This is a genomic window from Bauldia litoralis (assembly GCF_900104485.1).
GTDB lineage: Bacteria > Pseudomonadota > Alphaproteobacteria > Rhizobiales > Kaistiaceae > Bauldia > Bauldia litoralis.
In genome coordinates this window covers 56,090-111,943 of the sequence record NZ_FMXQ01000012.1, presented here as the reverse complement: position 1 = coordinate 111,943, position 55,854 = coordinate 56,090, and the positions used below count along the sequence as shown (strand labels likewise).

Annotated in this window: 55 protein-coding genes (2 of these 55 only partly in view); 25 read left to right on the top strand and 30 right to left on the bottom strand. The window is 68.1% G+C overall.

What is annotated here, in order from left to right; genetic code table 11:
• The 4 genes in view from trpB to BLT60_RS22330 are tightly spaced (at most 14 nt apart) and all read left to right on the top strand, a layout consistent with a single transcriptional unit that may run on beyond the window.
• Nucleotides 1-185 carry the 3' end of a tryptophan synthase subunit beta gene (gene trpB / locus BLT60_RS22345; RefSeq protein ID WP_090880596.1) on the top strand. 1,033 nt of this gene lie to the left of the window's left edge, so 185 of the gene's 1,218 nt are visible here — the last part of the coding sequence; its start codon lies off the left edge, out of view; it ends in the stop codon at nt 183-185.
• Nucleotides 182-1,021, top strand: a complete 840-nt coding sequence (trpA, locus tag BLT60_RS22340) for a tryptophan synthase subunit alpha (RefSeq protein WP_090880593.1) — start codon at nt 182-184, stop codon at nt 1,019-1,021. The genes trpB and trpA overlap by 4 nt, the downstream gene beginning before the upstream one ends.
• 14 nt (nt 1,022-1,035) lie before the next feature.
• Nucleotides 1,036-1,971 (top strand): acetyl-CoA carboxylase, carboxyltransferase subunit beta, encoded by a 936-nt coding sequence (gene accD / locus BLT60_RS22335; RefSeq protein ID WP_090880589.1) that lies wholly within the window; start codon nt 1,036-1,038, stop codon nt 1,969-1,971.
• 11 nt (nt 1,972-1,982) lie between these two features.
• Nucleotides 1,983-3,302, top strand: coding sequence for a bifunctional folylpolyglutamate synthase/dihydrofolate synthase (locus BLT60_RS22330; protein ID WP_090880586.1), 1,320 nt, complete (start codon nt 1,983-1,985; stop codon nt 3,300-3,302).
• Between the two features lie 70 nt (nt 3,303-3,372).
• On the opposite strand, the gene trxA is transcribed toward BLT60_RS22330, so the two are convergent.
• The 6 genes from trxA to BLT60_RS22300 form a co-directional block, all read right to left on the bottom strand.
• A complete protein-coding gene (trxA, locus tag BLT60_RS22325) occupies nt 3,373-3,693 on the bottom strand; it encodes a thioredoxin (RefSeq protein WP_090880583.1) in 321 nt (106 codons plus the stop codon).
• A 112-nt stretch (nt 3,694-3,805) separates the two neighbouring features.
• Complete coding sequence (addA, locus tag BLT60_RS22320; protein WP_210185664.1) at nt 3,806-7,291, bottom strand: double-strand break repair helicase AddA; 3,486 nt, start codon at nt 7,289-7,291, stop codon at nt 3,806-3,808.
• Nucleotides 7,267-10,464 (bottom strand): double-strand break repair protein AddB, encoded by a 3,198-nt coding sequence (addB, locus tag BLT60_RS22315; protein WP_090880577.1) that lies wholly within the window; start codon nt 10,462-10,464, stop codon nt 7,267-7,269. The genes addA and addB overlap by 25 nt, the downstream gene beginning before the upstream one ends.
• Before the next feature lie 7 nt (nt 10,465-10,471).
• The gene (locus tag BLT60_RS22310; protein WP_090880574.1) at nt 10,472-11,173 is read right to left on the bottom strand and encodes a nucleotidyltransferase family protein; all 702 of its coding nucleotides are present in this window, start codon (nt 11,171-11,173) and stop codon (nt 10,472-10,474) included.
• A 49-nt stretch (nt 11,174-11,222) separates the two neighbouring features.
• Complete coding sequence (gene tsaE / locus BLT60_RS22305) at nt 11,223-12,716, bottom strand: tRNA (adenosine(37)-N6)-threonylcarbamoyltransferase complex ATPase subunit type 1 TsaE (protein ID WP_090880571.1); 1,494 nt, start codon at nt 12,714-12,716, stop codon at nt 11,223-11,225.
• A 13-nt stretch (nt 12,717-12,729) separates the two neighbouring features.
• Entirely contained in the window at nt 12,730-15,222 is a 2,493-nt protein-coding gene (locus tag BLT60_RS22300) for a sensor histidine kinase (protein ID WP_244521391.1), read from the bottom strand.
• Nucleotides 15,223-15,740: 518 nt separating this feature from the next.
• On the opposite strand from BLT60_RS22300, the gene BLT60_RS22295 reads away from it, so the two are divergent.
• The 3 genes from BLT60_RS22295 (at nt 15,741) to BLT60_RS22285 (ending at nt 18,438) form a co-directional block, all read left to right on the top strand.
• Nucleotides 15,741-16,277, top strand: coding sequence for a PadR family transcriptional regulator (locus BLT60_RS22295; RefSeq protein WP_090880568.1), 537 nt, complete (start codon nt 15,741-15,743; stop codon nt 16,275-16,277).
• 376 nt (nt 16,278-16,653) lie between these two features.
• Complete coding sequence (locus tag BLT60_RS22290) at nt 16,654-17,763, top strand: linear amide C-N hydrolase (protein WP_090880565.1); 1,110 nt, start codon at nt 16,654-16,656, stop codon at nt 17,761-17,763.
• 210 nt (nt 17,764-17,973) lie between these two features.
• A complete protein-coding gene (locus BLT60_RS22285) occupies nt 17,974-18,438 on the top strand; it encodes a YybH family protein (RefSeq protein ID WP_090880563.1) in 465 nt (154 codons plus the stop codon).
• An 84-nt stretch (nt 18,439-18,522) separates the two neighbouring features.
• Here BLT60_RS22285 and ahcY read toward each other — a convergent pair whose 3' ends face one another.
• Nucleotides 18,523-19,923: an adenosylhomocysteinase gene (ahcY, locus tag BLT60_RS22280; RefSeq protein WP_090880561.1), complete on the bottom strand. Its 1,401-nt coding sequence runs from the start codon at nt 19,921-19,923 to the stop codon at nt 18,523-18,525.
• 218 nt (nt 19,924-20,141) lie between these two features.
• On the opposite strand from ahcY, the gene BLT60_RS22275 reads away from it, so the two are divergent.
• Entirely contained in the window at nt 20,142-20,495 is a 354-nt protein-coding gene (locus BLT60_RS22275; protein WP_090880559.1) for a hypothetical protein, read from the top strand.
• A 12-nt stretch (nt 20,496-20,507) separates the two neighbouring features.
• Nucleotides 20,508-21,014 (top strand): endonuclease V, encoded by a 507-nt coding sequence (locus BLT60_RS22270; RefSeq protein ID WP_090880557.1) that lies wholly within the window; start codon nt 20,508-20,510, stop codon nt 21,012-21,014.
• Nucleotides 21,015-21,035: 21 nt separating this feature from the next.
• Here the strand turns inward: BLT60_RS22270 and BLT60_RS22265 are convergent, their stop codons facing one another.
• The 5 genes from BLT60_RS22265 to BLT60_RS22245 all read right to left on the bottom strand — a co-directional run bounded on the left by BLT60_RS22265 (nt 21,036) and on the right by BLT60_RS22245 (nt 24,820).
• The gene (locus BLT60_RS22265) at nt 21,036-21,326 is read right to left on the bottom strand and encodes an HPr family phosphocarrier protein (protein ID WP_090880554.1); all 291 of its coding nucleotides are present in this window, start codon (nt 21,324-21,326) and stop codon (nt 21,036-21,038) included.
• Nucleotides 21,326-21,727: a PTS sugar transporter subunit IIA gene (locus tag BLT60_RS22260; RefSeq protein ID WP_090880551.1), complete on the bottom strand. Its 402-nt coding sequence runs from the start codon at nt 21,725-21,727 to the stop codon at nt 21,326-21,328. Before BLT60_RS22260 ends, BLT60_RS22265 begins: the two co-directional genes overlap by 1 nt.
• A 129-nt stretch (nt 21,728-21,856) precedes the next feature.
• Nucleotides 21,857-22,315, bottom strand: coding sequence for an HPr kinase/phosphorylase (locus BLT60_RS22255; RefSeq protein ID WP_090880548.1), 459 nt, complete (start codon nt 22,313-22,315; stop codon nt 21,857-21,859).
• Nucleotides 22,312-24,087 (bottom strand): sensor histidine kinase, encoded by a 1,776-nt coding sequence (locus BLT60_RS22250; RefSeq protein ID WP_090880544.1) that lies wholly within the window; start codon nt 24,085-24,087, stop codon nt 22,312-22,314. Before BLT60_RS22250 ends, BLT60_RS22255 begins: the two co-directional genes overlap by 4 nt.
• Before the next feature lie 31 nt (nt 24,088-24,118).
• Nucleotides 24,119-24,820, bottom strand: a complete 702-nt coding sequence (locus tag BLT60_RS22245; RefSeq protein WP_090880540.1) for a response regulator transcription factor — start codon at nt 24,818-24,820, stop codon at nt 24,119-24,121.
• Nucleotides 24,821-25,182: 362 nt separating this feature from the next.
• On the opposite strand from BLT60_RS22245, the gene BLT60_RS22240 reads away from it, so the two are divergent.
• A complete protein-coding gene (locus BLT60_RS22240) occupies nt 25,183-25,647 on the top strand; it encodes a baeRF12 domain-containing protein (protein ID WP_090880733.1) in 465 nt (154 codons plus the stop codon).
• Here BLT60_RS22240 and BLT60_RS22235 read toward each other — a convergent pair.
• The 4 genes from BLT60_RS22235 to BLT60_RS22220 all read right to left on the bottom strand — a co-directional run bounded on the left by BLT60_RS22235 (nt 25,644) and on the right by BLT60_RS22220 (nt 29,850).
• On the bottom strand, nt 25,644-27,482 hold the full coding sequence (locus BLT60_RS22235) for a heavy metal translocating P-type ATPase (protein ID WP_244521390.1): 1,839 nt from the start codon (nt 27,480-27,482) through the stop codon (nt 25,644-25,646). The two genes, BLT60_RS22240 and BLT60_RS22235, sit on opposite strands and share 4 nt — an antisense overlap.
• Before the next feature lie 62 nt (nt 27,483-27,544).
• A complete protein-coding gene (gene lspA, locus BLT60_RS22230) occupies nt 27,545-28,063 on the bottom strand; it encodes a signal peptidase II (RefSeq protein WP_090880537.1) in 519 nt (172 codons plus the stop codon).
• Nucleotides 28,056-28,901, bottom strand: coding sequence for a TrmH family RNA methyltransferase (locus BLT60_RS22225; RefSeq protein ID WP_090880535.1), 846 nt, complete (start codon nt 28,899-28,901; stop codon nt 28,056-28,058). Before BLT60_RS22225 ends, lspA begins: the two co-directional genes overlap by 8 nt.
• Entirely contained in the window at nt 28,894-29,850 is a 957-nt protein-coding gene (locus tag BLT60_RS22220) for a class I SAM-dependent methyltransferase (RefSeq protein WP_425285043.1), read from the bottom strand. Before BLT60_RS22220 ends, BLT60_RS22225 begins: the two co-directional genes overlap by 8 nt.
• A 229-nt stretch (nt 29,851-30,079) precedes the next feature.
• On the opposite strand from BLT60_RS22220, the gene BLT60_RS22215 reads away from it, so the two are divergent.
• From BLT60_RS22215 to bfr, 5 genes are read left to right on the top strand one after another with little or no spacing between them, the layout of a single operon-like run.
• Nucleotides 30,080-30,745: an SRPBCC family protein gene (locus BLT60_RS22215; RefSeq protein WP_090880532.1), complete on the top strand. Its 666-nt coding sequence runs from the start codon at nt 30,080-30,082 to the stop codon at nt 30,743-30,745.
• A 7-nt stretch (nt 30,746-30,752) separates the two neighbouring features.
• Nucleotides 30,753-31,223, top strand: a complete 471-nt coding sequence (locus BLT60_RS22210) for a (2Fe-2S)-binding protein (RefSeq protein ID WP_090880530.1) — start codon at nt 30,753-30,755, stop codon at nt 31,221-31,223.
• 20 nt (nt 31,224-31,243) lie between these two features.
• On the top strand, nt 31,244-32,044 hold the full coding sequence (locus BLT60_RS22205) for an FAD binding domain-containing protein (RefSeq protein WP_090880528.1): 801 nt from the start codon (nt 31,244-31,246) through the stop codon (nt 32,042-32,044).
• Nucleotides 32,045-32,095: 51 nt separating this feature from the next.
• Entirely contained in the window at nt 32,096-32,383 is a 288-nt protein-coding gene (locus tag BLT60_RS22200) for a (2Fe-2S)-binding protein (protein WP_090880526.1), read from the top strand.
• Nucleotides 32,384-32,414: 31 nt separating this feature from the next.
• Nucleotides 32,415-32,900 (top strand): bacterioferritin, encoded by a 486-nt coding sequence (gene bfr, locus BLT60_RS22195; RefSeq protein WP_090880524.1) that lies wholly within the window; start codon nt 32,415-32,417, stop codon nt 32,898-32,900.
• Between the two features lie 664 nt (nt 32,901-33,564).
• Here the strand turns inward: bfr and glk are convergent.
• The 6 genes from glk to BLT60_RS22165 all read right to left on the bottom strand — a co-directional run bounded on the left by glk (nt 33,565) and on the right by BLT60_RS22165 (nt 40,085).
• Nucleotides 33,565-34,584, bottom strand: a complete 1,020-nt coding sequence (gene glk, locus BLT60_RS22190) for a glucokinase (protein WP_090880522.1) — start codon at nt 34,582-34,584, stop codon at nt 33,565-33,567.
• Entirely contained in the window at nt 34,584-34,997 is a 414-nt protein-coding gene (locus BLT60_RS22185) for a methylglyoxal synthase (protein WP_090880520.1), read from the bottom strand. The genes glk and BLT60_RS22185 overlap by 1 nt, the downstream gene beginning before the upstream one ends.
• Nucleotides 34,998-35,024: 27 nt before the next feature.
• On the bottom strand, nt 35,025-36,293 hold the full coding sequence (locus tag BLT60_RS22180; protein ID WP_090880517.1) for an ABC transporter permease: 1,269 nt from the start codon (nt 36,291-36,293) through the stop codon (nt 35,025-35,027).
• Nucleotides 36,294-36,316: 23 nt separating this feature from the next.
• Entirely contained in the window at nt 36,317-37,447 is a 1,131-nt protein-coding gene (locus BLT60_RS22175; protein ID WP_210185663.1) for an ABC transporter permease, read from the bottom strand.
• Complete coding sequence (locus BLT60_RS22170; RefSeq protein ID WP_090880514.1) at nt 37,444-38,949, bottom strand: ABC transporter ATP-binding protein; 1,506 nt, start codon at nt 38,947-38,949, stop codon at nt 37,444-37,446. Before BLT60_RS22170 ends, BLT60_RS22175 begins: the two co-directional genes overlap by 4 nt.
• A 101-nt stretch (nt 38,950-39,050) precedes the next feature.
• Nucleotides 39,051-40,085: a BMP family lipoprotein gene (locus BLT60_RS22165; RefSeq protein WP_210185662.1), complete on the bottom strand. Its 1,035-nt coding sequence runs from the start codon at nt 40,083-40,085 to the stop codon at nt 39,051-39,053.
• Between the two features lie 317 nt (nt 40,086-40,402).
• Between BLT60_RS22165 and BLT60_RS22160 the strand changes: the two genes are divergently transcribed.
• A complete protein-coding gene (locus tag BLT60_RS22160; RefSeq protein WP_090880508.1) occupies nt 40,403-41,218 on the top strand; it encodes a purine-nucleoside phosphorylase in 816 nt (271 codons plus the stop codon).
• Nucleotides 41,219-41,222: 4 nt separating this feature from the next.
• A complete protein-coding gene (deoA, locus tag BLT60_RS22155; RefSeq protein WP_090880506.1) occupies nt 41,223-42,539 on the top strand; it encodes a thymidine phosphorylase in 1,317 nt (438 codons plus the stop codon).
• On the opposite strand, the gene BLT60_RS22150 is transcribed toward deoA, so the two are convergent.
• On the bottom strand, nt 42,536-42,763 hold the full coding sequence (locus tag BLT60_RS22150) for a DUF1127 domain-containing protein (protein ID WP_175478587.1): 228 nt from the start codon (nt 42,761-42,763) through the stop codon (nt 42,536-42,538). The two genes, deoA and BLT60_RS22150, sit on opposite strands and share 4 nt — an antisense overlap.
• Before the next feature lie 125 nt (nt 42,764-42,888).
• Between BLT60_RS22150 and BLT60_RS22145 the strand changes: the two genes are divergently transcribed.
• Entirely contained in the window at nt 42,889-43,593 is a 705-nt protein-coding gene (locus tag BLT60_RS22145; protein ID WP_090880500.1) for an ArsR/SmtB family transcription factor, read from the top strand.
• A gap of 136 nt (nt 43,594-43,729) precedes the next feature.
• On the opposite strand, the gene BLT60_RS22140 is transcribed toward BLT60_RS22145, so the two are convergent.
• From BLT60_RS22140 to BLT60_RS22130, 3 genes are all read right to left on the bottom strand, one after another.
• Nucleotides 43,730-44,206: a L,D-transpeptidase gene (locus BLT60_RS22140; protein ID WP_090880497.1), complete on the bottom strand. Its 477-nt coding sequence runs from the start codon at nt 44,204-44,206 to the stop codon at nt 43,730-43,732.
• Between the two features lie 173 nt (nt 44,207-44,379).
• Nucleotides 44,380-45,369, bottom strand: coding sequence for an adenosine deaminase (locus tag BLT60_RS22135; RefSeq protein ID WP_090880493.1), 990 nt, complete (start codon nt 45,367-45,369; stop codon nt 44,380-44,382).
• A complete protein-coding gene (locus BLT60_RS22130; RefSeq protein ID WP_090880490.1) occupies nt 45,366-46,586 on the bottom strand; it encodes a phosphopentomutase in 1,221 nt (406 codons plus the stop codon). The genes BLT60_RS22135 and BLT60_RS22130 overlap by 4 nt, the downstream gene beginning before the upstream one ends.
• 335 nt (nt 46,587-46,921) lie before the next feature.
• Here BLT60_RS22130 and upp point away from each other — a divergent pair, with 335 nt between their 5' ends.
• Together upp and BLT60_RS22120 are read left to right on the top strand one after the other, a co-directional pair.
• Nucleotides 46,922-47,551 carry a uracil phosphoribosyltransferase gene (gene upp / locus BLT60_RS22125; protein ID WP_090880487.1) on the top strand — a complete coding sequence of 210 codons (630 nt, stop codon included), beginning with the start codon at nt 46,922-46,924 and terminating at the stop codon, nt 47,549-47,551.
• A 10-nt stretch (nt 47,552-47,561) separates the two neighbouring features.
• Complete coding sequence (locus BLT60_RS22120) at nt 47,562-47,987, top strand: VOC family protein (RefSeq protein ID WP_090880484.1); 426 nt, start codon at nt 47,562-47,564, stop codon at nt 47,985-47,987.
• Nucleotides 47,988-48,011: 24 nt separating this feature from the next.
• Here the strand turns inward: BLT60_RS22120 and BLT60_RS22115 are convergent, their stop codons facing one another.
• On the bottom strand, nt 48,012-48,794 hold the full coding sequence (locus BLT60_RS22115) for a MipA/OmpV family protein (RefSeq protein ID WP_090880482.1): 783 nt from the start codon (nt 48,792-48,794) through the stop codon (nt 48,012-48,014).
• A gap of 168 nt (nt 48,795-48,962) precedes the next feature.
• Here BLT60_RS22115 and BLT60_RS22110 point away from each other — a divergent pair, with 168 nt between their 5' ends.
• From BLT60_RS22110 to BLT60_RS22100, 3 genes are all read left to right on the top strand, one after another.
• The gene (locus BLT60_RS22110; protein WP_090880479.1) at nt 48,963-49,727 is read left to right on the top strand and encodes an SDR family NAD(P)-dependent oxidoreductase; all 765 of its coding nucleotides are present in this window, start codon (nt 48,963-48,965) and stop codon (nt 49,725-49,727) included.
• 167 nt (nt 49,728-49,894) lie between these two features.
• Entirely contained in the window at nt 49,895-50,482 is a 588-nt protein-coding gene (locus BLT60_RS22105; protein WP_175478586.1) for a retropepsin-like aspartic protease family protein, read from the top strand.
• Between the two features lie 65 nt (nt 50,483-50,547).
• A complete protein-coding gene (locus BLT60_RS22100; protein WP_090880472.1) occupies nt 50,548-52,068 on the top strand; it encodes a phosphomannomutase/phosphoglucomutase in 1,521 nt (506 codons plus the stop codon).
• A gap of 7 nt (nt 52,069-52,075) precedes the next feature.
• Here BLT60_RS22100 and BLT60_RS22095 read toward each other — a convergent pair whose 3' ends face one another.
• Together BLT60_RS22095 and BLT60_RS22090 are read right to left on the bottom strand one after the other, a co-directional pair.
• Entirely contained in the window at nt 52,076-53,140 is a 1,065-nt protein-coding gene (locus BLT60_RS22095; protein WP_090880469.1) for a hypothetical protein, read from the bottom strand.
• Between the two features lie 51 nt (nt 53,141-53,191).
• Nucleotides 53,192-53,407 carry a hypothetical protein gene (locus BLT60_RS22090; protein ID WP_090880467.1) on the bottom strand — a complete coding sequence of 72 codons (216 nt, stop codon included), beginning with the start codon at nt 53,405-53,407 and terminating at the stop codon, nt 53,192-53,194.
• A gap of 135 nt (nt 53,408-53,542) precedes the next feature.
• On the opposite strand from BLT60_RS22090, the gene BLT60_RS22085 reads away from it, so the two are divergent.
• Both BLT60_RS22085 and BLT60_RS22080 read left to right on the top strand, forming a co-directional pair.
• Complete coding sequence (locus BLT60_RS22085) at nt 53,543-54,562, top strand: aldose epimerase family protein (protein ID WP_244521389.1); 1,020 nt, start codon at nt 53,543-53,545, stop codon at nt 54,560-54,562.
• 90 nt (nt 54,563-54,652) lie between these two features.
• Nucleotides 54,653-55,585: a phosphate/phosphite/phosphonate ABC transporter substrate-binding protein gene (locus BLT60_RS22080; RefSeq protein ID WP_175478585.1), complete on the top strand. Its 933-nt coding sequence runs from the start codon at nt 54,653-54,655 to the stop codon at nt 55,583-55,585.
• A gap of 4 nt (nt 55,586-55,589) precedes the next feature.
• Here BLT60_RS22080 and BLT60_RS22075 read toward each other — a convergent pair whose 3' ends face one another.
• A protein-coding gene (locus tag BLT60_RS22075) for a TadE/TadG family type IV pilus assembly protein (protein ID WP_090880459.1) crosses the window boundary here: on the bottom strand, nt 55,590-55,854 show its 3' portion. It continues 320 nt past the right edge of the window; 265 of the gene's 585 nt are visible here — the last part of the coding sequence; its start codon lies beyond the right edge, outside the window — the gene reads right to left on this strand; it ends in the stop codon at nt 55,590-55,592.

Below are 55,854 nucleotides of genomic sequence, written 5' to 3'. Positions count from 1 at the left end.
ACGCCTTCGAGATGCTGACCCGGCTGGAAGGCATCATCCCGGCGCTGGAGCCGGCCCATGCGCTCGCCTATGTCACGAAGCTCGCCCCGACGATGGACAAGGATCAGATCATCCTGATGAATCTCTGTGGCCGCGGCGACAAGGACGTCTTCACCGTCGCCACCGCGCTGGGGATGGACATATGACCTCCCGCATCGATCGCCGTTTTGCCGCCACCGCGGCCGAGGGCCGGCCGGCGCTGGTCACCTTCCTGATGGCCGGCGATCCGGACCCCGAGACGTCGCTCGGCATCGTCAAGGCGTTGCCGGCCGCCGGTGCCGACCTGATCGAACTCGGCATGCCGTTTTCCGATCCGATGGCCGACGGCCCGGCGATCCAGGTCGCTGGCCAGCGGGCGCTGCGCGCCGGCCAGACGATGAAGAAGACGCTGGCGCTGGTCCGTGCCTTCCGCGAGGAGGATGGCGAAACGCCGATCATCCTGATGGGCTACTACAATCCGATCTATTCCTGGGGCAACGAGGCGTTCCTCGACGACGCCAGGGCCGCCGGCGTCGACGGCCTGATCATCGTCGACCTGCCGCCGGAGGCCGATGACGAACTCTGCATCCCGGCGATGGAGCGCGGCATCAACTTCATCCGCCTCGCCGCGCCGACCACCGACGACCGTCGCCTGCCGACGGTGCTCGCCAATACCTCGGGTTTTGTCTACTACGTCTCGATCCTCGGGGTGACCGGCTCCGCCGCCCCCGATACGGCAAAAGTCGCCGAGGCGGTGACAAGGATCAAGCGGCACACCATATTACCCGTTGCGGTCGGTTTCGGCGTCCGGACCGCCGAGCAGGCGGCGGCGATCGGCCGGACCGCGGATGGCGTGGTTGTCGGCTCGGCGCTGGTCAATGCCGTGCGGGACAGCCTCGACGCTTCCGGTGGCGCCACGGAAAGGACTATTCCTGCGGTAACCGCGCTGGTTGCCGATCTCGCGGCCGGGGTTCGCGCCGCGCGGGCCGAAGCGGCCGAGTAAGGAAGAGACAGAAATTGAGCTGGATCAGCAACGTCGTCCGCCCGAAGATCAGGAACCTCCTCGCCAAGCGCGAGGTGCCGGAGAATCTCTGGATCAAGTGTCCCGAGACCGGCGAGATGGTCTTCCACCGCGACCTGGAAGCCAATCATTTCGTCGTTCCCGGCTCCGGCTATCACATGCGGATGACCGGCCGTCAGCGGTTCGAGCATTTCTTCGATCAGGCCACCTGGGAATCGATCCCGACGCCGGATGTGCCGCTCGATCCCCTCAAGTTCCGCGACGAGCGTAGGTATACCGACCGTCTCAAGGATGCCCGGGCCAAGACCAGCATGACCGACGCCGTCCTGGTCGGCGCCGGCGCCGTCGATTCCGTTCCCGTCGTCTCGGCGGTTCAGGACTTCAACTTCATGGGCGGCTCCCTCGGCATGGCCGCAGGCGAGGCGGTGGTGACCGCGCTGCTGACTGCCAAGGAGCGCCGGCTGCCCTTCGTCCTTTTCGCCGCGTCCGGTGGCGCACGCATGCAGGAGGGCATGCTCTCGCTGATGCAGTTGCCGCGCACGACCGTCGCCGTCGAGGCGTTCCGCGAGGAGAAGCTGCCCTACATCGTCGTCCTCACCAACCCGACGACCGGCGGCGTCACCGCCTCCTACGCGATGCTGGGCGACATTCACATCGCGGAGCCCGGCGCGTTGATCGGCTTCGCCGGGCCGCGGGTCATCGAACAGACCATTCGCGAGAAGCTGCCGGAGGGCTTCCAGCGGGCAGAGTATCTGCGCGAGCACGGCATGGTCGACATGGTTGTCCATCGTCACGAGTTGCGCGAGACGATTGCCCGTCTCTGCCGCGTGCTCGGCGCCGCGCCGGATCCCGAGCCCGAGATCCTCGAAGAGGTGACCGAGGACGAGCCGGCCGAGCGGCCGGCATCCGAAACGGAAACCGAAGCCGTCTAGCGGCCCATCCCATGGAACGTTCGCAGGCAATATTGGAGCGGCTGCTCCGGCTGCATCCGCGCGAGATCGACCTGTCGCTCGACCGGATCGAGCGGCTGATGCTCGAACTCGGCAGTCCCGACAGGCAACTGCCGCCGGTCATCCACGTCGCCGGCACCAATGGCAAGGGCTCGACCACCGCCTTCATGCGCGCCATGCTGGAAGCGGAGGGGCGCGGCGTCCATGTCTACACCTCGCCGCATCTGGTCAGTTTCCACGAGCGCATCCGCATCGCCGCCAAGGGTGGCGGCCGCTTCGTTGACGAGGACGCGCTTGCCGATACGCTGATCGAGGTGGAGCGCGTCAACGACGGCCGGCCGATCACCCATTTCGAGATCACCACCGCGGCGGCCATCGTGCTCTTCGCGCGCAATCCGGCCGACGTCGTCATCCTTGAGGTCGGCCTCGGCGGACGGCTCGACGCCACGAACATCATCACCGAGCCGCTGGCGACGGTGATTACGCCGGTCTCCGTCGATCACGAAAAATTCCTCGGCGACACCATCGAGCTGATCGCCGCCGAAAAGGCCGGCATCGTCAAGCAGGGCCGCCCGGTCATTGTCGCCCCCCAGGCGCAGGAGGCATTGGCGATTATCGAAGCCGAGGCGGCGCGGAAGCGCGCGCCGCTCTTCGTCGCCAACCAGGACTGGGTTGCCACGCCCGAGCGCGGTCGTCTCGTCTACCAGGATGAGGACGGCCTTCTCGACCTGCCGCAGCCCCGCCTTATCGGCCGTCACCAGTTCACCAATGCCGGAACCGCGATCGCGACGCTGCGCCGGTCCGGCCTCGGCGTCTCGACCGAAGCGATCGAACAGGGGCTCGCCGATGTCGAATGGCCGGCGCGTCTCCAACGGCTGACCGCCGGCGCGCTGGTCGAACGGGCGCCGGAGGAAGCCGAGATCTGGCTCGATGGCGGCCACAATCCCGGCGCCGGCATTGCGATCGCCGAGGCGATGGCCGACCTCGAGGAGCGGGTCCCGCGGCCGCTCTACCTTATTGCCGGCATGCTCAACACCAAGGACCCGCTGGGTTTCTTCCAGCCTTTCGCTGGCCTCGCCCGTCGCGTCTACACGGTGCCGGTGCCGTCGTCGCTGGCCGGCCGCGATCCGGTCGAACTGGCGGTGATCGCCAGCGAGGTCGACCTCGCCACCGAGCCGTCCGACAGCGTCGGTGACGCGCTCGACCGGATTGCCCGCGAGGAGACGACGCTCGGCCCGCCCCGTATCCTGATCTGCGGTTCGCTCTACCTGGCGGGGACGACGCTGGCCGAAAACGGCACGCCGCCGCGGTAAGTGCCTCTCAACCAAAGAAAAAGGCCGCACCCGAGGGCGCGGCCTTTGTCGTTTCGAATGCGCGGAAACGCTAGATCGACTGCGTGATCCAGTCCGACAGCTTCTGCTTCGGCACGGCGCCGACCTGCATCGCCGTCGGCTCGCCGCCCTTGAACAGGATCAGCGTCGGGATTGAGCGGACGCCGTAGCGCATCATGATGTCGGGATTCTCGTCGACATTGAGCTTGGCGATCTTGACCTTGCCGTCCATCTCGGCGGCGATCTCTTCAAGCGCCGGCGCGATGAAACGGCAGGGACCGCACCATTCCGCCCAGAAATCGACGACCACCGGCTCGGCGGAGCCAAGCACGTCCGAATCGAAATTGGCATCGGTCACTGCGACGGGAGCCATGAGAAACCTCGGTTTTTGGAGGAATGGGAACGTGGTGTCGATTGGAAGGTAGGTAGCGCCCGCAGCAGCGTCAAGCAGCGCGGCGGCGTTGCCGGGGTCGCAGGGGGGTGGGTCACGATTCCGTGGGGGCCAGCGATTTTGCAGCGGCGTCCAGCATCGGGGCAGGAATTTCCATCAGGGACGGCGCTTCGGTCCACAGGATCGCTGCGGCGAGGGTTTTCGTGGGATAAAGCCGTGTCAGGACAACGGCATAGAGCGCCAGCTGCATCACGTAATCGTGTGGAGCCTCGGTCGGCGGGGCGCCGGTCTTGTAGTCGACGATCAGCACCTTGTCGTCGCTGACCGCCAGCCGGTCGATGCGACCGGAGAGCCTGGCGCCGCTGAAGGTTCCGGCGATCTCGACCTCGGCCCGGCTGCCCGGTGCGAAGACCGGGGCGAAGTCCGAACGCTCAAGGATTGCAAGTACTTCGCCGAGTAGACCGGCCCGTTCCTCGGGGCTCCATGAGTCGGCCACAGCGTCGAGAAAACGTGCGCCGATGACGTGGCGATCGGCGGGATTTGCCTCGGGGAGGGACTGCAGGAGACGGTGGATCAGGCGTCCGCGCTCGGCCGCCCGATCGGACCCGCCCTCGGACCCGGAACGCCCCCTGGAACGGCGCGGAAGGGCCTCGGACGCCTCTGCGACGGCGGTGGACGGGGTGATGCGACGGATCGGGCGCGGCGCGGGCGGTGCCGGACGGCTGAGCCACGGAGGTGCAGGCGGCGCCAGCGTCATCGCCTCCTGTCTTCCCTTGGCCGGGATGACGCGCTCGGCCGGCGGCCGCCACTCGATCTCGACTTCGCCGTCGGCGAGCTCACGCCGCACCGACTCGGCCTCCAGCGCATCGCTAACCAGCGCATGCCAGCCACCGACGGTGTCGGTCGCCCGGGGCTTCAGCGTGCCGCAGATGTAGAGCCGGTCGCGGGCCCGGGTCATCGCCACATAGAGCAGCCGGCGATATTCTTCCTCCGCCTCCTCACGCAACGCATCGACACGCGCCCTGACCGGCGGCGGCATCGCCTTCGAACTGCGCATCCAGACCAGCGGATGGCCCTCGCCGTCGCGATCGTCGTCGAGCGACACGACGCGGGCATCGTGGTTCGGGTGGACCGGTTTGGCGCCGGTATCGACGAGGAAGACGATGTCGGCCTCGAGGCCCTTGGCGCCGTGGACGGTCATCACGCGGACTTCGTTGCGGATCGAATCGGTGTCGCGACGGACCTGGGTCTCCGACGCGTCGAGCCAGGCGAGGAAGCCCTGCAGCGACGGCGTATGCGCCTGCTCGTAGGCGAGCGCCTGGGAGAGGAATTCGTCGAGCACGTCCTCGGCCTCGGAGCCGAGGCGGCGAAGGAACTGCCGGCGGCCATGCGCCTCGCTGGCGAGAATCTCGCCGTAGAAGGCATAGGGATCGCGGAGGTCGGCCCGGGCCCGCCAGACGTCGATCTGGGCACGGGCCTCGGCGATCGCGCCGCCCTCGGCATCGGCGGCCGCGCCAAGGGCCGACCACAGCGTCTTGCTGCCTCGCTCATGGGCGATCCGGAAGAGCTGGTCCTCGTCGAGGCCGATCAGCGGACTCTTGAGCACCGCTGCCAGCGACAGGTCGTCCTCCGGCAGCAGCACGACCCGCCCGATGGCCATCAGGTCCATCACCGCGATGTGCTCGGTCAGCGTCATCCGGTCGGCGCCGGCGATCGCCACGCCACGGGTCTTGAGCGCCCGGTTGATGGCGTCGGTCTGGGCGCCGCGGGTGCGGGTGAGGATCAGGATGCTGCCCGGCCGGATCGGATCGCCGGTCGATTCCAGCCGTTCCTCGCGATGGAGCCAGCCGGTGACGGTACTGGCGATGCGATTGGCGAGCTTCACCTCGGGGCTCTCGTCGCCGAGGTGGTCGACCGGGCTCGTCCAGTCCTCCGGGTCCGGCTTTTCCGGTGGCTCGATCATCGGCCACAGGATCACCTGACCGGGGGCGTCCAGCCGCGCCGCGGTGTGGACGGTCGGCGTCGGTTCGCCGGCAAGGCCGCGATAGGCGGCTTCGCGCGAGAAGACCGCGTCGACCGCGGATAGCACCGCGTCGGTCGAGCGGAAGGAGAGGTGAAGCTCCGGGTCGGTCCAGGCGAAGCCGGCCTGCCGGGCGCGACCGCCGAATTCGCCGCGCATCCGCGAGAACCACGCCGGCACCGCGCCCTGGAAGGAATAGATCGACTGCTTCTCGTCGCCGACGGCGAAGAGGGTCCGGGTCTTTTCGCTGGCGCCTTGGCCCGCGAAGAATTCCTCGACCAGCGCCCGCACCACCTGCCACTGGCGCGGGCTGGTGTCCTGCGCCTCGTCGACAAGGATGTGGTCGAGGCCGCGATCGAGCTTGTAGTGGACCCAGCGCGAGGCGTCGGCGCGGGACAGCAGGTTGGCGGTCTTGGCGACCAGATCGTCGAAGTCGAGGACGCCGCGGGCGATCTTGATGCGATCGTATTCCTGGATCACCGCATCGGCGATGCGCAGCATGGCGGCGCTCGATTCGTAGCATTCCGCCGCCGATATCCGTTCGAGCAGCACGGCCAGCCGCTCGGCCTCCTCCTCGATGAATTCGGCCAGCCCCGGCCAGTCATTCTTGACCGCCTTGGTCACCAGGCTCGAGATGGCGCGCAACTTGCCGTCGCCGGTCCGCCAGAAGTCGAGATAGGCGGCGCAGCGTTCGGCGTCGGTGCTGGCAGAGACGATCGGCGCCAGACGCGCCGCCGCCTTCTGGTCGTTCGTGCCGCTGACGGCAAGCCGCGTCACCAGTTCGCCGAGTTCGGAGGCCAGCCGGCACTCGTCGAGGATCGCGGTGTGAAGGCCGCTGGCGGTGTCGGCCGGCCCGACGCCGAGCCTGTCCCGCAATTCGGCCAGCGCATCATCGAGCGAGCCGGCGCGAACGATCCAGGCGCGGACCTTGTCGCGCTTGTCGACGAATTCCTTGATCGCCAGTTCCTGGGCGAAGTCGCTGCCGGCGGCCAGCACGGCAGTGAGGGCCTGGCCAAGCGGGCCGTCGCGGTCCTCCGCCGCGCGGGCAAGCACCGTGCGCCGGGCAGTATCGGAAAAGACCTGCGCATCGCGTTCGTCGAGCACCTCGAAATGTCCGGCGACATTGGCCTCGAAGGGGAACTGGTGGAGGAGGCGTTCGCAGAAGGCGTGGATGGTCTGGATCTTCAGGCCGCCCGGGGTTTCGAGCGCCCGGGCGAAGAGACGACGGGCCTCGGCCAGCGTCGCCGCGTCGGGCCGCCGGCCCTCGACGCGGGTGATCTCGGTGGCGAGCTTCGTGTCCGGCAGCGTCGTCCATGCGCTCAGCCGGTCGAAGACCCGCTTGGCCATTTCCGCCGCCGCGGCGCGGGTGAAGGTCAGGCAGAGGATGCGGGACGGGTCGGTGCCGGCGAGCAGTAGCCGGATCACCCGCTGCGACAGGACGAAGGTCTTGCCGGCGCCGGCATTGGCCGACACCCAGGCCGAGGCGCGCGGATTGGAGGCGTCCGCCTGGGCCTTCTTCGTCGTGTCGTCGACGGTTACGGCTTTCGCGGTGGCAGCCAATCGATATCCTCGTCGCTTTCGACCAGCGCCCATTCGCGGACGCGGGCAAGATGGTCATAGGGGCTCTCGTAGCGGAGCTGGAACATCGGCCGCGCCCGGCTGGCATAGCCGCGGTCCGGATCGTCATAGGCGGCGACCAGCGCCTCGAGCCGGGCATGGGCCTCGGCCGCGACTTCGTCGGCGGTGAAGCCGTCCTCGACGGCGGAGCGGATCGGCTGGCCGCGCTCGACCTGGCCGAGCGCGATCCAGCCGAGGTTGGCGATCGACCGGGTACGGAAGGACGGCTTGCCGTCCTGGTCGAAAGCGCCGGCCTGGACCATTGCCGCCTCCAGCGCCAGCTGCGGCGCAAAACCGACGAGCACCTGCCGGGCCGACGGCGGCGTGCCGGTCTTGAAGTCGAGGATTTCGACCCCGCCATCCTTGCGCAGGTCGATGCGATCGGCGCGCCCGCGCAGGGCGAAGACGCCGGCCGGGGCGTCAATCTCCAGCCGGCCGTCTATTTCGGCCGAGCGCAGCTCGATGTCCGGGTCGCGCTTCGCCTCCCAATTGATGAGCCAGGTCGCGATGCCCTCGAACCGCGTCTTCCAGATCGCGTGGAGATCGGCAAATGCCTCGATCTCGGTCAGCGCCTGTTCGCCAAATTCGATGAGGCGCTTCCGCGCGGCGTCGTCGAAGGGCAGGCCGATCCAGGCTTGCGAGAAGTCGCCGATCGCCTCATGGATCAGCGACCCGCGCAGCGCATAGTCCGGCGCCTGGCCGAGCGGATCGAGCGGGTCGAGCCGGAGGACATGCTTGGCGTAGATCGCATAGGGATCGCGGACCAGCGTCTCGATCTCGGTGACCGACAGGCTGCGCGGCCGGTCGGCGATTGCCGGTTTCGGCTCCGGCTTCCTGATCGGCTGGGGCGGCTTGTCCCAGCGATCGACCTGGCGGGCGAGATCGACATAGAGCGCCCCCCGGCTGGTCATCCGCTCGCTCGCCGCCTTGCCGACCAGCGCGTCGAAACGCTGCAGCCATCGCGAGGCGACGGTGGGTGTGCCGCCGCGCTTCCCGGCGCGGGTGACCAGCACCCTCGGCGCGGCGAAGGCCTGCATGAAGTCGTGGGCGGCCTGTCCGATCCGCCGCTCCGGCGGCGGCAGGCCGATCTCGGCCCGCATCGCCCGCGACAGCCACGGGTCGGTGCGGGTCTCGGCCGGCCAGACCCCCTCGTCGAGGCCGCCAAGGATCAGCAGGTCCGCCGTCTGCAGCCGCGCCTCCAGCGTGCCCCAGATATGGATGCGCGGATCGGTTCCCGGCGGCCGGGTCACCGACACATCGGTCATCAGCGTGGCGAGGAAGGGCGGGAACTCCGCCGGCTTCATCGCCAGCGAAGGTCCGTCGATGAGCCCTTCGAGCAAGCGCGCCAGCGCCACGCCGCCTGGCCGATCGCGGAAGCCGTCGTCGGAGCCGGTGTGATCGGTCGTTGCCGCGGCGATCGCCTCGCGCAGCAGCATGGCAGCTTCGGGCGAGTCGAAAGGCGCATCCCCGGCGAAGGCGGCGCTGACCGGCCCGAGGATCGCGCCGAGCCTTTCGACCAGCCGGGCGGCAAGGTCCCAGTCGCCGGGGGCGAGGCGCTTTCGCGCCCGTGGCACGTGGCGTGCCGCGCCGCCGCCGGCCTCCTCGCGCGCCGCGGCCAGCGCGTCGGCGAGCCCGGCCAGGCCGCAATCGCCGCGTCGGCCGCGAAACACCGCGAGTTCGAGGATGCGGGCCGCCTTGCGGCATTCCGCCCGGCCCATGCCGAAGACGGCCGAGGGGTGCTTGAGTACCGCCAGCAGGGCGGCCGGGTCCGTGTCGGCGACCAGCGCCTCGCCGACGAGGCGGGCGAAGATTCCCTCCGGCAGGAGGTCGAGGCGGGCACCGGCGGAATCGTCGATGGCGAGGCCCCAGCGGCCGAGTTCGGCCGCGACCCGCCGGGCCAGCGTCCGGTCGGGCGTCACCAGCGCCACCCGCGCCTCGGGCTGTTCCACCGCCTCGCGAATGGCGATGGCGATGGCGACGGCCTCTTCCTGCTCGTTATGGGCGACGATCAGGCCGGCATCGGCGAGCGCGGCGTCGACGGCGCGGATGTCCGGGCCGGCGGCGCGGAACATCGCCCAGGTGTCGGTGGTCTCGGCCGGGCGGAGCGCCTCGGTGGCGAGGCGGGCGCGCAGGGCGAGCGCTTCCGGCACGTCGCCGAGCGGCGCAACATCCTCGCGGGTGATGCCGAGCGCGGCGATCAACTGCTTGAGGCCGAATTGCGGATGGCCGTAGGCGCGCGCCGGGGTATCGACGCCGCCGATCGCCGCGAAGCCGTCCGCGTCGAGGTCGCGGTCGAGCGCCGGCAGGACGACGGCGCCATTCGGCAGGTGGGCTATGGTCTTGAGCAGTTCGGCGGTCGCCGGGATCGAGCCGGTCGAGCCGGCGGCGATCACCGGGCCGCGCGCCGCCATGCGCTCGAGGCGCGCGGCCTCGGCGCGGATCAGGTGGTCGCGGCGCACCGCCGGATCGACGACGCCGTTCTCGGCGAGGTATTCGGGCCAGCGCTCGAAGGCGATCTTGAGGAAATCGAGGGTGATCTGGAAGTAGCCGGCGTGATCTTCCGGCGCCAGCTTCTGGATCTCGGCCCAGGGGTCGCGGCCGGCCCCGGCATCCGTGGCGGTCTCGACATCGTCCATCAGCCGGGCGAGGTCGCCGGCAAGCCGCGCCGCATCGGCCGCCGAGGCCGGGATCAGCAACTGCTCGCCCTCGTGGATATCGAGAAGCGAGGAATCGCCGCGGATCGCCCGTCCCCAGGCCAGCGTCAGCTGGGTCAGCGCCAGCTGGCGCGGCAGGCGGCCGATCGCCGGCGGCAGGGCGAGCCGGTCGGCGACGGTCTCGGCGCTGGGGTCGAGGAGGTGATCCTCCTCGCTGGCATCGCCGATCGGCCGGATATCGGGGAGGATCGCGGCGTCGGCGCCGAGCGTCTCGACCAGCCGCTCGCGCAGCGCGCGAACAGCGCGGCGGGTCGGCAGCAGGATGGTCGCATTGGCAAGGGCGAGGGGATCGTCGCGCGGCTCCGGCAACGGCGCGAGCCGGCCGGTCAGGAAGGCGTCGGCGAGGACATCGAGAAACGGGGCACCGGCCGGGATCGAGAAGACCTTGGGCGCGTCCCGCATGGCGGCCTCAGGCGGCGCTGTCGGCGATCATCATCTCCGCCTCGCCGATGGCTTCCGGCGTGCCGACATGCAGCCACAGCCCGTCCATCCGCACGCCGTAGAGGCGGCCGGTTTCGATCGCCCGGTCGAACAGGACGTTGAGCGAAAAGGGCACGTCGGGGCAGTCGTCGAAGAAGCGCGGATGGAGGATTGCCGCGCCGGAATAGACGAAGGGCGCGACATCGCGCTCCGGCCGGCGGCGGAGCGCGCCATTCGGGTCCATTCGGAAATCGCCGACGCCGTGATAGCCGACCGAGCGCACGGTGGGCGCCAGGAGGAGCAGGGCGTCCATCGCCATATCGTTCCAGCTCGCCGCCAGCCAGTGGAGGTTGGGGCGGGCGCCCTCGATCCAGAAGGAATCGGAATTGAGCAGGAAGAAGGGATCGGGGCCGATCAGGGGCAGCGCCTTGGCGATGCCGCCGCCGGTATCGAGAAGCTGCTCGCGCTCGTCGGAGATGACGGTCGCCGGGCCGGACGGACGGCGCCTCAGGTGAGCCTCAAGCAGGGAGGGGAGGTAATGGACGTTGACCACCGCCTCCTCGACGCCGGCCTTTTCCAGGGCGTCGAGGCCGTGGTCGATCAGGGCGCGGCCGCGGACCTCGATCAGCGGCTTCGGCACGGTGGCAGTGAGCGGGCGCATCCGCTTGCCTCGTCCCGCGGCGAGCATCATCGCCCGTTTCGGTCGCGTGAATGTCGGCAAGGCGGGCCTCTTCGGAACGTCAGGCGGACGGAGGAAGGTGCCTCCGGTACCACTGCGCGTAACCGGTCAGGGCCGGATGGGCAAGGCTCCGTTTGAGATATTCACGGAGTCTTGGAATATGCTGAAGATAACGCGGTTTTCCGGTGTGGTCGGCGAGCCGGGCAAAGGCGCCGAGGATCTTGGTGGCGCGCTGGGCGCCGAGAATCGCATAGACGGCGGCGAAAGCCTCGTCGTCGAAGCGCCCCTTGTCGGCCTGGCGGAGCGCGACATAGGCCGCGACCAGCGACGATTCGAGCGCCGGCGGGACGGTCACCCGCGCATCCTGGCAGAGCGAGACGACGTCATAGGCCACAGGCCCCGTCAGCATGTCCTGGAAATCGAGGATGCCGACGCGGGCGAGCCCCGCCCGGTCGGCCAGCCACAGGAGGTTGGGCGAGTGGTAGTCGAGGAGCACCCAGCTCGTCTCGGCCGCCGCGAGCTGGCCGGTAAGGTCGGCCCACAGGGCGGCGAAGTCTTGGCGCGCGGCGTCGGCGGCCGGGGCGCCGGTGACATGCGGGACATACCAGTCGAGGAAGAGGTCGAGCTCGGCGGCGAGCGCGTCGGCGGAATAGGCCGGCAGGCGATGGGTGCCGCCGTCGGGGGCGGGGAGCGTGTCGGGCCGCGCCTCGCCGTGGATCGTCGCGAGGACGCCGATCGCCGCATGGTAGCGCTCGGCCACCGGCTCGCCGTCGACCGCGATGCCAGTGCTGCCGAGGTCCTCGAGGACGAGCAGCCCGCCATCGAGATCGGCGCCGAGCACCGCCGGTGCCGAAAGGCCGGCGTCGCGCAGCGCCTCGTCGACGGCGACGAAGGCGCGGACGTCGCGCGCCCGGTAGGCGCCGCGGCGGTCGCCGGCGGCGGGGGCTTCGGCAGGGGGCCAGTCCATCAGGACCGCGTGTCGGTCGCCGGCGCGGATGCGCTCATAGGTCCGTGACGAGGCGTCGCCCTGCAGGTAGCGTCGGGCGGCGCCGGAGAATCCCGTGGTGTCGAGAAAGGCGCGGACATGGCGGCTATGGGCGATGCGCCGCTGCCAGTCGCCGCTCCCGGACAGCGTCGCCGCGCGGCCGTCACCGGCAATGGCGAAGGCGATGGTCAGGCGCGTCGGGGGCAACTCGTCCTCGGCCCGTTCCGGCCATTCGATCAGGGCGGCACCGGTCGCCAGCGCCTCCTCCAGCCCGAGTTCGTCGAGTTCCTCGGGACTGGAAAGCCGGTAGAGATCGAAATGGGTCACCGGCACCGGACCCGACGCGTAGCTCTGGGCCAGGGTGAAGGTCGGGCTCGGCACCTCGAGTTCGGCGTCGTCGGCCAGCGCCCGGATCAGCGCCCGGGCGAAGGTGGTCTTGCCGACGCCAAGCCCGCCGGAGAGCGCGATCACGTCGCCGGGCGCCAGGCAGGCCGCGATATCCTCGGCAAAGCGGGTGGTTGCCGTTTCGTCGGCGAGATCGAGGGTCAGCGGGAATCGGGTTGCAGCCATCGTGCCGCTGCGCTTATTCCGCCGCGGCGGCGATGCCGGGGCGGATGGGGAGGCGGCAGGTGACGCGGGAGCCCTTGCCTTCCTCGGACTGGATCTCGACCGTGCCGCCGTGCAGTTCGGCGAAGCTCTTGACGATGGCCAGCCCGAGCCCGGCACCGCCGCGGGCGGCGCCCTGCGGCTTGCTGGCGAAGCGGTCGAAGGCGGTGTCGAGGAAATCGGCCGGGATGCCCGGGCCCTGGTCGCTGACCGAGAAGGCGATGGTGTCGCCGTCGCGGCGCGCTTCGATCGCCACACGGCCGCCCTCCGGGGAGAACGCGATGGCATTGGCGAGGAGGTTGAACAGGATCTGGCGGACGCGGGTGCCGTCGGCGACGAAGGTGCCGATGTCCTTCGGCACGTCGGTTTCGACATGGAGGTTCGCGTCGGAGATGCGGTCCTTCACGCCCTCGATGGTGGCGGCGACGGCTTCGCCGACATCGACTTCGCCGAGATCGAGTTCCATGATCCCGGCATCGACCGTGGCGAGGTCGAGGATGTCGTTGACGATAGCCAGAAGAGCGCCGCTCGACGACATGACATAGCCGACATACTCGCTTTGCCGCTCGGTCAGCGGCCCGACCCGCGGATCGGCGAGAAGCTGGGTGAAGCCAATGATGTTGGTCAGCGGCGAGCGCAGTTCGTAGGAGACGTGGTGGATGAAGGCGTTCTTGATCGCGTCGGCGGTTTCCAGCGCCTCGTTGCGCTCGACCAGCGCCCGCTCGACCTGCACCGTATCGCTGACATCGACGAAGGTGACCATGGTCTGGCCGTCGGGCAGCGGCACCGAGGCATAGTCAATCACCCGGTTGCCGGCGCGCTCCATCCGTCCGGCGAAGCTCGACCGGCTCTCGTCCAGTCCGGCAACGCAGGCGGTGAAGCGGTTCCAGTCGCCGTCGTCGTCATCCGGCTGGCGGCAGGCGCGGACGATCTCCGCGACGTGCGGGCGCCCTTCGAGGACGGCCGGGTCGAGTTCGAGAATGGCGGCGAAGGAGGGGTTGTGCAGCCTCAGCCGGCCGTCCGAGCCGAACACCGCGACGCCTTCGGCGAGATGGTCGAGGGTTTCGCCCTGGACGTGGATCAGGGCGTTGTAGCGGCTTTCGAGATCGAGCCGCTCGGTGACATTCTCGTAGACCCAGGTCATGCCGCCCTGGGGATTGGGATTGGCGATCACCCGCAGCGTCTGGCCGTCCGGCAGGTGCCAGATATGCTCGCGCGTCTCCACCGACTGGTAGGCGGCGAACAGGTCGGTGCGCCACGACTTGAAGTCGGACTGTTCGGGCAGCTTGCGGGCGGCGCGCAGGTGGTCGAGCACCGCATTGTCGTCGGGCCGCGATTCGAGAAAAGCGGTATCGAGATCGAACAGGCTGCGATAGGCGGCATTGTAGGATTTCAGGCGCCGGTCGGGCCCGTAGATGGCGACCGCGGTCGCCAGCTGGTCGAGGGTGCGGGCGTTGAAGTCGATCTCGCGGCGAAGGGCCGCCTGGGCGGCCTCCGCCCCGCTGACATCGATGGCGATGCCGCCGCTGCCGTTCGGCGTATCGACGTCGGTGACATCGAAGATGCGGCGCGAGCCGGCGACGATGGCCGGCAGCCGCTTGAGGAAGACCGGCTCGGTCTTGTGGCCCTCGCGGATCATCTGCCGGCCGCTGCTGTCGAGGAGTTCGAGGCCGCGCTCGGCCGCGTCGGTCTCGTCGGCGGCTTCGACCGCGGCCGCATAGGCGGCGTTGACCCAGACCAGCCGGCCGGTCTCGTCGCGCAGCCAGATCGGCATCGGCGCGACCGAGAACATCGCGCGCATGGCCTCGACCTCGGCTTCGAGCAGGTCGTAGCGAGCTTCCAGGTCGGCGCGGGCGAGCCGGTCGCCGTCGAGATCGCGGAACCGGGCGACCGCGGCCGAGCCGATGGTATGGCCGCGCACCTCGATCAAGCGTCCGGCGACGGTGGCGATGGTCAGATCGAAGGGCTCGCCGCGCGCCCGCAACTGCGACACCGCCTGGTCGATCCGCGCCGCCGATTCCGGCTTCAGCCAGGTGCCGAAGGCGAGGAAGCGGGCGCGGTCGGTCGGCGCGCCGACATTGGCCGGCAAGGCGCCGGCGACAAGCGGCGCTTCGTCGTCCGTTGCCCAGGCGACGAGCTTCTCGTCCTTGGCGTCGATGAGGATTTCCGCCCGGTCGGCGGTTGCCTTGAGGTCCGCGACCTGCAGGCGGAGATCGGCATTCTCGGTCTCCGCCCGGTTTCGGGCGCGCATCAGGGCGATGGCGCTGATCACGGCGAAGCTGACCGTGCCGATCAGCATGACCAGCATGACAATGTCGAAGGCGGTGAGCCTCTCGACGGGGGCTTCCGGGGCGACAGCGGCAAATACGGGACTGGAGAGCAGGGCAGCGGAGGCGGTGGTGGCGAAGATGGCGGAGCGAAAACCGGCGCTGACCGCGACCGCCCTGCCGCCATATCCGTGCATGCGCATTGCCCCTTTCCGGCACGCTCCCCGCAGCACAAGAGGGATGCGCCCGTTCCGCGACGCGAGGCTGCCGACGCCCTCGCGAATCACTGCACTCTAACCGGTCGGCGAATCGCGTGTGAAGCGGTGGCGGCAGAAAAAGCTGCGATGGTGGTCAATCGCAACCGGGCCGGCCGTTCTGCCCGGCCGATCAACCGCCGCGCACTGCGTCTTCGCTTCAGGCGAGGGGAGCGGACTGCGGCGTGATGAGGGCGTGGTCCGGGGCGTCGGCCAACATGCCGGCCACGCGGTGCGGCAGGTTCGCGCCGAAACAGGCCGTCTGCCGGTCGGCGAGGCCGGCGGCGCCATGGCTCGAATGGCTGGCGCCCGAGCGATAGTGGGCGGCGGACTCCTGCCGCGGCGGTATCTTCGATGGCGCCGGCGCGAGACTCGATCAGGAACTTGCCGACTTGCCTGCCTAGTCTTGATGGACGTCTTGATTAATCAAATTTGATTAATCAAGACAAGATACTCATACTCAGCCGATGAGCACTATTCGCCTACTTGTTCTCGCTGCCCTGTGGAAGGGCGGGCCGATGCATGGGCATCAGGTCAAGCAGGCGGCGCGGGCCGATCGCACCGACCTTTGGACCGAGGTCAAGCCGGGTTCGCTGTACCACGCGCTGCACCGCATGGCCGCCGATGGCGCGATCCGGCCGGTGCGCAGCGAGACGGTCGGCAGCCGGCCGGAACGCACTGTCTACGAGATCACCGCCACCGGCCTGATGGAACTGGATACGGCGCGCGCGGCGGCCTTCGGCAAGACCGGCCTCCGGCCCGATCCCGTCGACCTCGCCCTGCAGACGGCCGCGGGCATTCCGGACACCGAGGTGGCTGCGGCGATGCGGCGGCGTCTCGACATCTACCGCGCCGAGGCGGAGGCCTGGCAGGAGGCCTGGGATGGGGCCAGGCCGACGCTGCGGGCCGGCGAGGCGCTGGCCTTCCGGCATACCCAGTTGCGGCTTGAGGCCGAGATCGCCTGGCATCGCGAGGTGCTGGAGCGGCTGGGGCCGGGTGCGTGACCGGGCGGTCGGCGCGGTAAGCCGGCGAGGGGGCCTCGACGGATGGTCGACTGGCACGGCCCTTCCTCCTTCACGGCTTCGCGTCGCAATACCTCAGGATGGCGGGGTGGACTGGAAGGCGGGGTCGCTACGGGCTGAAGGCCATGCCTGCCTGTCAGCGGGCCGAAGCCCGATCGACGGCATCAGGCAGCAGCGGCATCAGCGTCCGGTCCCGCGGACGGCAAGTGCCCCCGGCGCCACGGTGCGGTGGCCCTTCCGACCGTCGCCAGTGAGAAACCGGCGATCGCGAATCCGCTTCCAATCCGATCGTGATTTTTAAGGGTCGCGAAATGTGCGGCCGGCTATCACTCGCATCCAACAATCACACGAGGCTGAGATGGCTGGCAAACGGATGAAATCACTGACCCGCGTATTCCTGGGTACCGCGATGGCGGCGTCTCTCGTGCCGCTGCCGGTGCAGGCCTGCACAAGCTTCCTGATCCACGACACCAACGGTGCCCCCTATTATGGTCGGACGATGGAGTTCGGCTTCGACCTCGAATCCAGCGCGATCGTCATCCCGCGGCAGTACGGGCTGAGCGCCACGGGCCCGGATGGCAAGCTGGGCGGCGGGATGTCCTGGAAATCGAAATACGCGGCGGTCGGCCTCAGTGCGTTCGACATGCCGGTCGTGACCGACGGCATGAACGAGAAGGGCCTCACCGGCGGCATCCTCTACTTCCCGGACTACGTCGGCTATGCGGATCCGAAGACGGCGAACCCGCACGGCGCGATGGCGCCCTGGGACTTCCTCACCTGGGCGCTGACGAAATTCGAGACCGTCGCCGAGGTGAAGGCCAACCTTGACGGTATCTCGATCGTCGGGGTCGAGCTGTCGCAGATGGGCGCCGTCCCACCGTTCCACTACACGCTCCACGACGCGACCGGCGCTTCGCTGGTCATCGAGCCGGTCGGCGGCAAGCTGACCGTCTATGACAACCCGCTCGGGGTGATGACCAATTCACCGGAGCTCAGCTGGCACCTCACCAACCTCAAGAACTACGTCAAGCTGTCCTCCGAGAACGCCCCGCCGCTCAAGGTCGATGGCGAGACCATCACCTCTTTCGGGCAGGGCTCCGGCCTGCTCGGCATCCCGGGCGACCCGACGCCGCCGTCGCGTTTCATTCGCGCCCTCGGCTATACCCTCTCCATCGAGCCGGTGGCGCCTGGCGCGGAAAGCGTCCGATTGGCCGAGCATGTCGTCAACAACTTCGACATCCCGGTCGGCTGGATCCGCCCGGGCGAGGCCGAGGGCAAGTCGCCGCTGGAGTATACCCAGTGGTCGACGGTCGCCGACATCACGAACACTCACTACTACGTCAAGTCCTACGACGATCAGGTGCTGCGCGGCATCGACCTCAAGGACTTCGACCTTGACGCCAAGGACATCGTCACGGCGCCGCTTAAGCCGAACATGGAGCCGCCGGCGCTCTCCTTCACGAAGTAGGGGCTCGCGCAGGTCGGATGGATACGGCGCGATGGCGCCGTGTCCCGAAGGTCAACCGGGTGGCGCGTCAGTCCGGACACCGGCGCGCCACGACAACGGAGCCCGCATCGGGAGGCGTGGGTTTCAATCGTCAGGGTGTGGTCGTTTCTGCTGACAGAACTCGGCATCCGCCGCCGCTAGGGTCGCCGCCCAACAACGGAGGCACGACCCATGCGCATGTCAGTCCCCGCCATCGCGGCGGCCCTGTTGCTCTCGACCGCCGCCGGCCCGGCGCCGGCTGAAGCGGCGGGCGTCGCGGACGATGTCCAGGCAACCATCGACGCCATGACGGGGGCCTTCGCCCGCGGCGATGTCAGGGGCATCCTCGCGACCTACGAGCCGGGTGCCGTCGTGGTCGGCGAACCGGGCGCGCCGGTCGCCGGGACGGCGGCCCTGACGGCGATGTTCCAGCAATTCGTGGCGCTCGAGCCGCAATTCACCTTCATGGACCATGAGGTGATCGAGGCCGGCGATATCGCGCTTCACCTGAGCACCTGGAAGATGGAGGGACGCACCCCGGACGGCTCGCCGGTCGAGCAGAGCGGTCTCTCGGTGGCCGTCCTTCGCCGGCAGCCCGACGGCCGGTGGCTGATGGTGATCGACGATCCGTACGGGGATCACATCCTCGGCCGGTGACCAAATACAGGCGGGGGCCGGGGCGGCGTCGGGCCAGATGGCCCCGGTCCGCTCCGGCCCGCCCGTCTGGACGGGTCCCGCCGCTCAGTAGCGGTAATGGTCGGGCTTGTACGGGCCTTCCTTCGGCACCGAGATGTATTTGGACTGCTTGTCGGAGAGTTCGGTCAGCTTGACGCCGATCTTGTCGAGGTGCAGCCGGGCGACCTTCTCGTCGAGGAACTTGGGAAGGATGTAGACCTCCTTCTTGTACTCCTCCGGCTTGGTGTAGAGCTCGATCTGGGCCAGCGTCTGGTTGGTGAAGCTCGCCGACATGACAAAGCTCGGATGGCCGGTGGCGTTGCCGAGATTGACGAGCCGTCCCTCCGACAGGAGGATGATGCGCTTCCCGTCGGGGAACTCGACCTCGTCGACCTGCGGCTTGACGTTGTGCCACTTGAGGTTCTTGAGCGCCGCGATCTGGATCTCGGAATCGAAGTGGCCGATGTTGCAGACGATGGCGCGGTGCTTCATCTGGCGCATGTGGTCGATGGTGATGACGTCGACATTGCCGGTAGCGGTGACGAAGATGTCGGCCTGCGGCGCGGCGTCTTCCATGGTCGTGACCTCGAAGCCTTCCATCGCCGCCTGCAGCGCGCAGATCGGATCGGCCTCGGAGACCAGAACGCGGCAACCGGCGCTCTTCAGGCTGGCGGCCGAGCCCTTGCCGGTGTCGCCATAGCCGCAGACCATCGCGGTCTTGCCGGACATCATCACGTCGGTGCCGCGGCGGATGCCGTCGACCAGCGACTCGCGGCAGCCATAGAGGTTGTCGAATTTCGACTTGGTGACCGAGTCGTTGACGTTGATCGCCGGGAAGAGCAGGCGGCCTTCCTTGGCCATCTGGTAGAGCCGGTGGACGCCGGTGGTGGTCTCCTCGGTGACGCCTTTGATGTTGGCGGCGAACTTGGTGTACCAGCCGGGCTTCTCGGCGAGCTGCTTCTTGATGGTGGCGAAGAGGACTTCCTCTTCCTCGTTGGTCGGGTGGGCGATGACCGAGGGGTTGGTCTCCGCCTGCATGCCGAGATGGAGGAGCAGGGTGGCGTCGCCGCCGTCGTCGAGGATCATGTTGGCGGTGCCGCCGTCATGCCATTCGAAGATGCGGTGGCAATAGTCCCAGTAGTCCTCGAGGGTCTCGCCCTTGTAGGCGAAGACCGGCGTGTTGGCGGCGGCGATCGCGGCGGCGGCGTGGTCCTGGGTCGAATAGATGTTGCACGAGGCCCAGCGGACCTCGGCGCCGAGCGCCTGCAGCGTCTCGATCAGCACCGCGGTCTGGATGGTCATGTGCAGCGAGCCGGCGATGCGGGCGCCGCGCAGCGGCTGCTCGGGTCCGTACTCCTCGCGGGTCGCCATCAGGCCGGGCATTTCGGTCTCGGCCATCGAGATTTCCTTGCGGCCCCAATCGGCGAGGCTGATGTCCTTGACCACGTAATCGTTGAATTCCGGCATACCGGGCTCCTCAGTCGGGAGGTGAAAAGGGGGTATTTGAGCCGGGTTATAGCGCCGCCTCCGGCATCCGGCAATAAGGATATAAACATTTCTTTATGCGATTGGACCGGGGCTGGTGTCTGCCCCTTCAAACCCGGGGAAGACTTCTCAAGCATGTCCCGACCCGGCTAGTCTCCCGTATCGGCCTGAGTGTTCAGGCTCCTGGCGCGGCCTGACCCATGAACCTGTTCCGCAAGCTGATCATCGGCCGGCCAAGAGGCTTCGATCGGGCGGTCACTCCGACATTCGGTGAAACCCTGGTCTGGTACGGTTCGATCACCACGGCCGACAGGTTGTTCACCGGCGAGCGAATCCCCACGGGGCAACTGGCCTTTCACGTGTTCTTTTTCGACTTCGACGACATTCGCTACGAGTTCAAGGTCATAGATGAGGAGCAGGTGCTGGACTACGCACAAGACCGCGCCTACCGCGCCTGGTTCGATACGAAGACGCGGAAGCGGTGCTGGTTCGACGGCGAGGAGCGCAAGGTCCTGGTCAGTGATCCGGAGGATGACGACGACGATGAGGATTGAGCAAATGCCGCGATGAACCTCGCGGTCGACGTCCACTATCAGGGGGACGACCGGGCGGTGGCCGCCGGCATCCTGTTCGCCGACTGGGCGTCGGACGTGATCGCCCGGCGGGAGACCGTCACGCTGTCCGATATCGCCCCGTATGAGCCCGGCGCCTTCTTCAAGCGGGAACTTCCCTGCATCCTGGCGCTGCTCGAGGCGTTCGGCGAAACACCGCGAATCATCGTCATCGACGGCTATGTGACGCTGGGAGCCGACCGGCGGGACGGGCTTGGCGCGCATCTCCACCGGGCGCTTGGGCAAGCAGTGCCGGTGATCGGCGTCGCCAAGACCGCCTTTGCCGGGACGCCGGCCGGAACCGAGGTGCTGAGGGGCGGAAGTCGTCGGCCGCTCTACGTCACCAGCATCGGCATCGACCACGGCGAGGCGAAGCGCCTGATCCGCACCATGCACGGCGCGCACAGGCTGCCGACGGTGCTGAACGCGGTCGATCGGGCCTGCCGGGGCGCCGTCGCCTGACGGTGTCGCGCCGGACTGGCGTCAGGACTCCTCGCCGAAGCGATCGGCGACGAGGGCGGCCAGCGCGTCGAGCGCCTGCCGGGCCTCGGCGCCTTCGGCGGTGACATGGATCGAGGAACCGGGGGCGGCGGCCAGCATCATCAGTCCCATGATCGACGTACCGCCGACCGTGTTGCCGTCCTTGGTGACGGTGATGTCGGCATCGAATTCCTCGGCGCAGCGCACGAAGCGGGCCGCGGCCCGCGCATGCAGGCCACGCTTGTTGGATATGGCGAGTTCGCGCTTCAGCAGGCCTTCGGTTTCGCTGGGCATTACTTCCCGTTCAGAACCTGGCTGGCGACGTTGATGTATTTGCGGCCGGCATCCTGCGCGTCGGCGATCGCCTCGGCCAGCGGCTTCTCGGAGCGGACGCTGGCGAGTTTGATCAGCATCGGCAGGTTGGCCCCGGCGATCACCTCGACGGTGCCGGCCTCCATCACCGAGATCGCAAGGTTCGACGGGGTGCCGCCGAACATGTCGGTGAGCAGGATGACGCCCGAGCCGTCATTGACCCGGCCGACGGCATTGAGGATGTCCTGCCGCCGTTTTTCGACATCGTCGTCCGGGCCGATCGACACCGTTTCGATCTGGGTCTGGGCCCCGACGACATGCTCGAGAGCAGAACGGAATTCGACGGCGAGCTTGCCGTGCGTCACGAGGACAAGTCCGATCATCAGTATGTGGCTTCCTCGCCTAGTGTTCCGCGACGGGCACCCTGCGCCCGGCGGTTCCTCGGGTCGGCGCCCGGCGGCGCTATCTTGACCGAACGATTCCGCAACGCAAGAGGGGATGCGCCCGCGGGCTCATTCGCCTGTTTCCGGCCATTTCATGCCCCAGGCAAGCGCGGCCTGCACCCGATCGGCGCCGTCGCCGATGCCGATCGGCAGTTTCAGGCGCGGCAGGATGACGCCGTCGATCGATGTCGTCCTGTCCTGCTTCTCCGGCAGGCGCGGGCATTTCGCGGCCGGCAGCAGGTCGACGACCAGCCGGATCGCCGCTGGCGAAACATACGCGATCTCAACGATGCCCTGGCCGCGAATCTCCAGCTTTCCGGCGATTTCCGGCGGTGCGCTGGCGACAAGGCGGCCGTCCTCGGCGGTGAGGATCACCCGGTCGTCCGAAATGAGCCGGGCGGTGTCCGGATGGCGGATGAGCAGGTGCAGGAGCAGCGAGGACTTGCCGCTGCCCGAGGCGCCGCGGATCAGCACCCCGTCCGCGCCAAGGCGGATCGCGCCGGCATGGATGGTCGGCGGCGTGCTCACCGTCGGGGCAGGGTGACCGTGAACCGCGCGCCGAGAATTTCGGGCGGTTCACCCGGTGTCGCGCTCGGCCGGGTGCGATTCTCGGCCATGATCCGGCCCTTGTGGGCATCGACGATCTGCTTCGAGATCGACAGGCCGAGGCCGGAATTCTGGCCGAAGGATTCGCCGTCGGGGCGGTCGGTGTAGAAGCGTTCGAAGATCCGCTCGAACTGGTCGGAGCGGATGCCCGGTCCGTCGTCGTCGACGATGACCTTGAGGTTGCGGGCCTTCGCCGTCAGCGTCACGTTGACCGTGCCGTCCTTGCGGCAGAAGGACCGCGCATTGTCGATCAGGTTGTTGAAGACCTGGCCGAGGCGGATGTCGTGGCCGGTGACGAAAAAGGCCTCCGGCTCTGCTTCCTCGATGTGGAAGGCGATGGCGGGGCCCTCCTCCGGCGTCGTGTCGCGGCACATCTGGACAACGGTTTCCAGCACCTTCCGCACGTCGACCGGCCCGGCATCCTGGCGGGCGAGTTCGGCATCCAGGCGTGAGGCGTTGGAGATGTCGCTGATCAGCCGATCGAGGCGGCGCACGTCGTGCTGGATGATGGTGGCGAGCCGCGTCTTGGCTTCCTCGGTCTTGGCCAGCGGCAGGGTTTCCACCGCGCTGCGCAGCGACGTCAGCGGGTTCTTCAACTCGTGGGCGACGTCGGCGGCGAAGCTCTCGATCGCCTCGATGCGGTTATAGAGCGACGAGGTCATCTCGCGGATTGCCAGGCTGAGATGGCCGATCTCGTCGCCGCGATGGCTGTAGTCGGGGATCTCGGGCCGGCTCTGCACGCCGCCGCGCACCCGGTCGGCGGCGTCGGCGAGACGGCGAAGCGGCGCCGCGATGGTGCCCGCCATCAGGATGGAAAGGAGCACCGTGACGGTGGCGACGACGACCAGCACACGGACGATGGCAAGCCGCTCGGCATAGACGATGGCGTCGATGTCGCCGCCTTCGGTCGACAGCAGCAACGCCCCATAAACGGTGCGATACCGCTGGATCGGCACAGCGACCGACACCACCAGTTCGCCGTGATCGGTGACCCGCACCACGCTTTGCGACGAGGCGTCGAGGGCGCGGATGACTTCCGGATAGCCCTTGCCGTTGGCGCCGCCGAGCTCCTGGTAGACCGGCAGGTCGGAGCGCTGCATCCAGCGATTGATGGTGTGCCAGACATTTTCCAGCATCGACCGCTCCGCCTCCTCGGGCGGCGGCAGGTCGTAGCGGAGAATCTGGCCGCGGGCGTAGAGATGCCGCGAATCGGCGACCAGCGTCCCGTCGCGATCGTAGATGCGGGCGCGGGTCCGCGTCGGCGAGACCAGCCGGCGCAGGATCGGCGCGACCCGCTCCGGGTTGATGGCGAATTCGAAGGCGTCGAAGACTTCGTCGACCGGCGACAGGCTCTGCCCGGCCTCGAGGTCGAGCAGCATCTTCGGATCGATGTCGATGGAGTCGGTGTCCATCGTCGCCGAGGTGGCGATCGCCCCGGCGATGATCTCGCCCTGGGTCTGCAAGCTGCGCACCCTCGCCTCGGTCAGCCCCGCCCGGAACTGGTTGAGGTAGAGGATGCCGGCGACGAGCAGGATCAGCGCCACCAGGTTGAGGACGATGATCCGCCGCGTCAGGCTCGAAAAGACGTGCAGGCCGATGAAGCGGCTGAAGCCGGAAAGGATACGCCTTGTCCGGCTTTCAGGCCGCCCCTCGGGAGCCTCGGTCACTGGCTGGTTCTCGGCTGTTGCCGTCATTCATCTCCAGCGTCGGACCGTGCGATCGCGGTCAGACCTCCTTGAAACGATACCCGACCCCATACAGCGTTTCGATCATGTCGAATTCAGGATCGACCAGCTTGAACTTCTTCCGCAGCCGCTTGATATGGCTGTCGATCGTCCGGTCGTCGACATAGACCTGATCGTCATAGGCCGCGTCCATCAGCGCGTTGCGGCTCTTGACCACGCCGGGCCGGTGGGCCAGCGCGTAGAGGATCAGGAACTCGGTCACGGTCAGCGTCACCGGCTGTCCGTTCCACGTGCAGGTATGGCGTTCCTGGTCCATCGACAAGGCGCCGCGGTCGAGGACCTGGGCGGCCTCGGTCTGCTTGGGCGCGCTGGCGTCGCGGGGCTGGAAGCGCCGCAGCACCGCCTTGACCCGCTCGACCAGCAGGCGCTGCGAGAAGGGTTTCTTGATGAAGTCGTCGGCACCCATCTTGAGGCCGAACAGCTCGTCGATCTCGTCGTCCTTGGACGTCAGGAAGATCACCGGCAGGTCGGTCTTCTGGCGCAGCCGGCGCAGGAGTTCCATGCCGTCCATCCGCGGCATCTTGATATCGAGGATCGCGAGATCCGGGATCGCGTTCTGCAATCCGTCGAGCGCCGAGGCGCCGTCGGTATAGGTCTGGACGCGATAGCCTTCGGACTCGAGGGCGATGGAAACCGATGCAAGAATATTCCGATCGTCATCTACAAGGGCGATCGTCGGCATGGCGTTCTCCGTTTCAATGGGCGGGAGCAGCCGCTGTGGGGCGGGCCGCGGAGCCATGCCCTGCAGATTGTGCTAAAATGTGGCAACGAATTTAGCGGATTTGCCGGGCGGGCGCCAACGGCGTCAAAGGGTTAACGTTATCGGCCCTCGCGATTGGCCGCCGCGCATCGCGATCAGGGCCGAAATGCAAGCGATGCGGTCCGCTTTCGGGCCGTCCTGCGACCGTGACGTGATCCGGATCAAACCGAAGCCGCCGGCTCGCCGTAATCTCGACCGCGATGGCCGAGGCGTCGCTTCATCGCGATTTCGGAAACCGAATCGCTGCGTCGGCGTTGCCCCTGACGCGGCAAGGAGAGAGCGGAATGGACAAGCTGAAACTGAAGACCGGGACATGGGTGGTCGTCTGCGACGGACGCAAGGCGTTGTTCTTCGACAATATCGGCGACGCTGAATACCCCGACCTCCGCATCAAGGATTCCGAGACCCGCCACGCGCCGAAGACCAGCGAGATGGGCACCGACAAACCCGGCAGCGTTCACCAGAGCGTCGGCCAGTCCCGGAGCTCGGTCGAGCAGACCGACTGGCACGACCGCGAGGAAGAAGCCTTCCTCAAGGACCTCGCCGCCCGCCTCGACAAGGCGGTGCAGTCCGGCGATGCGACCGGCCTGGTCATCGTCGCCGCGCCGCGGGCGCTGGGCATGATCCGCAAGGCCTATTCGGACGCGGTCAAGGCGGCGCTCGTCGCCGAGGTCGACAAGGACTACACCAACGTGCCGCCGGACGAGATCGAGGAGCGGCTGGTCGGCAAGCCGGGCAAGTCTGGCTAGCCGCGCAGCGCCCGCAGCGCGTTGAGGATGACGGCAACGTCGATCGCTTCCTGGAGCAGCGCGCCGGTGACCGGCGGCAGGTAGCCGAAGGCTGCGAAGACCATCGCGATCATCGACAGGCCGATGCCGGCGACGACGCTTTGCAGCGCGATCCGCCGCGAGCGCTGGGCGATTGCCATCGCTTCGGCGAGGCGGTCGATGCGGTCGACCAGCAGGATGGCGTCGGCGGCCTGGGCCGAGGCGACCGCGCCATGGGCGCCCATCGCCACGCCGATATCGGCCGCCGCCAGCGCCGGCGCATCGTTGACGCCGTCGCCGACCATCATCACCGGGCCGTTGTCGCGTTCGGCCACCACCGCCATCACCTTGGCCTGCGGCGTCATCTCGCCGAGCACCGTGTCGATGTCGAGCTGGCTCGCCACCGCCGCCGTGACGTCGGCGCGATCGCCGGAGGCCAGCACGAAGCGGCGGACGCCAAGGCGGCGGAAGGCGGCAAGGGCGGCCGGCACCTCCGGGCGGATCTCGTCGGAGAGGACGATCAGCCCGGCCATCACGCCATCGACGGCCACCGCCACGCCGACCGCGCCCTCGCGGCGGGCGGAGGCGCCGAAGTCATGGCCGTCGCGGGAGCGATCCTGGACATAGGAGAAGCCGCCGACGGTGATCTCGCGGCCGTCGACCCAGCCCTGCAGGCCGCTGCCCTGGGCTTCGCGGACATCGCTCGGCGGGCTGAGCGGCAGGTGGCGCGCATGGGCCGCGGCGACCAGCGCCTGGGCGATGACGTGGCTCGAGGCCTGGTCGAGCGACGCCGCCAGCCGCAGCAGGTCCTCCTCCTCGTAACCCGGCGCGGCATGGATGGCGGCAAGCGAGGCGTGGCCATGGGTCAGCGTCCCCGTCTTGTCGACGACGATGGTCCTGACCTCGGCCAGCACCTCCATCGCGCCGCCCCCCTTGACCAGCACGCCGCGGCTCGCCGCCCGCGACACCCCGGCGATGATCGCCACCGGCAGGGCCAGGATCAGCGGGCAGGGCGTCGCCACCACCATCACCGCCAGCCAGCGCAGCGGGTCGCTGCTGGCGATCCAGGCGCCGCCGGCGACCGCGACCGTGACGGCGAGGAAGACGATCGCGAAACGGTCGGCGAGGCGGACGATCGGTGCCTTATCCTGCCCCGCCGCCTCGACCAGCCGGACGATGCCTGCATAGGTGCTTTCGGCAGCCGGCCGGGTCGCGACCAGGTCGAAGGCCATGCCGGCATTGGTCGAACCGCTCATCGCCGCCTCGCCGGTGACCAGCGTCACCGGCATCGCCTCGCCGGTCAGCGCCGACTGGTCGAGCACCGCCTTGTCGCCGGCAATCGTCCCGTCGGCCGGCACCACCTCGCCGCCGCGCACCAGCACGCGGTCGCCGATGCAGATGTCGTCGATCGGAACCTCGGCGAGGTCGCCGCCTTTCGCGTAGCGCATGGCGGTCTTCGGCGCCCGCTCGAGCAGCGCCGTCATCTCGCGGCGGGCGCGGCCGGCGGCGTAGGATTCGAGGAACTGGCCGCCGGCATACATCAGCGCCACGACGCAGCCGGCCAGCGTTTCGCCGAGGATGAGGGCGCTGACCATGGCGAGCAGCGCCACCACGTCGAGCCCGACCTCGGCGCGGCGCAGGCTGACGACGATCTCGACGGCAAGTGCCGCGGCCACCGGCAGGGTCGCGGCGCCCCAGATGATCGCCGCGGGCGCGCTGTCGCCGCTCAGCCAGGCGATGCCGCCAACGGCGAGCCCGGCCGCCGGAAGGACGACCAGCGCCTGCCGTATCAGGTGTTCCGTATCGCTTCGTGCCACGCCGCTCTCCGTTGTCTGCCGGAGGTCATGACGCGGCGGCGACCGCGCCGCGTTGATCAATGTCAGGCGTCGCCGGTGTCGCTCTTTTCCCGCCCGCCGCGCGGTCCGGGCCACAGATAGACGACGAGAAGCAGCGCCGGACCAACGGTCAGCGCCGCGTCGGCGAGGTTGAACACGAACAGCGTCCAGTCGCCGAAATGGAGAAGGAGAAAGTCGATGACATGGCCGTGGACGATCCGGTCGATCAGGTTGCCGACCGCGCCGCCGATGATCAGGCCGTATCCGACGGTCGCCCATTTGCCGCCGTCCATCGCCTGCGACCAGAACACCGTCACCACCACCGTGATCGCCAGCGTCAGCCCGACCAGTGCCCAGACGCCGTAATCGGCGAGGAAGCTGAAGGCGATGCCGGGGTTGTGGACCCGGTGCAGGGATAAAAAGGGCAGGAGGTCGATGGTCACGCCGAAGGGGAGGTCCGCCTCGGCGATGAACTTGGTCGCCTGGTCGACGATCAGCGTCGCGGCAATCACCGAGAGGCCGAGCCGGGACAGCGGTCCGTCTGGCCGGCGCGGATCAGGCATCGATCGACAGCGCCCCGCGCCGGATCTCGAACAGCATCACCCCGGTGGCGACGGCCAGGTTGAGCGAATCGGCCTTGCCCGCCATCGGGATCTTGACCAGCCGGCCGCAGGCTTCGGCGAGCGCCGGGGTCAGCCCCGCCTGCTCGGCGCCCATTACCAGGAGCACCGGTCCCTTGTAGTCGACGGTGCGATAGTCGACCGCGCCGGCGAGATGGGTGCCGACGCTGGTGCCGGGCCAGGCGGCGATCAACTTCGCGAAGGCCTCCGATGTCATCCGCGCCAGCGCGACGTTGAAGATCGAGCCCATTGTCGCCCGCACCGCTTCCATCGAGAAGGGATCGACGGTGTCGCCGACCAGGATGACGCCTTCGGCGCCGACCGAATCGACCGTGCGCAGGATGGTGCCGAGATTGCCGGGATCGCGGACCTGCTCGAGCGCCACCCAGACAGAGGCCGGGCCGGGCCTGATCGCCGACGCGTCGGTCAGTTGCTGGTCGAAGACGCCAAGCACGGTCTGCGGGTTCTCGCGGCGGGTCATCTTGCCGAGCACCGCCTCGCTGACGACGACGACGTCGCCGCCGCGGGTCCGGGTGGTGGCGGCGAGCTGGGCGACCAGCGGGTCGTCGGTGACCCGCGTCGCGTGGACGAGGCGGCGGATGGTCCAGCCGGCCTTGACCGCCTCGGCGACCAGCTTCAGCCCCTCGGCGATGAACTGGCCGCTGGCCTTGCGGTTCTTGCCGAGCGACAGGCCGCGGATTTCCTTGACCACCGGATTGGCCAGGCTGGTGATGTGGAGCACCTTGCCGGGCGCCCGCGGGGTCGGGCGGTTATCAGCCATCGGCGGACCATCGCGAAAAGAGCGAGGTCGACAGCGCCCGGCCGCCGCCTTCCTCGCGGATGACCAGTTCGCCGGATTCGACCACGCCATCGCGCCCGGCCAGCGCCTCCGCCGTCAATTCGTGCATCGACAGGAAGGAGGAGCGGATCGAATAGGCGGTGAGGATCAGGAAGGAGGGATTGTCGGTCAGGAGCCCGGCGCAGGCGCGCAACATGTCTGGCAGGGCGGCGAAGATGTCCCACACCTCGCCCTTGGGGCCGCGGCCGAATTTCGGCGGGTCGAGGATGATCCCGTCATAGCGATTGCCGCGCCGCTCCTCGCGGGCGACGAACTTGACCGCGTCCTCGCAGATCCAGCGGATCGGCAGGTCGGGAAGGCCCGCCTCGACCTGGTTTTCCCGGGCCCAGCCGATCGCCTTCTTCGAGGCGTCGATATGGACGACCTCGGCGCCGGCCCTGGCGGCGACCAGCGAGGCAAGCCCGGTATAGCCGAAAAGATTGAGGACCTTCGTCGGGCGGTTGGCGGCGGCGATCCGCTCCGCCAGCCACTGCCAGTGGGTCGCCTGCTCGGGAAAGACGCCGACATGGCGGAAGGCGGTGAAGCGGCCGAGGAAGCCGATATCGTCGTAGCGCATCGGCCATGTGTCGCCGACCGGCGTCTTCATCCGCCAGCGGCCGTCGGTTTCCTCGTCGCCGATGCCGACGAAGGTGGCGTCGGCGGCATCCCAGACCGAGGCGTCCATGCGCGGCGTCCACAGCGCCTGTTCCTCCGGCCGCACGACCCGATACCGGCCGTATCGCTCGAGTTTCCGCCCGTGGCCGGAGTCGAGCAGGGCATAATCCGCCCAGCCCTCGGTTTCCAGCATCACCGGCGCCTGCATGCGCGGCCGGCGGGCCGGTCGCGTCGCGGCGGAGGCAAGGTCGTTGCGCTGGGTGGTGCTGGCGGTCATGGGTCTTTTCTGGGAATGGGCCGGGGGCGGTTCGGCACCTTGTACCTGCCGCGCCGTCGCAAATCCAACACTTGCCGAGGGCGACCGGGCCATGCAACATAATCATTGGAATCGATCCAGGCCGGCTGGACCTTCGGACCGGACTCGCGTCGGCCAATCCCTTCTCGGCCATTTTGCTGCGAAAAGAACAGAAACGGGACGGGATAGCCGTCTCTCGGGGCTGCCAACTATGGAAATGAAGGGCGAATACAAGATCCCGGCGAGCCGGGAAAAGGTGTGGGACGCATTGAACGATGCGGATGTGCTGCGGGAGTGCATTCCCGGCGCCAAGTCGCTCGAGAAGATCTCCGACACCGAGATGAAGGCGACCGTCGAGGCCAAGGTCGGGCCGGTCAAGGCCGCCTTTACCGGCCAGGTGACGCTGAGCAACATCAATCCGCCCAACGGCTACACCATCACCGGCGAGAGCAAGGGCGGCGTCGCCGGCTTCGCCAAGGGTGGCGCCGATGTCAGCCTTGTCGAGGACGGACCGGATGCGACGGTCCTGACCTATGTCGCCAAGGCCCAGGTTGGCGGCAAGCTCGCCCAGATCGGCGGCCGGCTGGTCGACGCCACGGCCAAGCAGATGGCCGATCAGTTCTTCACCGCCTTCGCCGAGAAACTCGGTGGCGGCTCGGCACCCGCCGCGGAGCCGGCGCCTGCGACCGCGCCTGCCACCGGGGACATCGGCCAGGAGGCGGTCGCCGCCGACGTCGAGAAGGATCCCGAAGTCACCGCCGAGGCAATCGAGGAGCGCCTCGAGGTCGCGGCCGGTCGCGGCGTCCTGGGCGGTCCCTATGTCTGGGGGCTGCTCGCGCTGCTGGCTGTCATCGTCTTGATTTACATTTTCCGCTGAGGAGCTCATGTCGACAATTGCGTTGAAAGTAAATGGCAAGGATGTCTCGACCGAGGTCGAGGACCGTGCCCTGCTGGTTGAACTCATCCGCGAGGAACTGAAGCTGACCGGCACCCATGTCGGCTGCGACACCTCGCAATGCGGCGCCTGCGTCGTTCATGTCGACGGTGTCGCGATGAAGTCCTGCACGATGTTCGCGGTCCAGGCCAACGGCGCCGATGTCCGCACCATCGAGGGTGTTGCCGAGGGCGATGCGTTGCATCCGATGCAGGCGGCCTTCGCCGAGCATCACGGCCTGCAATGCGGCTTCTGCACGCCGGGCATGGTCATGACCGCGATCGACATGGTCCGCCGCCTCGGCAACGACCTCGACGAGGCGACCATCCGTCACGAGCTGGAAGGCAATATCTGCCGCTGCACCGGCTATCAGAACATCGTCAAGGCCATCAAGGCCGGCGCTTCGGCGATGGCAAGCTAGGACGAGGACGAGCGCAAGCCATGTACGAAACAAGCTATCACCGCCCGTCGAGCCTCGCCGATGCGGCAAGCCTGCTCGCCAACGCCTCGGACGGCCGGCTCATCGCCGGCGGCCAGACGCTGATCCCGACCATGAAGCAGCGGCTCGCCGCGCCGTCCGACCTGGTCGACGTCGCCGGCATCGCCGAAATGAAGAGCATCGCGGTCGAGGGCGACACCGTCTCGATCGGCGCGGCCTGCACCCATTCCGACGTCGCGACCTCGGACGCCGTGCGCGGCGCGATTCCCGGCCTTGCCGAACTCGCCGGGATGATCGGCGATCCCGCTGTCCGCCATCGCGGCACGCTTGGCGGTTCGCTCGCCAACAACGACCCGGCCGCCGATTATCCGGCCGTGGTGCTGGCCCTTGGCGCCACCATCCACACTGACAGGCGCCAGATCGCCGCCGCTGACTTCTTCGACGGCATGTTCTCGACGTCGCTGGAGGATGGCGAGATCGTCACCCGCGTCGTCTTCCCGATCCCGGAAAAGAGCGCCTATGCCAAGTTCCGCAACCCGGCCTCGGGCTATGCCATGGCCGGCGTCTTCGTCGCCCGGATGAAGGACGGCGCGGTCCGCGTCGGCGTAACCGGCGCCAGCGGCAACGGCGTCTTCCGGTCTGCCGAGATCGAAAAGGCGCTGCTCGACTCATGGAGCCCGGCGGCGATCGAGCCGCTGACCATCAGCGCCGAGGACATGCTGTCCGATATCCACGGATCGGCCGCCTACCGCGCCAATCTCGTCAAGGTGATGGCCAAGCGGGCAGTCGCAGCGATCGCGTGAGTGCTGCGGCGGACGTTGCGCGATGCCCGGGCAAGTGCCAAATGATGGGCGATGATCGTCTGCTCGTGCAATGTCCTGACAGGAGATCGCATCCTCGCGGCCGCCGAAACGCTGGCCCGCGAGGATCCGGGCCGTCCCGTCACCCCGGGGCGGCTTTTTCGGGCGCTGGGCGCGCGGCCGCAATGCGGCACGTGTTTTCCCACCGTCCGCCGCATTGTCGCCGACGCCGGCATCGCCTTCACCTGCCCCGAGCCGCTGGCTTCGGTCGCCGATGAAGACGAGGTCCTGACGGTCGACGAACTGGATATCCTCATTGACGCTGCGACCGATGCGTCCTAGTTTTGAATAAATCTAATCTACGGAGAGTTCCATGAAGGGCGACGCCAAGGTCATCGATTTCCTCAATCAGTCGCTGCGTCACGAGCTCACGGCCGTGAACCAGTACTGGCTTCATTTCCGCCTGCTGGAGGACTGGGGCTACGCCAAGCTTGCCAAGAAGGAGCGGGCCGAGTCGATCGAGGAGATGCAGCACGCCGACAAGCTGGTCGAGCGCATCATCTTCCTCGAGGGGCTGCCCAACCTGCAGCAGCTCAACCCCCTCAAGATCGGCCAGAATATCCGCGAGGTCCTCGAGGCGGATCTCGAAGGCGAGTATGACGCCCGCAACCTCTACAACGAGGCGCGCGAAGTCTGCCGGCTGGCCAATGACTACGTGTCGATGAAGCTGTTCGAGGAGTTGCTCGCCGACGAGGAGGGCCACATCGACTTCCTCGAAACCCAGATCGCCCTGCTCGGCGATATCGGCGCGGAAAGCTACGGCCAGCTTCAGGCCGACTCCGCCGACCTGGCGGACTAGGACTCGGGGGCCGGGGCCGCGTTAGGGGCGGGCGACCGGCCGGGACTGGCTGCGGTTGGGACTGGCACCCGCCAATCCACCCTCCACGCTGTCATGGCCGGGCTTGACCCGGCCATCCGTGCCGTTCCCTGATCGTAGCGTCTCCGGTACGACCCAGCCCGCGCCCGGCCATGCGCCGCCTTGGCGGCAGAATTTCTCGACGACCGTCATGGCATGGATCGCCGGGTCAAGCCCGGCGATGACGGTGGTGTGTGTGGGAGGTTAGGTGCTCCTGACCTGAGGCGCGATCGCGACGGCAGGGGAGGCCCACTAGTGCGCCACCCGTCGTCAAGCATCTGCCATTTCCGCCCACGCCGTCATGGCCGGGTCAAGCCCGGCGATGACGGTGGTGTGTGTGGGAGGTTAGGTGCTTCTGACCTGAGGCGCGCTCGCGACGGAAGGGTGGCCCATCCAGTGCGCCACCCGTCGTCAAGCAGCTTCCGTTCCCACCCCACGCCGTCATGGCCGGGCTTGACCCGGCCATCCATGCCATTCCCTCATCGTAGCGTCTCCGGTACGACATGGCCCGCCATGTGACTCCCGGGCGGCAGCGTGTCTCGACGACCGTCATGGCATGGATGGCCGGGTCAAGCCCGGCGAAGACGGTGGTGTGGGAAAACGGAACCTACGCCTGCCACCAGCGGCCGTTCAGTTCGACGCCGAAGCGGGAGGGGGCGCGGGCGAAATCGCCGATGCCGGCAAGTGCTGCGTCTTCCTTGATGATGATCGCCGTCGCCATCCGTTCCATCAGGTGGCGGTGCGGTTCCTTGGCGAGGAAAGCCTCGCGGAAGGCGCCGGATTTCAGCGCCGGGGCGATCCGGGTCGAGATGCCGCCGGCGAGATAGACGCCGCCCCAGGCCGAAAAGATCAGGGCGAGGTCGCCGGCGTAACGGCCGAGATAGGTGGCGAAGAGGTCAAGCGTCTCGACCGCCTGGGGATCGTCGCCGGCAAGGCCGCGGGCGGCGACATCGGCTTCGTTGGCGAGCGTCGCCTCGACGCCGTTCGTCGCGCAGATCCCCCGGTAGAGTCGCAGCATGCCCGAACCGCAGACCAGCGTCTCGACGCTCATTCGGCCGAAGGTCTGTTCGAGATTTGGCCAGATTTCGAAATCGCGCGGACTGACCGGGCCGAGATCGACATGGCCGCCCTCGCCGGGGATCGGCACCCAGCGGCCGCCGGCATGGATCAGCGCGCCGGTGCCGAGACCGGTGCCCGGCCCGACGACGACCCGGGCGCCTTCGGGCCTGGCTTCGCCGCCACCGATCGCGTCGACGTCGCCCGGCCCGAGGCCGGGCAGCGACAGCGACAGCGCCTCGAAATCGTTGAGCAGGATGACGTCCGTCATGCCGAAGCGGGCGATCATTTTCTTCGGCTCGGCCGCCCAGTCATTGTTGGTGATCTTCACCCGGTCGCCGGTGATCGGCCCGGCCAGCGCCAGGATCGCGGTCTTCGGTCGTTCGCCCGGAGGCCGGTCGCCGATCGCCGCCTCGATCGCATCGTCGATCGTCGCGAAATCGGTGGTGGCGATCGTGGGGATGCGTTCCGTCTTCGCCGTCTCGTTGGCGGTCAGTGCGAAGCGGGCATTGGTGCCACCGATGTCGCCGCTGAGGACGGGAAAGCGAATGCGGTCGAGCGGGGCTGTCATCAAAGGTCCTCTGCGGGGTGGGTGGCGTTGGCGAATTCGCCGGGATGGCGGATCAGGATCTCGGCCGTGGCGGCGTTGAGGGCCATCGGAATATCATAGACCACCGCCAGCCGGGTCAGGGCCTTGACGTCGACATCGTGCGGCATCGGCGTCAGCGGGTCGATGAAGAAGATCAGCGCCGCGATCCGCCCCTCGGCGATCAGCGCGCCGATCTGCTGGTCCCCGCCGAGCGGTCCGCTCTTCAGGGCGGTGACGTTGAGCGCGGGCAGCGCTTCGCTGATCCGCGCGCCGGTGGTGCCGGTGGCGAAGAGGTCGAAGCGGGCCAGCCGCTCGGCGTGGGACCGCGCGAAGGTGACGAGGTCGTCCTTCTCGTTGTCATGGGCGATCATCGCCAGCGCCGGGCGTCCTGCCATTCCTGTCGTCCCCCGGCGCTTCGGCGCCTATTCCTTGATGTAGGGCTGGCCGTCGGCGGCCGGCGGCCGCGCCCTGCCGATCAGCCCGGCGACCAGCACGATGGTGGCGATATACGGCGCCATCGCCAGGAATTCGGAGGGAATCGGCGTCTGCAGGATAGCCAGTTTCTGCTGCAGCGAGTCGGCGAATCCGAAGACCAGCGCCGCCATCAGCGCCCCGACCGGATGCCACCGCCCGAAGATCATCGCCGCCAGCCCGATGAAGCCGCGGCCACCGGTCATCCCCTCGTCGAAGCGGCCGACCGAGCCAAGCGTGAACCAGGCGCCGCCGAAGCCGGCGACCATGCCGGCCAGCGTCACGTTGATGTAGCGGGTGCGGTAGACGTTGATGCCCAGCGTGTCGGCGGCTTCGGGATGCTCGCCGACCGCCCGGGCCCGCAGTCCGGTGCGGGTATGGAAGAGGTAATAGGTCGCCACCAGCACCATGATCAGCGCGCCGTAGACGAAGAGGTTCTGGCGGAAGAGAACCGGCCCGACCACCGGCAGGTCGCTGAGGAAGGGAATCTCGATCGGCCGGAAGACCGGCGCGTTGTTGAGCCAGGTATATTCCGTGAGCACCTGACTGGAGACGTAGGAGGTCAGGCCGAGGACGAAGAGGTTGATGGCGACGCCGGCGATGATCTGGTCGACCCGGTGGGTGACGACGAGGGCGGCGAGGATGAAGCCGAACAGCCCGCCGATCGCCACGGCGCCGACGATGCCGATGACGCCGCCCATCACCGAGCCGATCAGCGCCCCGGCAAAGGCGCCGGCGAGCAGCATCCCCTCGATGGCGATATTGACCACCGCGACGCGCTCCGAGAGCACACCGGCGAGCCCGCCGAGTGCGATCGGCACCGCCCGCACCAGCGTCGATTCCAGCATGCCGGTCAGCGAGAAGGACTTGCCGGCGGTCGCCCAGGCGAGGAAGGCGGTGACCACCAGCAACAGCCCGATGCCGAGGAAGACGTTGGTCGATCGCCCGCCGCCGCGCAGGAATTGGCGGATGCCGAAAAAGGCGAGGAGGGCGGCGACGATATAGGCGTAGGGTGCCGCGGGCAGGACGAGGTTGGGAATCTTGACGGCGTCGCGCGGCAGCGTCAGCCGGAAGACCGCATCGCCTTCGGAGGTCGCGCCGAAGGCCAGCGCGACGAAGGCCGCGAGGCAGAGCAGGATGACGCCGTTGATCTTCTTCTGCCGCCGCCGGGCCAACTCGATATCGGCCTTGGCCAGCGGCGCCGTGTCGGTCATCGCCATGCGGTCCACCCTCGCACCATGGCCTATCGCCCCACCTGTTTCGTGAACACCCAGGGGATCGTCGCACGCACCAGCGTCGGCGCCGCCATGAAGACGATGACCAGCGCCTGGATGATCGAGATCAGGTCGATCGAGACCCCGGCCGCCACCTGCATCTCGCGCCCGCCGGCCTGCAGCGCACCGAACAACAGCCCGGCCAGCAGCACGCCGACCGGATGCGACCGGCCGAGCAGGGCAACCGCGATGGCGTCGAAGCCGGCGCCGCCGGAAAAGCCCGGCGAGGCGCGGCCGAGCACGCCAAGCACCTGGTTGGCCCCGGCAAGCCCGGCCAGCGCGCCGGCCGTCGCCATCACCAGCACGATGATCAGCCCGGAGCGCATGCCGGCATAGCGCGCCGCGTCCGGGTTGGCGCCGGCGGCGCGGAACTCGAAGCCCTTGGTGGTGCGGAAGAGCAGCCAGTAGACGATGGCGACTGCCGCCACCACCAGCAGGATGCCGGCATGGACGCGCAGGTTGGGGTCGATCCAGGTCAGCAGGCGCGGCAGCTCGGCGCTCGGCAGCACCGACTGCGAGATCGGGTCGGCGCGGCCGGGCTTCTGGATGGGCGGATTGCGCAACAGGTAGTCGACCAGACGAAGCGCGATCAGGTTGAGCATGATGGTGGTGATGACCTCATGCGCGCCGGTCGCCGCCTTGAGCCAGCCGGCGATCGCCGCCCATGCCGCCCCGGCCAGCGCCCCGGCGAGCAGCGCCAGCGGCAGGTGGATCCAGGCCGGCGTGTCGGTCAGCGCGAAGCCGACGGCGACCGCCGCGATGCCGCCGAGGATGAGCTGGCCCTCGGCGCCGATGTTGAACAGCCCGGCCCGGAAGCCGAGCGCGATGCCGAGCCCGGCCAGGGTCAGCGGCGCCGCCGCGGTGAGCGTTTCCGAGATCGCGTTGACCGAACCGACGGAGCCGGTGAACAGCGCCAGGTAGGACTGGCCGATCGATCCGAAGCCGACCCCGGTGGCGAGCATGACGATCGCGCCGATGGCGAGCGCCAGCACCACCGAGAGCACCGGCACCAGGATCATCTCCTCGCCGTTGAAACGGTCGGCGACCGCCCGCTTGAGCAGGTCGCTGGAAATGGCGTCGAGTTTGCCGGGTTCGCTCATGCCGCGGCTCCGGCCATCGCCAGCCCGAGCTGGGCGACGGTCGCGCTGGCGGAATCGAACTCGGCCACCACGCGCCCGCGGAACATCACCAGGATGCGGTCCGACAGGCCGCGAATCTCGTCGAGCTCGGTCGAGACGACGATGACGCCGACGCCGGCGTCGCGGGCGGCGACGATTCGCTCATGGATGTATTCGATCGAGCCGACATCGACGCCGCGGGTCGGCTGCGAGGCAATCAGGAGCTTGATCTCGCGCGACAATTCGCGGGCGACCACCAGTTTCTGCTGGTTGCCGCCGGACAGGTGCCCGGCGAGGTCGAAGACCGAGGATGTGCGGACATCGAACTCGGTGACGATCCGCGCCGTCTCCTCATGGACCTTCTGCCAGTGCATGTTGAGCCCGGTCGAGAAGCGGTCGTCGTAATAGCTGTCGAGCACCATGTTCTCGGCGATGGTGAAATCCTCGATCAGCCCGTCGCGCTGGCGGTCTTCCGGCACATGGGCGATGCCGCGGGCATGGAGGTCGCGGGTCGAGGCGCGGGTCACGTCCTCGCCGAGAAAGGTGATGGCGCCGCCGACGGTCGGCCGCAGCCCGGTCAGCGCCTCGACGAGCTCGGTCTGGCCGTTGCCCTGGACGCCGGCGATGCCGACGATCTCGCCGGCCCGCACGTTGAGGCTGACGTTATCGACGGCGACCTCGTGGCGGTCGTTCAGCACCTTGAGGTCGCTGATCTCAAGCAACGCCGGTCCTGGCGCCTTCGGCGCCTTGTCGACGGTGAAGCTGACCGGCCGGCCGACCATCATTTCCGCAAGGTCGGCCTCCGTCGCCGTCTTGGGATCGCCCTCGCCGACGATCTTGCCGCCGCGCAGCACGCTGATCCGGTCGGCGACCTCGAGGATCTCGAACAGCTTGTGGGTGATGAAGACCAGCGCCTTGCCGGCGTCGCGCAGCGAGCGGACGATGCCGAAGAAATCCTCGACCTCCTGTGGCGTCAGCACCGCGGTCGGTTCGTCGAAGATCAGCACGTCGGCCGAGCGGAACAGGACCTTGATGATCTCGACCCGCTGCTGGATGCCGACCGGCACCTCCTCGATGATCGCGTCGGGATCGACGACCAGGCCGTGCTGGGCGCCGATCTCCCGCACCTGCCGACGGGCCGTCTTGAGGTCGAGGTGGTCTAGCCGCCCGGTCGGCTCCACGCCGAGCACGACATTCTCGGCGACGGTGAAGACCGGAACCAGCATGAAATGCTGGTGGACCATGCCGATGCCGGCGCGGATCGCGTCGCCGGCGCCCTCGAAACGGACCGGCTTGCCGTCGATGAGGATTTCGCCTTCGTCGGGGCGATAGAGGCCGCTGAGGACGTTCATCAGCGTCGACTTGCCGGCGCCGTTCTCGCCGAGCAGGCCGAAAATCTCGCCGGACCTGATGGTCAGGTTGACGTCCGAATTGGCGACGACCGGGCCGAAACGCTTGGTAATACCGCGGAGTTCGATATCCAAGATTCGCTGTTCCTCGCGGCGGCCGTTGTGGCCCGCCGCGACCCCTCAGGGAACGCGGCGGGCAGGTTCGGTCGGACCGCCGGTGATGGCGGCCGTGGCGATCAGCCCTTGACCGAGATCTCGCCGGCCATGATCCCGGCGCCGATCTCGTCGATTTCCTTCTTCAGTTCGTCCGGAATCGTCGCCTCGAAATCGTGGTAGGGGGCAAGGCCGACGCCGTTATTCTCAAGCGTGCCGACGATGACGCCGCCCTCGAAGGTGCCGTCCTGCGCCTGCTTGATCGCCTCGACCACGGTCGCGTCCATGCGCTTGAGGACCGAGGTCAGGTAGACGTGCTTCTTCTCCGGGTCGGTCAGGTACTGGTCGGCATCGACGCCGATGATCGCCAGGTTCTCGGTACCGATTTCATCGGCCAGCGCTGCCGAGCCGAGGCCGACCGGGCCAGCGACCGGCATGACGATGTCGGCGCCCTCGTCATTGAGGTTCTTGGCGAAGGCGCGACCGTCGTCGAGCGAGTCGAAGTTGTTGGTGAACAGGCCTTCGCCGCTGTCGGGATCCCAGCCGAGGACGACGACTTCGGCGCCCTTCTTCTCGTTGTAGTAGTCGACGCCGCGGTAGAAGCCGTCCATGAAGATGGTCACCGGCGGGATGTTGATGCCGCCGAAGGTGCCGACGACGCCGGTCTTCGACATGCCCGCCGCGAGGTAGCCGGCGAGGAAGGCCGCTTCGTCGGTGGCGTAGACCTGGCCGAGGACGTTCGGGATCGTCGGATCATAGGCGAAGTCGACGATCGAGAACTTGACGTCGGGGTTGGCCTCGGCCGCCTCCTTGGTCGCCTCGCCGAGCAGGAAGCCGACGGTGACGATGATGTCGCAATTCTGCGAGATGAAGGAGTTGATGTTCGGCTCGTAGTCGGTTTCGGCCTTGGATTCCAGCAACTTGCCTTCGATGCCGAGGTCCTTCTCGGCGTCCTGGACGCCCTTCCAGGCGGTTTCATTGAAGCCCTTGTCATCGACGCCGCCGGTGTCGGTCACCTGGCAGGCGGAGAAGGCGCTGGCCGCCGTCGCCGAGAGCCCGGCGACCAGGGCGGTGGTCGCGACCGCGGCGAGGGTCGTCCTGATGAGTGTCTTATTCAACGCTGCCTCCAAACTGTTTGCCGTGTTGATCGTTGGTCCTGCTTGCCCGACTTTGGCGGACATGAAGCATCAGCTTGGCATTTTCGCCCGTCATGGTCGAGGCAATTTGCGGACTCTGGCGCTGCCCGTCGAGATGACGCGGCGGGCCAAAGCGGCTAAAGATCGGTGATCGCGTCCGGTGGCTTCCGCCCTCGCACGCCCCGCTTGGAGAAAGGACCGGCGAGAACCATGCACCGAGGGTATTTCGAGGTGGCGCGGTCGGTCAGCGACAAGGCTTATGCGCCCTGTTCGGGCTTCGCGACGCTGTGCAGGGGACCATGACCGACGACCGCGTCCAGGCCGCCGCGGCGATGGTCCGCGAAGCCAACGACCTGCCCTATTCGGTCGGGCTGATCCTCGGTTCCGGGCTGGGGGCGATCGCCGACGCCGTCACCGACGCCGTGCGCATCCCCTATGCCGACCTCCCTGGCTTCCCGATCTCGCGCGTCTCGTCGCATAGCGGCGAACTGGTCGCCGGGCGGCTCGAGGGCGTGCCGGTCATCGTGCTGTCCGGTCGCGTGCATTTCTACGAGACCGGCCATCCGGCATCGATGCGCATACCGATCGCGACGCTGGCGGCGCTCGGCTGCGACACGCTGCTGATAACCAACGCCGCCGGCTCGCTGCGCACCGAGGTCGGGCCGGGCGAACTGATGCTGATCTCCGACCACATCGCCTTCAGTGGCATCAACCCGCTGATCGGCGAAACCTCCGAGGATCGCTTCGTCGGCATGACCGGCGCCTATGACGCCAGCCTGCGTGCCGCGCTCCACGCCGCGGCCGAGCGCGAGGGCGTCGCCCTGGCCACCGGCGTCTACATGTGGTTCTCCGGCCCCTCCTTCGAGACGCCGGCGGAGATCCGCTTCGCCCGCACGATCGGCGCCGATGCGGTCGGCATGTCGACCGTGCCGGAGGTCATCCTCGGCCGCTTCTTCCGCCTGCGCGTCGCCGCCGTCTCGACGATCACCAACTTTGCCGCCGGCATGACCGGCGCCGAGTTGTCGCACGAGGAGACCAAGCGGCTCGGCCCGGTCGGCGCGGCCAAGCTGCAGCGCATCCTGCGCCGCTTCTTTCATGACCGCGGATGGAGGTGAGGCAATGCTGCCGCAGGAAATCATCCGGCGTAAGCGCGAGGGACAGCCGGTCGATCCGGCCGACATCGCCGCCCTGGTCGAGGGGCTGACCCATGGGTCGGTGACCGAGGGGCAGGTCGCGGCCTTCGCCATGGCGGTGTTCTTCCGCGGCATGAGCCGCGACGAGTCCGTCGCGCTGACCCTGGCGATGCGCGATTCCGGCACGGTGCTCGACTGGACCGGGCTGGAGGGCCCGGTGCTCGACAAGCATTCGACCGGCGGCATCGGCGACAATGTCTCGCTGATGCTCGCCCCGGCGATCGCCGCCTGCGGCGGCTTCGTGCCGATGATTTCCGGCCGTGGCCTCGGCCATTCCGGCGGCACCCTCGACAAGCTCGATTCGATCCCCGGCTACAGCACCCAGCCGGATATCGAGACCTTCCGCCGGGTGGTCGAGGAGGCCGGCTGCGCGATCATCGGACAGACCGCCGACCTCGCCCCGGCCGACAAGCGCCTCTATGCGATCCGCGACGTCACCGCGACGGTCGAGTCGGTTCCGCTGATCACCGCCTCAATCCTGTCGAAGAAGCTCGCCGCCGGGCTCGATGGCCTGGTGCTCGACGTCAAGACCGGCTCGGGCGCCTTCATGGCGACGCTGGACAGCGCCCGGGAGCTGGCCGGCAGCCTCGTCGCCGTCGCCAATGGCGCGGGGCTGAAGACCAGCGCGCTGATCACCGGCATGGACGAACCGCTGGCCTCGGCCGCCGGCAATGCCGTCGAGGTGGCGAATGCCGTCGACTACCTGACCGGCCGCCATCGCGATGCGCGGCTGCACGAGGTCGTGGTGTCTCTGGCCGCCGAACTGCTGGCGCTCGGCGGTCTTGCCGACGACGCTGAGGCCGGGCGGGTGAAGGTCGAGGAGGCCTATGCTTCAGGCCGGGCGGCGGAAACCTTCGGCCGCATGGTCAAGGCGCTCGGCGGGCCGGGCGACTTCGTCGAGCGTCTCGAGGCCTACCTGAAGACCGCGCCGGTGGTCCGTCCGGTGACCGCCGAACATGCCGGTATCGTTGGAGCGATCGACACCCGCGCCGTCGGCGTCGCGGTGGTCGAGCTCGGCGGCGGAAGGGCGCGGGCGTCCGACACCATCGACCACACGGTCGGCTTCACCGGTCTTGCCGGACTCGGCAGCACGGTTGGCGGTGACGCGCCGCTGGCCATGGTCCACGCCCGCAACGAGGCCCACGCCGCCCGCGCCGAGGCCGCTCTGCGCGCCGCCTATCGCGTCGGCGACGAAGCGGCCGCCCCGTCGGCCGCCGTGCTGGAGCGGATCGGGCCAACCTAGACCTGCCGCGCCGCGCCCGCCCATGGCGGCCGCCGCGCTTCGGCATCGGCTGCGACCCGGGTCAGGCCAAGGTCGTCGAGTTGCCACGGCTCCATCGCGGCCAGCGCCCGCCGCTGCGCGTAGCGGTGAAACGCCAGGCGGAGGCCGGTGAGGACCGGCCGCAGGCTCAAGCCGGGCTTGCCGGTGCGGTGGAATCGGGCGAAGGCGACGTTGCTTGCTGTCATGGCTCGTGTCCGGTTGAACGTGCCAGACCGTAGCGGCATCGACGGCCGCACAGGCGTCGATCGCTTTGACCGTCATCGAAGCGTTCGGCCTGCCGCCAGCGCCGCCGATCGCCTAGACTGTCGCGATGGCCGCCGACATGAAGCTCGCCGAGATTGCCGCAATGCTCGCCGACCCGTCGCGGGCGCGGCTGCTGCTGGCGATGATGGACGGCCGTTCGCACACGGCAAAGGAACTCGCCTACCTGGCCGGGATCTCACCGGCGACCGCCAGCGCCCATCTCGGCAAGCTGCTCGGCCTCGGGCTGATCGCCGTCACGCCCAGCGGCCGGCATCGCTACTACCGGATCGGCTCGGAGGCCGTCTGTCGGATGATCGAGGCGGTTGGCGCGGTCGCCGCGGAAGCAACCGCGCCGCCCGTCCGTCTGCTGCGCGCCGATCGCGAACTCAGGCTTGCCCGGACCTGCTACGATCACATCGCGGGGCAGGTGGGCGTGCTGATCGCGGAGCATCTGCAGGAGACCGGCGGCGTTATCCTGAGCGACGAGGGCGGTGAGATCACGCCCGCCGGCGAAGCGATATTCGCTGACCTTGATATCGACCTCAGCGGATTGAAGCAGGCGCGGCGCATCTTCTGCCGTCCGTGCCTCGACTGGACCGAACGGCGCAATCACCTGGCTGGCGCCGTCGGCGCGGCGCTCTGTACGCGACTTTTCGAGCTGGGATGGATTATGCGGATGCGCGACACGCGGGCGCTCACCATCCCGGCGGCCGGCCGCGCCGGCCTGGCGCGCCTCTTCCGCATCGATGTCGATGAGTTACCGGGCGGGTGAAACGTGCTCCAAAAAACCAACCGCCGCCCGGCGGGGGAACCGGACGGCGGTGGTATTGGGACCGAGAAGACGCCGGGTGTGGGGGTGGCGGGATTGGCGTCGACGGGTCGGGGGAACCCGCTCAGTCCGTGGCAATTCAGTTCGTGACGATGATCTTGGTGTTGTACTTTCCGTAGGCTTGAACCGCGTTGTAGAAGGCCTCGGCGTTTTCGGTCGCCAGGCGGACGCAGCCATGGGAGGCGCGGGAGCCGAGCTTGGAAACCGCCTCGGTGCCGTGGATGGCGACGCCGTTGACGAAGAAGACCGAGTAGGGCATCGGCGCATCGTCGTACTGCGAGGACTTGTGGGCCTTGGAGAGCCAGGTCGGGCGGTACTGGCCGCGCGGGGTATCGAAGCCGCTGGTGCCGGTCGAAACCTTCCAGACGTATTTCTGCGTCTTGCCGCGTTCGTCGGTGACCTTGAGGTACATCCGCTGCTCCGACAGCGACACCGTCGCGACGAGGCTCGGCTTGGGCTTGAAGGAGGTGAAGAACCCGGCCTCGGAAGGCGTCGTAACGCCGATGGCGGCGACTGCGAAAGTGGCGACTGCGATGATCCTGGTGAAGATGTTCATGACCTGACCCCTGATACTCGCTGCGGGCAATGGCGCCGCGTTGTTCGATGAAACGAATATGGTCGAAGGCTGGTTCCCTGGCAGTGACGCCGGTCACAAATGCCCGGTGACCGACGTCACAGGCGGTTGACCGGAAAAACAGAAGCTTGAGGAAAGGCGCGGTGAGGCGGCTGTCAGGCCGGATCCGCCGATGCCCCGTCGACCCTGGCCAGCAGCCGCGCCCTTGTCGGCTCGTCGACGAAGGCCGCCTCGATCGCCGTGCGGGTGGCGGCGAGCAGCGCGCCATGGCCCAACCCCTGCACCCGGGCGAGTTCGTCATATTCGTGGCCGAGGGTGGTGTGGAAATAGGGCGGGTCGTCGGAATTGATCGTCACCCGCACGGCGGCCTCCATCAGCCGGCGGAAGGGATGCTGCGTGATGCTCGGATAGAGCCCGAGCGCGACGTTCGAACCCGGGCAGAGCTCCAGCACTATGTCCTCCTCGACCAGTCGCTCGACCAGCGCCGGATCCTCGATCGCCCGCACGCCATGGCCGATCCGCCGGACGCCAAAATGGTCGAGCGCGTCGCGGACGCTTTGCGGCCCGGCCAGCTCGCCGGCATGGGCGGTGAGCCCGAGCCCTGCCTCGCGGGCGATGCGGAAGGCGTCGGCGAAGTCGCGGGGGTGGTGCATCGTCTCGTCGCCGGCAAGGCCGAAGCCGGTGATGCGCGGGTGTCGTGCCGCCCGTTCGACCAGCGCCCGCACCCGCGCCGGCCCGAGATGGCGGATGCCGGTGAGGATCATCCGGCCGATGATGCCGGTTTCCGCTTCGGCCTCCGCCATGCCGTCGCTGAGGCCGGCGACATAATCGTCGGCGGAGACGCCATTGTCGGCGGCGATGTCCGGGACGATGAAGATCTCGCCATAAATCGCGCCCTCGGCCGCGATCGAAAGGAAGTAGTCGCGGGCCAGATCGCGAAAATCGTCGGCGGAGCGAAAGACGCTGGAGACGCGGCCATAGGCGACGAGGAACGACGCGAAGTCGTGCCAGGCATAGCCGCCGGCCTCGTCGAAGACGTCGGCGAGGTCGATGCCATGCCGGTCGGCGAGGCGGCGGACCAGTGCCGGCGATGCCGCGCCCTCGATATGGCAGTGGAGTTCGGCCTTGGGCAGCGTCGTGGTCACAGGAAGCTCGTCCCATGCGGGCCGGGCGGCAGGCCGAGATGGACCGCGACGCTCTCGCCCATGTCGGCCAGCGTCTCGCGGCGGCCGATCGCGCCACCGGCGATGCCGGGACCGAAGGCGAGGATCGGCACATGCTCGCGGGTGTGGTCTGTGCCTCGCCAGGTCGGGTCGTTGCCGTGGTCGGCGGTGATGATGGCGAGGTCGCCGGGCTTCATCGCCGCCTCGATCTCCGGCAGCCGCCGGTCGAAGGCCTCGAGCGCCGCGGCATAGCCGCCGACCTCGCGGCGATGGCCGTAGAGCGAGTCGAATTCGACGAGGTTGATGAACAGCAGGTCGCCGTCGCCGAGCGTCGCCAGTGCCTCGACCGTTGCCGTCACCAGCGCGTCGTCGTTGGCGCCCTTGATCTCCCGGCTGATGCCGCGATGGGCGAAGATGTCGCCAATCTTGCCGACGCCGACCACCTGCCGGCCGGCGGCGACGGCCCGGTCGCAGAGCGTCGGCTCGGGCGGCGGCACCGCATAGTCGCGGCGGTTGGCGGTGCGCTTGAAGTCGTCCGCGTCCTGGCCGAGGAACGGGCGGGCGATCACCCGGCCGATATTCAGCGGATCGCAGAGCCGCCGCGCGACCTCGCAGACATGGTAGAGGCGCTCGAGCCCGAAGGCCTCCTCATGGGCGGCGATCTGGAACACCGAGTCGGCGGAGGTGTAGCAGATCGGCTTTCCGGTCCTGAGATGCGCGGTGCCCAGCTCGGCGACGATCTCGGTGCCCGAGGCATGCTTGTCGCCGAGGATGCCCGGCAACTCCGCCTCGCGGATCAGCGCCTCGGTCAGCGATGACGGGAAGGTCGGGACGGTCTCGGGAAAATAGCCCCAGTCGAAGACCACCGGCACGCCGGCGATCTCCCAATGGCCGGAGGGCGTGTCCTTGCCCTTGGAGGTCTCGACGCCGTAGCCCCAGCGGCCGGCTGGCTCGCCCTCATAGCCGAGCGGCGGGATCGCGGCGCCGATCGAGGCGCTGGCGGCGCGGCCGAGGCCGAGCCGGTCGAGATGCGGAAGGCGGAGTGGCCCCTGGCGAACGCCCGGGCGGTCGCCCGCTCCGCTGGCGCAGGCCTCCGCGATATGGCCGAGCGTATTGGCGCCTTCGTCGCCGAAGCGGTCGGCGTCTTCCGCCCCGCCGATGCCGACGGAATCGAGAACGAGAAGGATGGCGCGTGTCACGCGGTGTCAGGGCTCCTGCCGGAACCGCGGCAGGCAGGAAACCGCCGGTCGAAACCAGGGAAACCTGTCGAGGGTCGCGCGCTGCCGCTGGCTCGTTTCACCGCAGCATCGCCCGCTCCTCCGGGGAAGGCAAGCGATGGCGCACCGTCTGTCCGTCGCGCTCAGTGCCACCGGGCGGGACCGGTGGCGTCGTTGGCGAGGCTTGCGACGGATTCACGAAAGCCCTTGAGCGCCAAGCATGGGGACAACCGCCGGCCGGGCGGCCTTGCGGTTGGCCTTGGCGGCGCGCAGGGGCTAGTTTGCCGGGCAACAGACACCAATGGAGCGACAGTTCGATGCAAGGCGTCACCCTCGTCGACCACCCCCTGGTCCAGCACAAGCTGTCCCTGATGCGGGACAAGTCCACCTCGACGGCGAGCTTTCGCCAGCTTCTGCGCGAGATCGCCCTGCTTCTCACCTATGAGGTGACCCGCGACCTCAAGCTGACCACGACGCGGATCGAGACGCCGCTGGCTGCGATGGATGCGCCGATCCTCGAGGGCAAGAAGCCGGTCTTCGCCTCGATCCTGCGCGCCGGTAACGGCCTTCTCGACGGCATGCTCGACCTCGTACCCTCGGCCCGCGTCGCCCATGTCGGCATCTATCGCGATCCCGAGACGCTCGAGCCCCACGAATATTACTTCAAGGCGCCGGAGGACCTCGGCGATCGCCTCGTCATCGTCGTCGATCCGATGCTCGCCACCGCCAATTCGGCAAGTGCTGCAATCGAGAAGCTGCGGGAGCGCGGCGCCCACGACATCCGCTTCGTCTGCCTGCTCGCCGCGCCCGAGGGCATCGAGCGCTTCCAGAAGGCCCAGCCCGGCGTCCCGATCTACACCGCGGCGATCGACGAATACCTCAACGATCACGGCTACATCGTCCCCGGCCTCGGCGACGCGGGCGACCGGCTCTACGGCACGAAGTAGCGGGTTCGCGATGCCGCGGCCGCCGCGCGGAACCATCGACCATCTTGACCTGACGGTGCGCGATCCCCGGGCGTCGCGGGCTTTCTATGACGCGGTGCTCGGCTTTCTCGGCTATCGCCTCGCCAGCGAACACGACCGCGGTTTCGACTGGGATTTGCGCGACGAGACCGGCGCGCTAGTCAGTTCGATCGGCATCATGCGCGCCACCGGCGACGGGCTGACCCGCAAGCACGACCGCACCGCGCCGGGGCTCCACCACATCGCGTGGCGTGCCGAAAGCCGCGACGACGTCGCCCGGCTCCACGACCTGCTGGTCGCGATGGGTGCGGAAGTCCTCGATCCGCCGGCCGACTACCCCGACTACGCGCCAGGCTACCACGCGGTATTTTTCGCCGACCCGGACGGGTTGAAGCTGGAATTCGTGTTCCAGCCATAGCTGATGGAGGGCGAGAGCCCGTTCCTAGTTGAACAGATTGAAGCCGAGGCGGTAGGTTACGCCGACGCCGACCATCCACTGGTCGCGGCTGCCGGACTTGACGATCGGGCTCTTGGCCGCGTCCTCGATGAACCGGTTGTAGCTGGCGGTGAAGCGGAGGCGGGTCCGCTCGGTCAGCGCGTAGGAGGCGGTCGTCGCGATACCGACTGTCTTGAACCCGCCATCCGGCTTGAACTTCGACAGCGAGCCTTTCGACGCCTCCTTGGCGGTGACGCCGAAATAGGTCTCCATGTATTCCTGGGAGGCGAAGCTGGCGCGCGGGCCGAAGGCCATCTCGAAGCGCTCCGAGATCGGGACGAGCACGTCGAGCCCGAGGTTGCCGACCTGCCCGTCGGTGCCGTTGATCCCCTGGCGCAGGGTGCCGAAGCCGCGCAGATACTGGCCGCGCACGCCGGCGCCGAGACCAAGCTCGAGCGCCCAGGGAACCGTCTTGGTGCCCTTCAGGCTCTTGTCGTCGGACGCCTTGCGCTCGCCGTTAAAGCCGAAGGACGGAAACATGAAGAAGCCGGTGGTGCCCGACTCGCGCTGGCCCATGCCCGGCAGGTAGAAGCGGCCGACCGAAAACAGCGGATAGGGAACCAGGATGTAGGTGTCGGAGCCGGGATATTTCGGCTTGTACTGCCCACCGACGCCGACATCGATCACGTATTGCGGCGCGTCTCCGGCCAGGGCGTCCTCGGCCTTTGCGCTGCTGGCGCCGAAAGCCAGGCCGGCTGCGATCAGTGTGGCGAGACAGGCGAGACGCATGCAGAAATCCCCCGGACAGGACCGATACCCCCATATGGGACGCTCCCGGTTAGGAAATGCTATACGCGACTTCTTTTCGAATCACGCGCAAAAAGTGACTTTCGGGGCCAAAACTGTGGCGACTGTGACCCAGAAACACACCCCCGGGGAATAATTGCAGGAGGAACTATGAAATACGGCGCCATCTATCCCAGCCTCAAGGGCCGCACGGTGCTGGTCACCGGCGGCGGCAGCGGCATTGGCGAATCGATCGTCACCCATTTCGCCGCCCAAGGCGCGAAGGTCGGTTTCATCGACATCATGGAGAAGGAATCGAAGGCGCTGGCGGCGAAGCTGAAGCGCAAGGGCCAGAAGGTCCATTTCGAGCACTGCGACCTTGCCGACATCGATGCGCTGCAGCGCGCCGTCAAGGCGGTACGCAAGGTTTTCGGGCCGATCACCGTTCTGGTCAACAACGCCGCCCATGATGAGCGCCACGGCCTCGACGAGATCACCTCCGACTATTTCGACGACCGCGTCCGGGTGAACCTCAAGCACCAGATCTTCACCATCCAGGCCGTCGTCAACGACATGAAGAAGGCCAAGAACGGCTCGATCATCAACATGGGGTCGATCTCCTGGATGGTCTCCGCCAGCGACCTGCCGGTCTACGAGGCGTGCAAGGCCGGGATTCTTGGCCTGACTCGCGGCCTGTCCCGCGAACTCGGCGCCCACAACATCCGCATCAACTCGATCGCCCCCGGCTGGATCATGACCAAGCGTCAGAAGGACCTCTGGGTGACGCCCGAAGCGCTGGAGCAACTGATGAAGGACCAGTGCCTGCCGCGCACGCTCGATCCCGCCGATATCGCGCGCATGGTGGTGTTCTATGCCTCGGACGAAGCCTCGGCGGTTACCAACCAGAATATCATCGTCGACGGCGGCTGGGTCTGAGTGGCCGCAAACCGCCCCCAGGCACCGGCCCCGACGACGTTAACCGCGCGTTAACGAGGACGGCGCCGGCCTGCGCGGGCTTGGTGTCGCGTTAGGATTTTGCCGCGATGGTGGCGGGCCCGGGCGCGGCGTGCGCCCCGGACTTGCTCGGGAGGACTCCTTCGCCGGTGACGGGCTTCAGGCTGATCATCCTTGCGGCCGTCGTGGTCGCGGCCGCTGTCAGCGTGCCGGAGATCGCGCCGGGCCTCCTCGCCCGGCTGGTCGAGACGCCGGCCACCCAGCGCGCCGAAGCATCGCCGCCGCGCCGACCCGCGGCACCGGCGAGCAAGCCGGTCGCGGCTACGGCACGGGAGCGGGCGGCGCGTCCGAGTTCGTCCGCCACGGGCCGAAGGGTCGTTCTCGAAGCCGACCGCGGCGGGCATTTCCTTGTCGACGCCTCGATCAACGGTCGCAGGATCGAGGCGATGGTCGATACCGGCGCCACCACCGTGTCGCTCACCGCCGAGACCGCGCGTCGTCTCGGCATCCATCCGCCGCGCAGCGCCTTCAACCTGCCGAGCTCGACGGCCAACGGCATCGTCAATGTCGCGCGGGTCATGCTCTCCGAAATCCGCGTCGGCGGCATCCGCGTCCGCGATGTCGAGGCGACGGTGATTCCCGGCGACCTGCTCCGGGTCAACCTGCTCGGCATGAGCTTCCTCGGCCGCCTCTCGAAATTCGAACTGTCGGGGCCGCGCCTCGTTCTCCTCGAGTAACCAAGCCTTTCCCACCCTCAGGTGCTCTGGTATCACCGGACTCCTGGCCCGAAGGACAAGAACCGATGTTTCCCAAGCCGATTCCCGATCTCCGCCCCAACACGCTCGCTTTCGAGACGACGCCGCTGGTCAAGGCCACCGGTTTCCGCGAATACGACGCGCGCTGGTGGTACGGCATTCCCTCCTCGGACAAGCCGCCCGAACTGAACCTGATGGGCGTCACCGCGCTCGGCATGGGCATCGGCACGCTGCTCGGCCAGATGGGCGTGCGCAAGGAGATCGTCACCGGCCACGACTACCGGGCCTATTCCTCGTCGATCAAGCTGGCGCTGATCACCGGCCTGATGGCCTCCGGCTGCCGGGTCTATGACATCGGCATGGCGATGACGCCGATGGCCTATTTCGCACAGTTCGCGCTCGATGTTCCGGCGGTCGCCATGGTCACCGCCTCGCATAACGAAAATGGCTGGACCGGCGTCAAGATGGGCTCGCAGCGGCCGATCACCTTCGGTCCGGACGAAATCGGCCGGCTCAAGAATATCGTCCTCGACGCGGCCTTCGATCTCAAGCACGAGGGCTCCTATGTCTTCGTCGAGAATTTCGCCGAGCGCTACGCCGCCGATCTCACCGCGCGGCCGAAGCTGAAGCGGCCAATCCGGGTCGTCGCCGCCTGCGGCAACGGTACGGCCAGCGCCTTCGTCCCGGGCGTCCTCAAGGCGCTGGGCGCCGACGTCATCCCGCTCGATACCGAGCTCGACTACACCTTCCCGCGCTACAATCCGAACCCGGAAGACATGGAGATGCTCCATGCCATGGCCGCGGCGGTGAAAGAGCATGGCGCCGACGTGGCTCTCGGCTTCGACGGCGACGGCGACCGCTGCGGCGTGGTCGACAACGAGGGCGAGGAGATCTTCGCCGACAAGGTCGGGGTGATGCTCGCCCGCGACCTGTCCACCCTCCATCCCGGCTGCACTTTCGTCGTCGACGTCAAGTCGACCGGCCTCTACGCCACCGACCCGGTGCTCCGGGCCAATGACGTCAAGGCCGATTACTGGAAGACCGGCCACTCCTACATCAAGCGCCGGGTCAACGAGTTGAACGCGCTGGCCGGCTTCGAAAAGTCCGGCCACTACTTCTTCAACCCGCCGGTCGGTCGCGGTTACGACGACGGGCTGGTCTCGGCGATCGCCATCCTCGACATGCTCGATCGCAACCCCGACAAGTCGATGGCCGACCTCAAGAACGCCCTGCCCAAGACCTGGGGCTCGCCGACCATGGCCGCCCATTGCGACGACGAGACCAAATACGGGATCGCCGACGCGGTGAAGGAACGCTTCGTCGCGATGAAGGCGGCCGGCGAGACCATCGACGGTCACGCCATCGCCGACCTGGTGACGGTCAATGGCGTGCGCGTCGTCGCCGACGACGGCAGCTGGGGGCTGGTGCGTGCTTCGTCCAACAAGCCGGAACTGGTCGTTGTGGTCGAGAGCCCGGTCTCCGAGGCGCGGATGCGCGAGATGTTCAAGCTCGTCGACGCTGCGCTCAAGGAGCATCCCGAGGTCGGCGACTACAACCAGACCATCTGAGGCCGGCTCAGACCATTTCGGTCGGCAGGCGGACAAGGGCGCCGGTCTCCACGGCCGGCGCGTAGCGATCGACCAGCCTGTCGAACAGGAGCGGCGCGATCTCATGGAGATTGGCCGCCTTGGTCGCCGTGAACTGCTTGGCCATTCCGAACCACGACCGGGGGATGCCGGCTTCCTCGACGAGGCGGCGCGGGATCGGCCGGTCGTAGTCGGTTCCAAGCCGCCATGGCTCCATCGCGTCCGACAGGCCGATCGTCCGGATCGCCGCCGCGCGATTGAAGCCAAGCGCCGGGATCGGAACGTGCATGAAGCCGGTCCGGAGGCGGAAGTCGGCAAGGCCGGTGCCGGCTGCCAGGTTCGTCGACCGCTGGAGGTCGGGGCTTGGCGGATATTCGAACCCCCATAAAGCGTCGCCGAGCCAGCCGGTCAGGATCGCCCGGTCGGCTACCACCTCGTCCGGCACCAGCATGCTTTCTTCCGAAATGTCGGTGCCGTTGAAGAATTCGAAGGTCGTCGCATGGTCGTCTGGCGCGATGGTCTCCAGCGCCAGGTCCCAGGGCCCGGCCCGAACCGTCCGCGTCGCGCGCTTGCGGCGCGTTGCGGACACGACCGGCATGCCGAGCCGTTCGGCGATCGCCGTGCCATCATCGTCGTTGCCTTTTGCCGTCTGGTCGAGGCAGATCGCCGTCGCCGGCCCGATCTGGCGGGCCAGCATCGCCGCGGCGGGCGAGTCGTAGCCGCGTGACAGGTAGACGCTGGCCGGCTTGCCGTAATTCGCCATCGCCTCGGCGGTCGTATCCCGCAGGAAGGCGACGTAGGTTTCGTAGGAATCGAAATCCGCCTTCTGGCATTGCGCCCGGTCGGCCGGCGCCGCGTCCGGCGCAAGGGTGACGAAGGCGTTGGCGAACCGGCATATACGAATTTCGGGGGTCGCGAAGACCTCGCGCCGGTAGGCTGAAGGCCCCCGGTGGATGGACCGCAGCACGGTGCGAAGCCGCCAGATGGCGAAGGTCGGCCGGTCGCGTCGCGGCCACCAGCAGCGCCAGCGAATTGGCCGCCCATACCGCGCCATCCGTCTCGGCCGTCCACACGGATTCCAGCGAGTGACTCGGCGAGATCAGCGTCAGTCGCCCGTCGCCCCATACCGCCCCGAACCGAGATGGATGCCCTCCGGCAGCAGGGCCTCGGGGCCCGGCGTCCGCGCCCAGCCGCCTTCGAAAAAGCCGTGCCCGGAGAGCGAGACATTGCGACCCAGGGCGACATCGAGCGTGCGGCCGCGGCCGCGGATAAGCCAGGCTTGTCGGGGCAAATCGTCGAGAAAGCGGGGATTGATCTGCATGGTTCCGCCTAGCAATCGCGGCATCGCTCCGCAAGGCCGCGACGCGGGAAACCAGGGGGTCGCGCCGGCTCCGGAAGATTCGACCCCTCGGCCCCGAATCCCGTATAAGGCGGCATCGGCAGGGGAGGCTTACCAGTGGCGGCAGCGAGACGGTTCGGGCAGATGCCCGACGGCACGGATATCGAGGAAGTAACGATCGGGTCGGGCGATCTTGCCGCCAGCATCATCACGCTTGGCGCGGTCATCCGTGAGATCCGGCTGGCCGGTGTCGACCACCCGCTGGTCCTCGGCTTCGACGACCTCGACAGTTACCTTCACTACTCGCCGCATTTTGGCGCGTTGGTCGGCCGCTCGGCCAATCGCATCGCCCATGGGCGTTTCGCCATCGACGGCCACGACTACCAGCTGGAGCGCAACGAGGGCGGGCACACCCATCTTCACGGCGGCAAGAACGGCTTCGGCTCGATTCCGTGGCGACTCGTCGACCACGACGACACCAGCGCCACCCTCGCGCTCGACAGCGCCGACGGCGACGAGGGCTATCCCGGCCGCTGCGCGGTGACCTGCCGCTATTCGATCGAAGCGCCGGCGACCTTCCGCATCGAGGCGACGGCGACCACCGACGCGCCGACCATCGTCAACCTCGCCCAGCACACCTATTTCAATCTCGACGACTCGCCGCAGATCTACGACCACGAGGTCCAGGTGCTGGCCGATGCCTATACCCCGGTCAACCAGGAATTGGTGCCCACCGGCGAGATCCGGCCGGTCGACGGCACCGATTACGATCTTCGCCAGATGGTGCCGATCCGCCGGATGGTGGACGGCGCCCGCTTCCAGTACGACGTCAACATGGTCGTCGCGATGGAGAGCGTCGCCGAACCACGGCCGGTCGCCCGGCTTCGCTCGCCGAAGAGCGGCGTGGCGCTTGAGGTCCGGTCGACCGAGCCCGGCGTCCAGTTCTATGACGGCAACATGATGAAGACGATTCCCGTGCCCGGCCTCGGCGGCCGTCACTATGCGCTCTCGTCAGGCTGCTGCTTCGAGCCGCAGCTGTTTCCGGATGCGCCGAACCACCCGAATTTCCAGAGCACGGTGCTGCGTCCCGGCGAGACCTATCGTCAGGTTACGTCCTACACCTTCTCCCGCGGCTGATCGCCGTCTATCCGGGCTTTCGCGTCACCGGGACTTCATGCGAGAATCGCTGCGATTCCCGCCATCGGCTCTATGAGTGGATCGACTGCAATGCGTTTCCTCTTCAAGGTCGCGGTCGCCGGCTGCCTCGCTCTCCTCCTGTCGCTCGCAGGTGGCGTCGCTTCGGCTGGCTGGCGCGACGAGGTCCAGAAGCTACGGATCGGCGTCCTTGCCGGCGGCGATTCCGCCTATCGGGTGGCGACCCTCGAGCCGTTCCGAATCTACCTCCAGGACCGCACCGGCATCCCGGTCGAGATCGTCCCGGCGGCGAGCTATCGGGCACTGATCGACGCCCAGACCGCCGGCGATGTCGACTACGCGATCTACAGCGCCACGAGCTATGCCACCGCTTTCGCCGAGTGCGACTGTGTCACGGCGATCGGCGCACCGATCGCCGCCGATGGGGCGCTCGGCTTTCATTCGATCCTGGTCGCGACCGCCAATGGCGGCATCGAGTCGCTGGCCGACGCCCGGGGCAAGCGGGTCGCTCTGGCCGGCCCCGACTCGGTTGCCGGCCGGCTGATCCCGGTCCAGGCCTTTGCCGCCGAGGATATCGTTCCCGAGGACTACTTTTCGACCGTGGTGACGAAGCAGGACCCGGAGGCGGCGCTCGCCGCGCTGCTCGCGGGCGAGGTCGATGTCGCCGTCGGCTGGTCAAGCCTGACCGGCCCGGCCCGCACCGGCTACAATTTCGGTTCCCTGGCGCGGATGGTCGCCGACGAGCGCCTGACCATGGACCAGATCGAGATCGTCTGGCGGTCACGGCTGATTCCCTTCGGCCCGCATGCGGTGCGCAGCGACATGCCGCCGGAACTCCGCGTTCTGCTGTCCCGCGCCCTGGTCAACATGGCGACCCTGGATCCCGAGGCGCTTGACGCGGTCGACCGGGCGGGCTTCGGCGGTGGCGGTTTCGCGACGCCCGATGCAAGCCTCTATACGGTGGTGACGGATCTGGTCGCGCCAGGGGACGGCGCCACGCAGTGAAGCCTCAGTTGGACGGCCGCTTGACTTCCCGGCTCAGCCGCGGCCGCAGGTAGTACTGGTCGTTCAGGTCGAAGCTGCCGGTCATGACATAGCCGATGGTCGGCAGATAGTCGTAATGCACCTCGGTGGTGACCAGGAAGCTGTCTTCCTCCGAGACGTTGGCCGGCAGGGTTATCGGCGAATTCTTGGCGAAGGCCGTGTCATTGAGCGCGTCGCTCCAGGCGACCGTCGCCTTGCCCTTGTCATCGATCTTCACCCCGGTGATCTTG

Bases quoted from the DNA above. Each gene is read 5' to 3' on its own strand.
- trpA (WP_090880593.1), top strand. From the start codon at position 182: ATGACCTCCCGCATCGATCGCCGTTTTGCCGCCACCGCGGCCGAGGGC.
- BLT60_RS22330 (WP_090880586.1), top strand. From the start codon at position 1,983: ATGGAACGTTCGCAGGCAATATTGGAGCGGCTGCTCCGGCTGCATCCG.
- trxA (WP_090880583.1), bottom strand. From the start codon at position 3,693: ATGGCTCCCGTCGCAGTGACCGATGCCAATTTCGATTCGGACGTGCTT.
- addB (WP_090880577.1), bottom strand. From the start codon at position 10,464: ATGCGGGACGCGCCCAAGGTCTTCTCGATCCCGGCCGGTGCCCCGTTT.
- BLT60_RS22310 (WP_090880574.1), bottom strand. From the start codon at position 11,173: ATGATGCTCGCCGCGGGACGAGGCAAGCGGATGCGCCCGCTCACTGCC.
- tsaE (WP_090880571.1), bottom strand. From the start codon at position 12,716: ATGGCTGCAACCCGATTCCCGCTGACCCTCGATCTCGCCGACGAAACG.
- BLT60_RS22300 (WP_244521391.1), bottom strand. From the start codon at position 15,222: ATGCGCATGCACGGATATGGCGGCAGGGCGGTCGCGGTCAGCGCCGGT.
- BLT60_RS22295 (WP_090880568.1), top strand. From the start codon at position 15,741: ATGAGCACTATTCGCCTACTTGTTCTCGCTGCCCTGTGGAAGGGCGGG.
- BLT60_RS22290 (WP_090880565.1), top strand. From the start codon at position 16,654: ATGGCTGGCAAACGGATGAAATCACTGACCCGCGTATTCCTGGGTACC.
- BLT60_RS22285 (WP_090880563.1), top strand. From the start codon at position 17,974: ATGCGCATGTCAGTCCCCGCCATCGCGGCGGCCCTGTTGCTCTCGACC.
- ahcY (WP_090880561.1), bottom strand. From the start codon at position 19,923: ATGCCGGAATTCAACGATTACGTGGTCAAGGACATCAGCCTCGCCGAT.
- BLT60_RS22275 (WP_090880559.1), top strand. From the start codon at position 20,142: ATGAACCTGTTCCGCAAGCTGATCATCGGCCGGCCAAGAGGCTTCGAT.
- BLT60_RS22270 (WP_090880557.1), top strand. From the start codon at position 20,508: ATGAACCTCGCGGTCGACGTCCACTATCAGGGGGACGACCGGGCGGTG.
- BLT60_RS22265 (WP_090880554.1), bottom strand. From the start codon at position 21,326: ATGCCCAGCGAAACCGAAGGCCTGCTGAAGCGCGAACTCGCCATATCC.
- BLT60_RS22260 (WP_090880551.1), bottom strand. From the start codon at position 21,727: ATGATCGGACTTGTCCTCGTGACGCACGGCAAGCTCGCCGTCGAATTC.
- BLT60_RS22250 (WP_090880544.1), bottom strand. From the start codon at position 24,087: ATGACGGCAACAGCCGAGAACCAGCCAGTGACCGAGGCTCCCGAGGGG.
- BLT60_RS22245 (WP_090880540.1), bottom strand. From the start codon at position 24,820: ATGCCGACGATCGCCCTTGTAGATGACGATCGGAATATTCTTGCATCG.
- BLT60_RS22240 (WP_090880733.1), top strand. From the start codon at position 25,183: ATGGACAAGCTGAAACTGAAGACCGGGACATGGGTGGTCGTCTGCGAC.
- lspA (WP_090880537.1), bottom strand. From the start codon at position 28,063: ATGCCTGATCCGCGCCGGCCAGACGGACCGCTGTCCCGGCTCGGCCTC.
- BLT60_RS22225 (WP_090880535.1), bottom strand. From the start codon at position 28,901: ATGGCTGATAACCGCCCGACCCCGCGGGCGCCCGGCAAGGTGCTCCAC.
- BLT60_RS22220 (WP_425285043.1), bottom strand. From the start codon at position 29,850: ATGACCGCCAGCACCACCCAGCGCAACGACCTTGCCTCCGCCGCGACG.
- BLT60_RS22215 (WP_090880532.1), top strand. From the start codon at position 30,080: ATGGAAATGAAGGGCGAATACAAGATCCCGGCGAGCCGGGAAAAGGTG.
- BLT60_RS22210 (WP_090880530.1), top strand. From the start codon at position 30,753: ATGTCGACAATTGCGTTGAAAGTAAATGGCAAGGATGTCTCGACCGAG.
- BLT60_RS22205 (WP_090880528.1), top strand. From the start codon at position 31,244: ATGTACGAAACAAGCTATCACCGCCCGTCGAGCCTCGCCGATGCGGCA.
- BLT60_RS22200 (WP_090880526.1), top strand. From the start codon at position 32,096: ATGATCGTCTGCTCGTGCAATGTCCTGACAGGAGATCGCATCCTCGCG.
- bfr (WP_090880524.1), top strand. From the start codon at position 32,415: ATGAAGGGCGACGCCAAGGTCATCGATTTCCTCAATCAGTCGCTGCGT.
- glk (WP_090880522.1), bottom strand. From the start codon at position 34,584: ATGACAGCCCCGCTCGACCGCATTCGCTTTCCCGTCCTCAGCGGCGAC.
- BLT60_RS22185 (WP_090880520.1), bottom strand. From the start codon at position 34,997: ATGGCAGGACGCCCGGCGCTGGCGATGATCGCCCATGACAACGAGAAG.
- BLT60_RS22180 (WP_090880517.1), bottom strand. From the start codon at position 36,293: ATGGCGATGACCGACACGGCGCCGCTGGCCAAGGCCGATATCGAGTTG.
- BLT60_RS22175 (WP_210185663.1), bottom strand. From the start codon at position 37,447: ATGAGCGAACCCGGCAAACTCGACGCCATTTCCAGCGACCTGCTCAAG.
- BLT60_RS22160 (WP_090880508.1), top strand. From the start codon at position 40,403: ATGACCGACGACCGCGTCCAGGCCGCCGCGGCGATGGTCCGCGAAGCC.
- deoA (WP_090880506.1), top strand. From the start codon at position 41,223: ATGCTGCCGCAGGAAATCATCCGGCGTAAGCGCGAGGGACAGCCGGTC.
- BLT60_RS22150 (WP_175478587.1), bottom strand. From the start codon at position 42,763: ATGACAGCAAGCAACGTCGCCTTCGCCCGATTCCACCGCACCGGCAAG.
- BLT60_RS22145 (WP_090880500.1), top strand. From the start codon at position 42,889: ATGGCCGCCGACATGAAGCTCGCCGAGATTGCCGCAATGCTCGCCGAC.
- BLT60_RS22140 (WP_090880497.1), bottom strand. From the start codon at position 44,206: ATGAACATCTTCACCAGGATCATCGCAGTCGCCACTTTCGCAGTCGCC.
- upp (WP_090880487.1), top strand. From the start codon at position 46,922: ATGCAAGGCGTCACCCTCGTCGACCACCCCCTGGTCCAGCACAAGCTG.
- BLT60_RS22120 (WP_090880484.1), top strand. From the start codon at position 47,562: ATGCCGCGGCCGCCGCGCGGAACCATCGACCATCTTGACCTGACGGTG.
- BLT60_RS22115 (WP_090880482.1), bottom strand. From the start codon at position 48,794: ATGCGTCTCGCCTGTCTCGCCACACTGATCGCAGCCGGCCTGGCTTTC.
- BLT60_RS22110 (WP_090880479.1), top strand. From the start codon at position 48,963: ATGAAATACGGCGCCATCTATCCCAGCCTCAAGGGCCGCACGGTGCTG.
- BLT60_RS22100 (WP_090880472.1), top strand. From the start codon at position 50,548: ATGTTTCCCAAGCCGATTCCCGATCTCCGCCCCAACACGCTCGCTTTC.
- BLT60_RS22095 (WP_090880469.1), bottom strand. From the start codon at position 53,140: ATGGCGCGGTATGGGCGGCCAATTCGCTGGCGCTGCTGGTGGCCGCGA.
- BLT60_RS22090 (WP_090880467.1), bottom strand. From the start codon at position 53,407: ATGCAGATCAATCCCCGCTTTCTCGACGATTTGCCCCGACAAGCCTGG.
- BLT60_RS22080 (WP_175478585.1), top strand. From the start codon at position 54,653: ATGCGTTTCCTCTTCAAGGTCGCGGTCGCCGGCTGCCTCGCTCTCCTC.